Here is a 57,671-nt window from a genome sequence, read left to right as displayed (position 1 = left end):
CGTTGCGAGCCGCCGGACGCGGAACTCTTCTTCTGATGATGGCGGGGCATAGTCTGAAAATCACCTCGTCATGCCCGCTTTTGGGACACGGGCATTGTCATTTGTCTTGCTGAAACGAAGAGGGGTGGATGGCCGGAAAAAATCCGGCCATCGCACTCCCGCAATTCAGTTCAAAAAAGATCCAGGCGCTTCGGTAAGATTTGGACTTACAGGGAGCGCTGGATCGTCTCCACGCGGTAACACTCGATGACGTCACCGGCGCGCATGTCGTGATAGTTCTCGAAGGCCATGCCGCATTCCTGACCGGACTGGACTTCCTTCACTTCGTCCTTGAAGCGCTTCAGCGTCGACAGCTTGCCTTCGTGCACGACGACGTTGTCGCGGATCAGACGCACGTTGGCGCCACGTTCCACGGTGCCGTCGGTGACGCGGCAGCCGGCGACCTTGCCGACCTTGGAGATGTTGAAGATCTCCAGGATCGCGGCATTGCCGAGCATGGTTTCCCGCAGGGTCGGCGCGAGCAGGCCGCTCATGGCCTTCTTCACGTCGTCCACGAGGTCGTAGATGATGTTGTAGTAACGGATCTCGATGCCGTTGCGCTTGGCGGCCGCAGCGGCCTCCTTGTTCGCACGGACCGAGAAGCCGATGATCGCGGCGTTGAAGCCTTCCGCGAGCGTCACGTCCGATTCCGAGATGCCGCCGACACCGGCATGCAGGATGCGCGCGGCGACTTCATCGGTGCCGAGCTTCTCCAGCGAGCCGAGGATCGCTTCCAGCGAGCCCTGCACGTCGGCCTTGATGATCAGCGGGAATTCCTTGCGGCCCGCCGTCTTCAACTGCGACATCATCTGCTCGAGCGAGCCGCGCATGCCGGAGATCGAGGCAGCCGCGTTCTCGCGCTTCTGGTGCGCGCGGTAGCTGGTGACCTGGCGGGCGCGGGCTTCGTTCTCGACCACGGCGAGACGATCGCCGGCTTCCGGCGGACCGTTGAAGCCGAGCACCTCGACCGGCACCGACGGACCTGCCTCCTGCACCGTCTCGCCCTGATCCGAGATCAGCGCGCGGACGCGGCCCATTTCGGCGCCGGCGACGATGATGTCACCGACACGGAGCGTGCCGCGCTGGACCAGAACGGTCGCGACCGGACCGCGGCCACGATCGAGCTTGGCTTCGATCACGGTGCCTTCGGCCGGACGATCCGAATTGGTCTTGAGGTCGAGGATGTCGGCCTGGAGCGCGATCATCTCGAGCAGCTTGTCGAGATTGGTCTTGTTCTTCGCCGACACTTCGACGTCGACGACTTCGCCGCCGAAGGATTCCACCTGCACCTCGTGCTGGAGCAGCTCGGTGCGCACGCGCTCGGGCTTGGCGTCGGGCTTGTCGATCTTGTTGATGGCAACAATGATCGGCACCCGCGCCGCCTTGGCGTGGTTGATGGCCTCGATCGTCTGCGGCATCACGCCGTCGTCGGCCGCAACCACCAGCACGACGATGTCGGTCACCTTGGCGCCGCGGGCGCGCATCGCGGTGAACGCGGCGTGGCCGGGCGTGTCGATGAAGGTGATCTTCTTGCCGCTTTCGGGCGACAGCACCTGATAGGCGCCGATATGCTGGGTGATGCCGCCGGCTTCGCCGGAGACCACGTTGGCATGGCGGAGCGCGTCAAGCAGCGAGGTCTTGCCGTGGTCGACGTGGCCCATCACCGTCACCACCGGCGAGCGCGGCTCGGTGTCGGTGGAATCGTCGATGGCGTCGAACAGGCCTTCTTCAACGTCGGACGCGGCAACGCGCTTGACGGTGTGACCAAGCTCCTCGGCGATCAGCTGCGCAGTGTCGGCATCGATCACGTCGGTGATCTTGTGGATCGCGCCCTGCTTCATCAGCATGCGGATGATTTCCACCGCGCGCTCCGACATGCGGTTGGCGAGCTCCTGGATGGTGATCGCTTCCGGAATGACCACCTCGCGGATGAGCTTTTCCTTCGGCTCGTTCGCGGCATGGCCCTTCAGGCGCTGGGTGCGGCGGCGGAACGAGGCGATCGAGCGCTCGCGGACGTCGTCGGCATTGAAGGCGGTGACGACCGTCAGGCGGCCGCGCTCCTTCTGCGGGCCGGGCTTGTGGGTGGGCTTGGGAGCGACCACAGGCCGCGCAGCGCCGCCGGGGCCGCGACGGATCTGGCGCGGACCCTCGTCCTCGTCCGGTCCGGCTGCGACAGCAGGGGCGCGGCCCACCGGGCCTCCCGGCCGCTGCGTGGTCGTTCCGGGTCGCGCGGTCGTTGTTCCCGGGCGTGCCGTGGTGGTTGTGCCGGGTCGCGCCATCGGCGCTCCGGGCCGCGCTGCAGGAGCGGCCGAGGTCCCCGTTGCAGGGCGCGCCACAGATTGCGGCTGCTCGCCTTCGCCAAAACGCTTCTTGGCCTCGGTTTCGGCCTTCCGCTTGGCTTCCTCCTCGTGACGGTGACGCTCCTCCTCGGCCTTGCGGCGGGCTTCGGCGGCCTCACGATCAGCACGCTCGGCGCTTTCGCGGACCGCGCGGCGCTGGGCCTCTTCCTCGGCATGGCGGCGCTCTTCGACTTCGCGCACCTTGGCATCGGCCAGCGCGCTGGCGCGGGCGGAACGTTCGTCCTCGGTCAGCGTGCGCAGCACCACGCCGGAGCCGGCGTTGCGCGGCGGCGCGTGGCGTGCCGGGGCAGGCTTGGGCGCGGCGGCCGGCGCGGGCTTCGCCACTTCGGCCACCTGCGGTTCAGGGCTGCCGTCGACACGGCGCTTGCCACGCTTCTCGACCACGACCTGCTTGCTACGGCCATGACTGAAGCTCTGGCGCACGGTGCCCGTTTCGACGCGCGGCTTGAGCGATAGCGTCTTGCTCGGAACGCTCAGCTTCTTGTCGCCAGGGGTCTTGGTATCAACCATTAAGCAGTCCTAATCCTGATCTTGTTGTCTTGTGCGTTGCCGCACCGTGCTATCGGGTGGTCGTTGTCTCTCAGAAATCCTGGCCGGGCTTTTCGGCAGTCCTGTCAGCGTCCGCCATCCGGTATCGGACCAGCATCTGGCTACGTGACAGGAATGACTTGCTCGCCGGGCCCGCGAGCAGGGCAGCATGTATCACATTTGACCGGGTAAGTGCCAAATCCAATTCTGTCGATTTTAGTGCAGTGACGACGGGAATCTCCGGCTTGGCGCCGCGATTTCCCTCATTTTGACGCGCCAGCATGTCCAATTTGCGGATTCCGTCCGCGGCCCCGTCGCTGGCATGGATCAGGACCTCGACCGTACCCTCCCGAAGCGCGCTTTCGACCTTGCCGAAACCGGCGACGATCTGGCGCGCTTTGGCCGCAATCCCAAGGGCTTCGACCACGCTCCGGACCAGGAGCGCCTCGAGGTCGGCGGGAAACGTCTGAGGGATGCGCAGCTCGCGCTTGAAGGCTTTCGTAAAATGGTGACGCCGAACGGCTTCCGCAACCACCTCGCGCGAGGCGGTGACCCACATGCCGCGTCCGGGCAGCTTGCGCTTGAGATCGGGAACTATGTGCCCTTGCGGCGAGACGACGAAGCGGATCAGCTCGTCGATCGGCCGGACCTCGCGGCTGACCGCACACATCCGCACGGTCGCGGACCTTTCGGTCCGCGGTCCATGGTCGAGTTCGGGGTCAGTATCGGCGAGCATCCGGGTGACATCCTCCTTCGCCCTAAGCCGGCTGATCTTCGGTCGCCTCGGCCTCTTCAGCAGGCTTGGCGAGATCGGCCTCGGTGATCCATCCGGCCTTGACGCGGGCCTGCATGATCATCGCTTCAGCATCGTCACGGGAGATCTCCAGGCCATCGAGCGCGCCCGGATATTTGGTCTGCTCGCCGCCTTCCTTGCGCTCGGTCCAGCCGACCAGATCGTCCGTGGCGCAGCCGGCGAGGTCGTCGACCGTCTTGATGTCGTTCTCGCCGAACTTCACCAGCATCTTCGAGGTGACGCCGGGCACGTCCTTCACGGCGTCCTCGACGCCGAGTTCCTTGCGCCTGGCCTCGAGCTCGGCTTCCAGCTGTTCGAGATATTCCCGGGCGCGGTTCTGGAGTTCCTGCGCGGTCTCCTCGTCGAAACCTTCGATGCCGGCGAGTTCCTTGACGTCCACCATCGCGAGTTCCTCGACCGACGTGAAGCCTTCGGACGCCAGCAACTGGCCGACCACTTCGTCGACATTGAGCGATTCCATGAAGACGCGGGTGGAGTTCTCGAAGTCGGCCTGGCGGCGCTCCGATTCCTCCTGCTCGGTCAGGATGTCGATGTCCCAGCCGGTGAGCTGCGAGGCCAGACGCACATTCTGGCCGCGGCGGCCGATCGCCAGCGAGAGCTGGTTGTTGGTGTCGGGCACGACGACCTCGATGCGCTCGCGGTCTTCGTCGATGACGACCTTGGAGACTTCGGCCGGCGCCAGCGCGTTGACCACGAAGGTCGCGATGTCGGGCGACCAGGGGATGATGTCGATCTTCTCGCCCTGCAATTCGTTCACCACCGCCTGCACGCGCGAACCGCGCATACCGACGCAGGCGCCGACCGGATCGACCGAGGAATCACGAGAAATCACGCCGATTTTTGCGCGCGAGCCGGGATCGCGGGCGACCGCCTTGATCTCGACGATGCCGTCATAGATCTCGGGCACTTCCTGCGCGAACAGCTTTGCCATGAACTGCGGATGGGTGCGGGAGAGGAAGATCTGCGGCCCGCGGGTCTCGCGGCGGACATCGAAGATGTAGGCGCGGACGCGGTCGCCGTTGCGGAACACTTCGCGCGGCAGCATCTCGTCGCGGCGGATGATGGCCTCGCCGCGGCCGAGATCGACGATCACACTGCCATATTCGACGCGCTTGACGACGCCGTTGACGATGTCGCCGATGCGGTCCTTGAATTCCATATATTGCCGGTCGCGCTCGGCTTCGCGCACCTTTTGCACGATCACCTGCTTGGCGGATTGCGCGGCGATGCGGCCATATTCCAGCGGCGGCAGGGTGTCGGCGATGGTGTCGCCGACCTGGGCACCGGGATTGGCGCGCTGCGCATCCACCAGCGAAATCTGGTTGGAATGGTTTTCGACCGTCTCGACCACCAGCATGTGGCGCGACAGCCGCAGCTCGCCCTTCTTCGGGTCGATCTCGGCGTGAACGTCGGTCTCGCTGCCGTAGCGGGCCCGCGCCGCCTTGGCGATGGCATCCTCCATCGCCGCGATGACGATGCCGCGGTCGATCGATTTCTCGCGCGCAACGGCGTCGGCGATCTGAAGCAATTCAAGTCGATTGGCGCTGACTGCCATGGCTAGTCTCCTTCGTCAGGATCGATTTCGCCCCGTCGCGCGCGTTCGGCGGCCAGGCGATGTTTCTTGGTATTGGTCGGAGCCGGCTTCTTCGTCGCGGCCGGCGTCGGTTTCTTAGTCGGCTTGGTGTTCTTGGTCGTTTTTTCGCTGATGCTGGCGTGCGGCGCCGCCGGCGGCTCGAGGCCGAGATTGCGGCGCATTTCGCGGGCCTGGGCCTTGCCGCGGCGCATGGATTCCGCGATCAGCTCGTCCGTCAGCACCAGCCGTGCCTCGGCGATGTCTTCCATCGTCAGGAGAACGTCGGCAGCCTCGCCCGCCTTGATGTCGTCGCGATGCAGATGCACGCGGTCGCCTTCGACGGGGCCGATCGTGCCGCGGAACCGCTTCCGCCCCTCATGGGCGACAGCCATTTCGACCTTCACCAGATGGCCGGCATAACGCTCGAAATCGGAGCGGCGCACCAGCGGGCGGTCGATCCCCGGTGAGGAGATTTCCAGCCGATAGGCGCGATCGACGGGATCGGCGACGTCGAGCACGGGCGACAGTGCCCGCGAGATCGCCTCGCAATCCTCGATCTGCATGGAGCCGTCCGGCCGCTCTGCCATAACCTGCACGGTGCAGCCGGATTCCCCGGAAATGCGGATCCGCACCAGGCGGTAGCCCATGCCTTCGAGCACCGGCCCCGCGACCGCGGACACCCGCGCCGCGACGCCCGGCTCGACCACGAGCCTCGGCTCGGCCAGCAATTCGGCATCCGTGGAACCAGGGTTCGGTTCGGTCATGTCAGAGGTCAAGGCGCTCGGTATGGTTAAGGCTTGGTTAAGCTTTCAAGCCCGCTTCGGAACTCTCCCGACAGATCGGCGGGCCGCACATCTTCCACCAGGCCGCGTTCAGGTAATAAAAAAGAGCGGGTCCTTTCGGGCCCACTCTCACTACGCGGATCGTATGAGAAGATGAATTGCCGGTGATATAGCCCTTTCCGCCCTCTCGGACAAGGCCCATTGCACGGCGCGCGAGGCTTTTTGCGCCCGCTGTGCGGCCCGCTGGCGCAACGCTTCCTTCACCTCCAAGGCCTAGATTCCCTGATTGTGGGGCGGCTTGGACCAGGGCGTACCCGCGGCGTGCCCCCTACGAGTTTGCGTTTTCATGACCGTTGCCACGTCGCTCATTCCCGGACTGGACGATATCGTCAAACGCGGCGACCCGCGGCGTCGCGGCGAGATCGCGCATGCCATTTCCCAATTGTTCTTTCAGGACGCCGAGAACCTCCGTCCCGATGTCATCGATCTCTTCGACAATCTGCTGATCGATCTCGTCCCGCATGCCGAGCTCGCCTCGCGCGTCGATCTCGCCGAACGCTTCTCGCGCCTGAACAACGCGCCGCGGCGTCTCGTGAGCGAGCTCGCGCGCGAAAACGAAATCGCGGTGGCGGGCCCCGTGCTGCGCCATTCGCCCGTGCTCGACGACGCCGCTCTCGTCGAAATCGCGCGACTGAAGGGCCAGGGACATCTGCTGGCGATGAGCGAACGCCCCACGCTGTCGGCTGTCATCACCGACGTGCTGGTCGAGCGCGGCGATCGCGACGTGGTGCGCCGCGCCGCGGGCAATGCCGGCGCGGTGTTCTCGCTTGGCAGCTATTCGGAGCTGATCAAGCGTGCCGCGCAGGATGGCGTGCTGACGCTCAGGATCGGCCAGCGCAGCGATCTTTCGGGTGAGAACCTGAAACAGCTTCTCGACGGTACGCTCGACGTCATCCGCCGTCGCCTCTCGAGCGTGGTCAATCCCGTGCGCCAGGTCGAGATCACGCGCGCCATGGCGGCCATCGAGGAAGCCACGCTGCCGCCGGGCCCGCGTCGCGATTTCTCGGGAGCGCAACGTACGGTGCTGGCCTTGCATCGCGGGGGCCATCTTGGCGAGAGCGCGCTGTTTGGCTTCGCGAAGGCCTACAAATACGAGGAGGCGATCGCTTCGCTCTCGGCGATGTCCGGAGTCCGCCTCTCGGTCCTCGACCGCCTGATCACGGGTGACCGCTACGATCCAATTCTGGTGCTGGGGCGTGTGCTGAATGTCAGCTGGCCGACGGTGCGGGCGCTGATCCTGATGTGGTACGGCCCGAATCGCACGCCAGCCGATGCCGATCTTGAGCAGGCGCGCGCGAATTTCACGCGCTTGATGCCGACGACCGCCGAGCGCGTCGTGAATTTCTGGCGCAACCGGCAGACGATCTAGACCCGCCTGAATCGCAGATACGCCGCCTTGCGCCCCTCGCGAGTGGCCTTTCGGCCGTAGCGCGTCATCGTGTATCCGGCCCACGGCAGGCGAAAATCATCGGCGCGCTCCGCGAGCCAGACAAAGTCCTGCGAGCGCGACAGATGCGACAGCGTCCAGGCGCAGTAATCGTCGATGTCGCAGACGAAACGAAATTCGCCGCCGGCTTTCAACACGCGCGCCATCGCGGCGATGGTCCGGTCCTGGACGAAGCGCCGCTTCCAGTGCCGCCGTTTCGGCCAGGGATCGGGATGGATCAGGTCAATCCGCGACAGCGAAGCTTCCGGCAGCCAGGCCAGGAGCTCGGCGGCATCGCCTGCGAACAGGCGGATGTTGCCGATCTCGGCGGCCTCGATCTGCGCGAGGATCTTCGCCATGCCGTTGACGTAAGGCTCGCAGCCAATGAAGCCGGTTGTGGCGAAGGTCTGCGCTTCCGCCGCAAGATGCTCGCCGCCGCCGAAGCCGATCTCGAGCCGCAAATCGTCGGCTGCGGGGGCGAAGATCTCGCGGGCATCCGCCGGTGCTGCGCGGTCGATGGCGAGCGCAAGACGCGGCAGCAGATGATCGATCAGCTCGGCTTGGTGCTGCCTGAGCTTGTGGCCCTTGCGGCGTCCGAAGAAGGCGCGCTCGCTGTCCTCGCGATCCGGATCTGATTTGCGCTCACTCATCGTAGCGTCTGGTAGAGGCGGTGGAGCAGCCGCGCGCGCGGTGCGAGCGACGAGACATAGAGCTGCTCATAATGGGTGTGCGCGCCCTTGCCGTCGACGCCGAGCCCGTCGAGCGTCGCGGTGTGGGCGGCGGTGAAATTGCCGTCCGAGCCGCCGCCGGTGTGAACGTCCACCAGATCGAAGCCGATCTCCGTGGCAACCGTCTTTGCATGTTCGTACAGCGAAGCGCCTGCATTGCTCTTCTCGTAAGGCGGACGATTGAGCCCGCCCGTGACCTTGACGGTGACGCCATCTGTCTTCGATGTCAAAGCGAGGATCTTGCCGACGAATTCATCCGCGTCCTTGAAGCTCGGCACGCGCAGATCGATTTCAGCATAGGCTTCTTCCGGGGTCACGTTGGGCCGCGTGCCGCCGCGCACCACGCCGACATTGACGGTGACGCCGCGCGCCAGATCGTTCATCGCCTCCAGCGCCAGGATGACGTTGGCAAGCTCGCGGATCGCGCTGCGGCCATCCTGGGGCCGCGTGCCGGCATGCGCGGGCACGCCCTTGATGAACACTTCGAATCGCCCGACGCCCTTGCGACCGGTGACGATCTTGCCGCCCTCGCGCGCCGGCTCCGTCACCAGCACGTACTTCGCCTTGCGCCCTTCGGTCTCGATGAGTGCGCGAGAGGTGGGGCTGCCGATCTCCTCGTCCGAAGTGAACAGATGGGTGATGCCGAGCGGCCGGCGATCGGCCGTGGCGCAAAGCGCGCGAAAGGCGTGGTGGGCGATGTAGGCGCCGCCCTTCATGTCGTAGATGCCGGGACCGAACGCGCTGTCGCCTTCGACCTTGAACGGCAGGCGCTCGATGAATCCCATGGGGTGAACGGTATCGAGGTGGCTCAGCACCAGGATGCCCGGCCGGTCCTGGCCCCAGGTCGAGCGCGCCACGAGATGATCGCCGCAACCATCGACACCGGCGATGCGCTCGAGCGTAACAGGGAGATCGCGGTATTGCTCCGCGACCATCGAGACGAGCTTGTTGACCTGTTCAGGCGTGTCCGTTGGCGTCTCGACCTCCACCCAGCGGCGGATGCCATCGAGAATAGTTTGAGAATCGAACCAATTGGAGCTGGCCATGGGCGCATCTGTGCCTTTGAATCGCATCATCAAGGAGGACGCGCATCAAAGCGCGCCACAAATGACGACATAGGCCAGATTTGACGCAGTCTCAAATCGGATTGAGATGGCGCGTCAGCGCTTGTCGGGGCCTTCGCGGGCCGCAATCTGCTCGACGAGATCGACGATCGAGCGGCGCATCTTCGAATCGGTGATTCGGGTGAACGCCTTGGTCAAAGCGAGTCCTTCGGAAGTCGCGAGGAAATCCGAGACGTAAGACGGCGATGCGCCTTCTGCGAAGCCGTCCGGCCCCGCCACGCCGCTCGGACCGCCCTCGAACAGGAAGGACACCGGCACCTGGAGAATTTCGGCAATTTGCTGGATGCGGCTCGCGCCGACCCGGTTTGTGCCCTTCTCGTATTTCTGAACTTGTTGGAAAGTCAGGCCCAAAGCTTCACCGAGCTTTTCCTGGCTCATGCCCAACATGATGCGGCGCATCCGCACGCGACTGCCGACATATTTGTCAACAGGGTTGGGCGCTTTCGACATTTCCTCAGCCCTCCAAACATCACCTTCGGCGCAATCAGGAATGCCTGAGGTGTAAGCAACGTCAAAATCAGACCCTGTTATTGGGAAACATTGCGGAGAAATTTAGCAATACCCACTGTCTTTTGCAGCCGGTGCAGAATGAGGAGGCCGCGTGCAGTCTGTCAACCGTGGGACTACGGTTGTCAAAAGCTATCGGCCGCGGCTGCGTGATCAGGGATGCCGTTTGGCAACACGTCGGCGGATAGCCAGAAACACGGCGAGCGCGACAAACATGGCCGCGGGTACATCGCCCACGCGCGCATAGATGGTCGGCGGGATCGCGGCGGGCAGATTTGCATCCAAAATGCCTTCGATCCCGAGACCGAGGCTGGCGACGATGCGTCCCACCGGATCGATCACTGCGGAAACGCCGGTATTGGCGGAGCGAACCAGCGGCAATCCGAGCTCGATCGCGCGCATCCGCGCCTGTTCGAGGTGTTGGTAGGGGCCGGTCGAGATTCCGAACCAGCCGTCATTGGTGAGATTCACGATCCAGCCCGGACGTTCATTGCGTCCAGCCACCTCGCCGGGAAAGATTGCTTCGTAACAGATCAGCGGCAGCGCGGACGGCGCGCCGGGGACCGGCAGCGCATGCCGCACGGTGCCGGCAATGAAGCCGCCGCGCACACGCGTGAGTTGCTCGAAACCGAGCTTCTCCATCAGACCCTGGTAGGGAAGAAACTCGCCGAACGGCACCAAATGCAGCTTGTCGTACATAGAGAGCACGCTGCCGTCGTGGTCGATCACGTAGATCGAATTGTAGGCGCGTGTGATCGGCGTGCCCCGCGGCAGGTCGGGCGCGCGGACCGAGCCCGTGATCAGCACCGTGCCCTTGGGCAGAAGCTCCGCGATTTGCGCCATCGCATCGGCTTCGCGAGTCAGGAAGAACGGAAAGGCGGATTCCGGCCAGATCAGGATGGTGGCATCGCGCACGCCGGTCGATTGCGGTCCGGAGGCGCGGTCCGACAAGGCCAGATATTTCTTCATCACCTCCGCCTTGGCGGCGTAGTTGAATTTCGCGTCCTGCTGGAGATCCGGCTGCATCAGGCGCAATTTGGTGCCGGCGACCATCGTGGTCGGATGCAGCGACAGGCGGATCGCGCCGAAGATACTCATGACCAGCAGGACTGCCACGGCTGCGGCCGGCGCGCGCCACGCCAGGCGGCGATCGGGCGTGCGGTCGATCAGCGCCGCGGGGCTTGCGAAGATCGCAACCGTCAGGAACGTCATGCCCCACAGGCCGATCAGCGACGCCGTTTGTGCCAGCGGCAGCGGCTCGGACAGCGCATAGCCGAACGCGTTCCAGGGAAAGCCGGTCAGCGCATGACCCCGCAGCCATTCCGTGATGGTGAGGCTTGCCGCGAGCGCAAGCACGCGCGTCGCGTTCTTGGTCCAGAGCAGGCGGGCGAGCGCAAAGCCCATTGCCGTGAAGATCGACAGATAGGCCGGCAGGCCCAGCACGGCGAACGGCGTCAGCCAGGCGAATACATCGGCGTCGACGAAGAAGGCGTAGCCGATCCAGTAGAGGCCGGGCACGAAATAGCCGAGGCCGAACCAGTAGCCGGTCAGCGCCGCGGCGGGGACGCCGCGATATCGTCCGGCGCCGGCGCCGTCGATCAGCCAGACCAACACCGGGAAGGTGACGAATAGCACCGGGAATACATTGAACGGCGCCAGTGCGAGCACCGAGAGCGCGCCGGCAGCCATTGCGACGAGCGCGCGCTTCCATCCCCAGGTCAGGATGATGGCAAGCGCGATCTGGCGAAATCGCTGGAAAGGGCTCACTGCGGACCGGTCCCGTCGCTCGGCGGCGGGGTGGGCGTGTCGCTGGCCGCCGGCTGGCTGCCATCCGGCGCAGCCTCGCGGCGCCGGCTCTCGCGCTGGGTGCGCGGCGCGGGGCGCTCCTTTCGCGTCGAGATCCGCAGTCGCTTGACCCGGCGCGGATCGGCATCGAGCACCTCGATCTCGTAATGGCCGGGACCCGAGATCACCTCGCCGCGCACCGGCAGGCGCCCGACGAAGCTGACGAGATAGCCGCCCAGCGTCTCCACTTCCTCGCCGGCCTCGCCGGTGACGAAGTCCTCGCCGATCACGGTGCGGACGTCGTCGAGGCTGGCGCGGGCGTCGGCGATGAAGGCGTTGTCGGGCAGCCGCACGATCGAGGGTGGCTCGTCGCTGTCATGCTCGTCGTCGATCTCGCCGACGATCTGCTCGACGATGTCCTCGAGCGAGACCAGGCCATCACTGCCGCCATATTCGTCGACCACCAGCGCCAGATGGATGCGGGTGGCCTGCATCTGCGCGAGCAGGTCGATCGCCCGCATCGACGGCGGCACGTAGAGCAGCTTGCGGATGATGCGCGCTTCCTCGAGCGGCAGCGCGAGATCGACCGTACGCAGATCGAGCCCGGCCGGCAGAGGTTTCTTGCGCTTGGTTTTCGTGACCCCCGACACGCGCGCACGCGCGGTCATGAAGGCGAGCAGATCGCGGATATGGACGATGCCGACGGGATCGTCGAGCGTCTCGTTGTAGACCACGAGGCGCGAATGGCCGGCGCTCTCGAAACGGTCCATCAACTCGCCGAGCGGGATGTCGCGCTTGACCGCGACGATGTCGGCGCGATGCACCATGACGTCGGCGATGCGACGCTCGTGCAGGCCGAGGATGTTGCGCAGCATGGTGCGCTCGACCGTCGAGAAGCCGGTGTCGTCGGGCGTCGTCGCGTCGAGCACGACCTGGAGGTCGTCGCGCACCGAACCCGCCTTCCAGCCGAACAGGCTGCGAATGGCACGCAGCAGCCAGCCCTCCGCGGTCGGGCGCATCACCTCGCCGGAGGTCACCACGACCGGTAAATTGGCCGTGTTGCGCGGATTGTCGTGAGTCGGGTCCGAATCCGGCATCTCAATGCGTCCCTGGGCGGTCGGCATAGGGGTCGGGAATGCCGAGATGAGCCAGGATCTCTCGTTCGAGCGCTTCCATTTCCTCGGCGTCGTCTTCGTTTTCGTGGTCGTAGCCGACCAGATGCAGGAAACCGTGCACGGCGAGATGGCTCAAATGATGATCGAACGGCTTTTGTTCCTCGTCCGCCTCACGGCGCGTGGTCTCGTAGGCGATCGCGATGTCGCCCAGCATGCGCGGCGCATCGCCAGGCTTCCAGTCGCCTTCCGGCTGCAGCGCGGGAAACGACAGCACGTTGGTCGGCTTGTCGATGCCGCGCCAGTTGCTGTTCAGGGTGCGGATGCCGGCATCATCGGTCAGCATCACCGCCACTTCCGCCTCCGCAACGTCTTCGTCGACATTCTCGGCGGCGGCCGCCACGGCGCGCTGGATCACGGCTTCGGATTCGGGCTCCCGCTGCCAGCAATCGGCGACGACGAGGACCTCGGTGATGGGAAGGTTGGGGTGTGACATTGTCCTTGTTCCGAACGAAGGGGCGCCGTGTCCGCGCCCATATGGTCCGGTTGCTGTCTCGTCAGGATTTACCGGCGGCCGGCCGCTGCGGCGACCCTTCGTAGGCGGAGACGATCCGCGCCACGAGCTCGTGGCGGATCACGTCTTCGGCCTTGAAATGAACTTGCGCAATGCCTTCGACGCCGCTCAGCAGGCGCGTCGCCTCGGCGAGGCCCGAGGTCTGGCCGTTCGGCAAGTCGATCTGCGAGGGATCGCCGGTGACGATCATGCGGCTGTTCTCGCCAAGGCGGGTCAAGAACATCTTCATCTGCATGGACGTGGTGTTTTGCGCCTCGTCCAGGATGATGGCCGCGTTGGTCAGCGTGCGACCGCGCATGAAGGCGAGTGGCGCGATCTCGATCTCGCCGGTCTGCAGCGCGCGCTCGACAATGCGCGCGTCCATCAGGTCATAGAGCGCGTCGTAGATAGGGCGGAGATAAGGATCGACCTTCTCGCGGAGATCGCCGGGCAAAAAGCCGAGCCGCTCGCCGGCTTCCACCGCCGGGCGCGACAGGATGATCTTGTCGACTTCCTTGCGCTCGAATAGCTGCGCGGCATGCGCGACCGCGAGCCAGGTCTTGCCGGTGCCGGCGGGGCCGATGCCGAACACCAGCTCGTGGCGCTTCAGCGCGCGGATGTAGGAATCCTGCGCCGCCGTGCGCGCACGCACCGGGCGCTTGCGCAGATTGATGCTGTCGAAGCTGGATTTGGCCGACTTGGCATCGAACTCGAACAGCGAGCCCTGCGCGATCACGGCTCGGATCGCGCCCTCGACCTCGCCCTGGTCGAGATCCTGTCCCTTCACGGCCTGGGCGTAGAGCGTCTCCAGCACCCGGCGCGCGGCATCGCAGCCGTCGCGCGAGCCGCCAATCGTGATGTGGTTGCCCTTGGAATCGACGACGACGCCGAGCCGCCGTTCGATCTGTGCCAGATGCTGGCCGTAAGGACCGACCAGCGCCGACGCGGCGCGGTTGTCGTCGAAATCGATGACGACCTGGGTCTCGGGCGGAACCTGCATGTCGCGGTCAAATTTGCGGCTGGGAGCGATGGAAGAAGACGAATCCGATGCGCTTTTTGGCAAGGGTTCAGGCTCCAGTGGCGATGGGCGATAAAGCGGGCACGCGCGCCATGGCGAGCTCGCCGAGGAAGCTGTAGCGTTCGAGACTGTCGATCCGGACCGGCAGGATCTGTCCGATGATGTCGGGGGAGGCCATCACATGCGCGGGCTGGAGGAAGGCGGTGCGGCCGACGATCTGGCCGTCCTTGCGGGCCGGGCGCTCGAACAGCACATCGACCGTTGAGCCAATCGCAGCCTTGTTGAAGGCCGATTGCTGGCTGTCGATCAGTTCCTGGAGCCGCTCCAATCGCTGGTCCATCTCGGAGGGGGACACCGTCTCCTGCATGTCCGCGGCCGGCGTTCCCGGCCGGGCGGAGTATTTGAACGAATATGCCGCAGCGTAGCCGATTTGCGTGACAAGCGCGAGGGTCGCGAGAAAATCTTGCTCGCTCTCGCCGGGGAAGCCGACGATAAAATCTGATGAGAAAGCAATGTCTTGGCGTGCGGACCGGAAACGGTCGACGACACGCCGATAATCATCGGCGGTATGTTTCCGGTTCATGGCAGCCAGAATCCGGTCCGAGCCCGACTGCACCGGCAGGTGCACGAACGGCATCAAGGCATCGAGATCGCGATGGGCTGCAATCAGACTGTCATCGACATCGCGCGGATGGCTGGTCGAATAACGCAGCCGCGCGACGCCCGGGAGCGCCGCGAGGTGCTCCAGCAGCCTGCCGAGCGGCCAGCTTTTTCCGTCCGGTCCCTCGCCGTGATAGGCGTTGACGTTCTGTCCGATCAGCGTGAGCTCGCGCACGCCGTTCTCGGTGAGCCGCTTCACGTCGTCGACGATCTTTGTCACCGGCCGCGAGACTTCCGAGCCACGCGTGTAAGGCACGACGCAGAAGGTGCAGAACTTGTCGCAGCCTTCCTGCACCGTGACGAAAGCGGAAATGCCGCGGGCGCGGATCGCGCCGGGCTTGGGTTGGGCCAGGAAGCCGAACTTGTCCTGAGCCGGGAATTCGGTCTCGATGGCGCGGCCTTCATTGCCGGCGCGCTTCAACAGCTGCGGCAAATGATGATAGCTCTGCGGTCCCACCACGACGTCGACCGCGGGTGCACGGCGCACGATCTCCTCGCCCTCGGCCTGTGCCACGCAGCCTGCGACCGCGATCTGCATGGTACGCCCGTCGCGCGCGGCGGCGTCCTTGGCGACGCGCAGGCGGCCGAGCTCCGAATAGACCTTTTCCGAGGCCTTCTCGCGGATATGGCAGGTGTTGAGGATGACGAGGTCGGCGTCATCAGCGCTGGCCGTCTCCACGAATCCTTCCGGGGCCAGCGTGTCCACCATGCGCTGGGCATCGTAGACGTTCATCTGGCAGCCATATGATTTGATGTGCAGCTTGCGCGGCGGCGTCATGGAATCCGGAATTGAGGTGGAGGACCGCCCTCAGATATAGGCTGGGGAGGCGAAAATCCAGCGATTGGCGCCCTTTGGGCTGTCATTCCGGGGCGAGCGCTGGCGGGAAGTGCGGAATCCCGCCAAAACCTCGGGATTCCGGGCGTGTGCGTGTCCCGGCAGCCGCCAGCTGCACTCAGAAAATACCCTGAATCAGCCCGCCAGGGTGTCCGCCGCGACCCGCCGGACCAGCTCCGGCAATTGCCGCATATCGTCGAACGTCAATCCGGCCCCGGCGGCCCGGAGCCTTTCAGCGTGGCCCGGCGGGCAATGGCTGCCACCGTGAAAGCCCAGCACGGTCATCCCGGCGGCATGCGCGCCGGTCACCCCGGGGACGCTGTCCTCGATCACGAGGCACCGCTCCGGCGCGACTTTCATCTGCGCGGCGGCGAACAGAAAAAGATCGGGCGCGGGCTTGCCGCGCGCGACCTGGCTCGCGGAAAAGATGTTCGGCGCAAGCAGATCGTAGAGACCGGCGCAGGTCAGGCCATGATGGATCTTCTCCGGTGTGCCGCTCGACGCAACGCATTTGGGCAAATCGATTGCGCCAATCGCTGCGGCCACATGGGTGATCGGCTGCAAATCGCTGGCATAAAATTGCAGCGTCGCAGCATTCACTTGGCTTTCGAGATCATCGGGAAGATTGCGGCCGATCTCCTGTTCGACCATTCGCCGTGCATCTTTCTCGGATACGCCGAGGAAGCGGACCAGCACCTGCTCCGATGTGATCGGATAGCCGTGCCTCGACAGCACATCTGCATGCGCGCGACAGGAGATCACCTCGCTGTCCACGAGCACGCCGTCGCAATCGAAGATGACGAGATCGATCGCCACTTAACTTGTGGGTTTGTCGTCGTCGAGCGGGACGCAATAGAGTTCGAGCCGATGATCGACCAGCTTGTAGCCGAGCTTGCGGGCGATCTCCGCCTGGAGCTTCTCGATCTCTTCGGAGGTGAACTCGATCACCTTGCCGTCGCGCAGGTTGATGAGGTGGTCGTGATGGCTGTCGCGCATCTGCTCGTAGCGCGCGCGGCCTTCGCGGAAATCATGGCGCTCGATGATGCCCGCATCTTCGAACAGCTTGACGGTCCGATACACGGTCGAGATCGAGATCTTGTCGTCGACCGCGACACAGCGGCGATATAGTTCCTCCACATCGGGATGATCGACCGCCTCCGCGAGCACGCGGGCGATGACACGACGCTGCTCGGTCATGCGCATGCCTGTGGCGGCACAGCGCGCCTCGATGCCGGACGCCTTGGAAGCGGGGGAAGGTTTAAGACCAGTCATGTGATGTCCGCCTGACGGGGCGCTTTCTGCCATCAATGTTACGACAAGTCACGTCGCATCAGAAGTGCGTTCAATTGTTCCCCGTTCGGCTGCTTATAGTAGCGTTCGCGGCGTCCGACCACCATGAATCCGGCTCGGTCGTAGAGCCGCCGCGCCGGCTGGTTATTTTCCTCGACCTCAAGAAATATTGTGCGCACGCCGCGTCCTGCCAGGTGGCCGAGATGGGTCATCAGCAGCGTGCGAGAGAGGCCGCGGCCGCGATGGGCCTGATCGACCGCGATCGAGAGAATCTCTGCTTCGTCTGCGCCGATCCGCGACACCGCGAAGCCCACGGTCTTGCGGCCGAGCCGCAACCGGTGCACCAGCGTGTTGCGCTCGCTGAGCATGCTCTCGAACTCGCCTTCGCCCCAACCGCGCGCGAAGGAGGCGCCGTGGAGTTGCGCAAGCCGTGCGACGTCGCGCGCGACAGCCGGCTCGACGACGGCCGTACCGCCGCGCCACCATTCCGACAACCATTTCATCGTGAGCTTGCGGCTTGTGCTGCAAGCGGCAGTTGTGCGGGCGGCTTTGCGTCGGGCGCCCGCAGATAGAACGGCCGCGCCGGATTTGTCGCGGGATCGGCGGCGGCGCCAAGCCATGCGACCCAGCCGATGTCGGGCGCGGGCTGCGCGTCGACCGCGACCGGCTGCGGCATATCTTTCGGCCAGCGCTCGGCGAGGATCTTCGCGGCATTGCCGACCAGATGCGGCGCGCCGAATTGCGACGCCGCGATCGCCTCGTCGATGGGAGCGACGCCCGGCCGCACCAGCTGACTGCCGTCGCCGGCCACGATCTGGAAATAGACGTGGTCGTGCCGCGCGTCGATCGCCGCGATCACCGGCGCCGCTCCGCTCTGGCCGACGACTGCGGCGGCATAGGCCGACAAGGTGGTCAGGCCGACGGCGGGCCGCTTCGCAGCAAGCGCAAGGCCGCGGGCGGCCGAAATGCCGACGCGCAGGCCGGTGAAACTTCCGGGGCCCATGGTGACCGCGATGCGCTCGAGCGCTGTGAAGGCGAGGTTGGCTGACTGCATCACGCGCGCGATCATCGGCATCAGCGCTTCGGCGTGGCCGCGCTTCATCAGAAGCTGCTCCTGCGCGAGGAGCTGGCCGGCATCGGTGTCGAGAACGGCAACCGCGCACGCTTCCAGCGCGGTATCGATGGCAAGGATCAGCATGGAACGATGGTAGCACCATCCGTCATGGAATGCTCGTCATCATGGCCGGGCTTGTCCCGGCCATCCACGCCTTTGCGGCCCCAGCCTACATCGGCCGGACTTCGACCACGTCGGGGACGAAGTGCTTGAGCAGGTTCTGGATGCCGTGCTGGAGCGTCGCGGTCGATGACGGGCAGCCGGCGCAGGAGCCCTTCATGTTGAGATAGACGATACCATCCTTGAAGCCGCGGAAAGTGATGTCGCCGCCGTCATTGGCGACCGCTGGCCGCACGCGGGTCTCGATCAGATCCTTGATCATGTCGACCGTCTCGGCATCGGCTTCGTCAAAGAACTCGTCCTCTTCGTCGAGATCGACATCGCTCGCGGCCGCACCGTCGGCGAGCAGCGGCGCGCCGGACATGTAGTGCTCCATGATGGCGCCGAGGATCGCGGGCTTGAGCTGTTGCCATTCACCGTTCGCCTTGGTCACGGTGATGAAGTCCGAGCCGTAGAACACGCCGGTGACGCCGGGGACTTCGAACAGCTTTTCGGCGAGCGGCGAGCGTGCGGCCGATTCGCGGTTGGCAAATTCCATCGGTCCGCCGTCGACCACGACGCGGCCGGGAATGAACTTCAGCGTGGCGGGATTGGGGGTGGCTTCGGTTTGAATGAACATGGTTTTCTCCAGACGTCGCCGGTTCAAGGCCGGCGCGTGCTCTATCCACTAGCAGATGGCGACGGCGAACGCACGGTCAAGGGGTAAGCTGGCCGTTCACCTGTTATATCAGCGGGTTAGGGTACCCGCTTCTTCCCTCTGTCGGCTAACGGGGCGAGGCGAACGAGCAGCAGTCTAGGACAGCGAATCCACGCTCTGGTCGCTGAGCGCGCCGGAAATGACCGTCACCGGCACCGGGAACGTGCCCAGCGCGTGCGCGAGCAGCGCGACCAATGGCCCCGGGCCTTCCGCGCCCGGGTTCGCGGCGAGCACCAGCATGGCGATGTCGGGGTCCTCGTCGATCACCGCCAGCAGCTGTTCCATCGCAGCGCCTTCGCGGATCACCCGTTCCGGCGTGATCGCGGCGATGCCGTTGGCGCGGCCGGCGGCACGGTCGAGCGCGGCTTCGGCCGCCTCATGCGCTTCGGCGCGCATGATGTCGGCGACCCCCAGCCATTCCTGGCTCTGCTGTTCGGGCTCGATGATGCGGAGCATCACCACGCCGCCACCGGCCCGAATCGCCCAGCGGCTGGCGTAATAGACCGCGCGATCCCATTCGGCGGTGTCGTCGACGATGACGAGGCATTTGGGCTTGTGACCCGGCTCGAAGCAAAGTCGCTTGCTGGTCATGCATGTCCCGGAATGTGCACGGCTGACATGCTGCCACACTCCGTCGTACTTGGGGAGAGCAGAAGCGAGCCGGCGCCGTGGCGTCGGCCGCGTTTTCGCGAACTTATTATCAGCGCCGACGGATGAAGCCGACGATGTCCTTCGAGAGCTTCATGGTCTCGTCGGCAATCGCGCGCGCGCGGTCGGCGCCATCGTTCAGGATCGCGTCGATATGGCCGGGGTCGGCGACGAGGCGCTTCATCTCGCCGGCAATCGGCGCGAGCTTCGTGACGCACAAATCCACCAGCGCGTTCTTGAAGCTGGAGAACTGGCCGCCGCCGAAATCCCTGAGCACGTCGGCCTTGGAGCGGCCGGAGAGCGCGGCGAAGATACCGACGAGATTGTCGGCCTCGGGACGCGCTTCCAGACCCTTCTCCTCGGTCGGCAGCGGCTCCGGGTCGGTCTTGGCCTTGCGGACCTTCTGCGCGATGGTGTCGGCGTCGTCGGTCAGATTGATGCGCGAATTATCCGACGCATCCGACTTCGACATCTTCTTGGTGCCGTCGCGCAAGCTCATCACGCGCGTCGCCGGGCCCGTGATCAAGGGTTCCGGCAGCGGGAAAAACAGGCCGTCATTGGCGCCCTGGCTGCGGATCGAGTCGGCGAAGTCGTTGTTGAACTTCTGCGCGATGTCGCGCGAGAGCTCAAGATGCTGCTTCTGGTCCTCGCCGACCGGCACGTGGGTGGCGCGGTAGAGCAGAATGTCAGCCGCCATCAGCACGGGATAGTCGAACAGACCGACGGACGCGTTCTCGCGGTCCTTGCCGGCCTTCTCCTTGAACTGGGTCATGCGACCCAGCCAGCCCATGCGCGCGACGCAGTTGAAGATCCAGGCGAGCTCGGCGTGGCCCGAGACCTGGCTCTGGTTGAACACGATGTGCTTGCTCGGATCGATGCCGCTGGCGATGAACGCCGCGGTCACCTCGCGGGTGTTGCGCGCGAGCTCGACTGGTCCGCCCCAGACGTCCACGCCCTGCGTGATCGCGTGCATGTCGACGACGCAATAGATGCAGTTGTGGGTTTCCTGCATCTTCACGAAGTTGACGATTGCGCCGAGATAATTGCCGAGGTGCAGATTGCCCGTCGGCTGGACGCCCGAAAAAACCCGTTCAACGAATGGCATGGCAGCTTCCCTGCAAGATACGGGGCGTCGTTTCCAACAGCGGCGCTGCCCCGTCAAGGGAATTTCGCTGACTTCAGGCGCCGGGATCGGGCTGGGCGGGGCGCTTCAAGGCACCGGCCGCCTCGCGCCAGGACGCGACGCGGAGGATTTGCAGGAGCAAGCCATAGACGACGATTCCGGCGGCGATCTGTGATCCCAGCGCAATGAAGCGGATGAGCCCATGGGCCTGTGAAGGCAAGAGGCCCGCGGTCAGCCACAGCAGGCCGCCCATGGCGAGCGCGGCGAGCACGATTCGCGGCAGCCGCTTGCGGGCGGCGGCGTCGACCGAGAAGCCGAATTCACGCGTGCCTTTCCGGAGCAGCGAGATCGCACTGCTCCAGGCGCCGGCGGCAATGCTGGCGGCGATCCCGCTCGCGCCGAAGAAGTGACCGAGCAGGATCGCGAGCGCGACCGCGACCACGAACCCTTTCGCGGTCGCAAGCAGCGGCGTCATCGTGTCGCTGCGGGCAAAATAGGTCGGGGACAGCGCCTTGATCAGCACGTGCGCCGGCAGTCCCAGCGCCAGCCACATCAGGGCGCGCGCCGTGGTCGCGCTGTCCTCCGCGCCAAAGGCGCCGTGTTCAAACAGCAGCCGCACGATCGGCTCGGCCAGCACGATCAGGCCGAACGTCGCCGGCAATGCCAGCCCGGTCGCGAGTTCCAGCGCACGCGATTCCGCATGCGCAACCGCGTCACGGTGACCGCTCCTCACCGCGCGCGTCAGCTCCGGCACCAGCACCGTACCCATGGCGACGCCGACAATGCCAAGCGGCAGCTCGATCAAGCGGTTGGCGAAATAGAGCCAGGAGACCGCGGCCGGCGTGGCGGAGGCGATGATCGCGCCGGCAACCATCAGCCATTGCGGGCCGGAGCTCGCGATCATGCCCGGGATCGCCTTGGCGAAGAAGCCGCGCATGTCCTTGTCGAAGCTCACGCGCAACGGTGTCGCCAGACGCGCACTTCGCTGCGACAGCAGCATCAGGAGCTGCAACAGGCCGGCGATGCCGACGGAGGCCGCCAATATCCACGCGGCGACGGTCGCGTCGACGTGCCACAGCAGGAGTGTTGTGCTCGCAGCGATCAGGGCGATGTTGAACAGCAGCGGCGAGAACGCGGTGAGTGCAAAGCGACCCTGCGCGTTGAGCAGGCCCATCAGCACCGTGACGGGTCCCGCGAAGGCAAGATAAGGCAGCATCAGCCGCGCATTCTGGACGGCGAGATCGAGCGATGCGCTGCCGACGAAGCCCGGCGCGATGATCATGATGATCAGCCGCATCAGCAGTGCAATCACGATTGAGATTGCGATCAGGCCCGCGCTCACGGAGCTGAGCACGCGTCCCGCGAACGCCGCGGCAGCCGCCTCGCCGTCGCGGTCACGAACGCGCAGCCAGGCCGGGATCAGCGCCGCATTCAGGGCCCCCTCGCTGAGCAGGCGCCGCACCACATTGACGAGCTGAAATGCCGCCAGAAACGCGTCCGCCACGGCGCCGGTGCCGAGCAGCGCCGCGATCAGGGAATCGCGTGCAAAGCCCAGCAGCCGTGAAGCCAGTGTCCCCGTCGAGACGGTCAGGAAGGAGCGGATCATCGGAACTGCATAATACCGTTGCTTGCCCGCGAAGGGCCGGCCGTGATAGGCCGCGAGCCAGATTTCAGACCGACAGGAAGCGGATTTCCGCGGGTATCGCAATCCGCCAAACAGGATCAAGGTGAATGGCTGACGTGAAATATGACGTTCTCGGCATCGGCAACGCGCTGTTCGACGTGCTGGTCAAGACCGACGAAGCCTTTCTGGGCAAGCACGGCATGACCAAGGGCAGCATGTCCCTGATCGACGAGGCGCGGGCCGCCGCCATCTACAAGGACATGGGCCCGGCGACGGAAGTTTCCGGCGGTTCGGCCGCCAACACCATCGTCGGCATCGGCAGCCTCGGGGCGCGCGCCGCCTATGTCGGCAAGGTCAAGGACGACCAGATCGGGAAGCTCTACGTCCACGACATCCGCGCGGCCGGCGTCGCCTTCAACACGCCCGCGGCGAAGGACGGTCCTGCGACCGGCTGCTCCTACATCCTGGTGACTGACGACGGCGAGCGCACCATGAACACCTATCTCGGCGCCGCGCAGGACCTGTCGCCCGCCGACATCGACCCGGCCGAGATCGCCGCGGCCGGCATCGTCTACCTCGAGGGCTATCTCTGGGACCCCAAGAACGCCAAGGACGCCTTCGTCAAGGCGGCCAAGATCGCTCATGATGCCAAGCGCAAGGTGGCGCTGACGTTGTCGGATTCCTTCTGCGTCGATCGTTATCGCGACGAGTTCCTGGGGCTGATGCGCAACGGCACCGTCGATATCGTGTTCGCGAACGAGTCCGAGCTGCATTCGCTCTACCAGACCTCGGACTTCGACACCGCGCTCAAGCAGCTGCGCAACGACGTCAATCTCGGCGTGGTCACCCGCAGCGAGAAAGGCTGCGTGGTGGTGACGCCAACTGACGCAGTCGCAGCCCCGGCGTCTCCGATCGCGAAACTCGTGGACACCACCGGGGCCGGCGATCTCTTCGCCGCCGGCTTCCTGTTCGGTCTGGCGCGCAACCTGCCCCACAAGCAGTGCGGCGAACTCGGCGCGCTCGCGGCCGCCGAAGTGATCCAGCACATCGGCGCGCGTCCACAGGTGTCGCTGAAGGAGCTCGCCGGGCAGCGCGGGCTGACGTCTTAAGGTGGAATAGCCTCATCCTCGCTGTCATCGCCCGGCTTGGCCGGGCGATCCAGTACTCCGAGACGGTCGTGATTCAATCGAGAAGCTTCGGCGTACTGGATTCCCCGCCTTCGCGGGGAATGACAGCTGCGGCTCACGCCGTCTTCGCGGCTTTCAGTCCAAGCCGTTGCTCCACGTCGTCGCGCATCAGGAATTTCTGGACCTTTCCGGTCACGGTCATCGGAAACTCGTCGACGAATTCCACGTACCGCGGAATCTTGTTGTGGGCGATCTGGCCGTCGCAGAAGGTGCGCACCTCTTCCTTCGTCAGCGTCTCGCCGGGCCTGACGCGGATCCAGGCGCAGAGCTCCTCGCCGTAGCGGGTATCCGCAACGCCAAAGATCTGCACGTCCTGAATCTTGGGATGGCGGTAGAGAAATTCCTCGATCTCGCGGGGATAGAGGTTCTCGCCGCCGCGGATCACCATGTCCTTGATGCGGCCGACGATGTTGCAATAACCCTGGTCGTCGATGATGGCGATGTCGCCGGTATGCATCCAGCCGTTGGCGTCGAGCACATCCGCGGTCTTCTCCGGCTCCTCCCAGTAGCCCAGCATCACGCTGTAGCCGCGGGTGCAGAGCTCGCCCCGTTCGCCGCGCTTGACGATCTTGCCCTCGAGATCGACGACCTTGACCTCGACATGCGGATGGATTCGCCCGACCGTCGAGACGCGGCGATCGAGCGGGTCGTCGACGGCGCTTTGGAAGCTGACCGGGCTCGTCTCGGTCATGCCATAGGCGATCGTGACCTCGCCCATGTTCATCTCGCTGTTGACGCGCTTCATCACCTCGATCGGGCAGGGTGCACCGGCCATGATGCCGGTGCGCAGCGATGTCAGATCGAAGTTTGAGAATTCGCCGTGGTCGAGTTCGGCGATGAACATGGTCGGCACACCGTACAGCGCGGTGCATTTTTCCTGCTCGATCGTCCGCAGCGTTGCGAGCGGATCAAACCCCTCGCCGGGATAGACCATCGTTGCGCCGAGCGTGACGGAGGCGAGGTTGCCCATCACCATGCCGAAGCAATGATAGAGCGGCACCGGAATGCAGATGCGGTCCTGTTCGGTCAGGCGCATGGCGCGGCCGACGAAATAGCCGTTGTTGAGAATGTTGTGATGGGTCAGCGTCACGCCCTTGGGCGATCCCGTCGTTCCGCTGGTGAACTGGATGTTGACGGCATCGTCGAATTGCAGCGAGGCACTGAGCGCGGCGAGCTGTTCGCGATGCAGGGTACCGCCCATGCCGGCGACCTCGTCGAACGGGACCGTGCCCGGGCAGGCGGGGCCGCCGATCTGGATCACGATGCGCAAGGCCGGCAGCCGCGCCGCGCGCAATTGCCCGGGCTTGGCGCTCGCGAGCTCCGGCAACAGCGTGTTGAGCATGTCCATGTAGTTGCTGGTCTTGAATGCCGTCGCGGTGACGATGGCGCTGCATCCGACCTTGTGAAGCGCGAATTCCAGCTCGCTCAGCCGGTAGGCCGGATTGATCGTCACCAGGATGAGGCCGGCCTTGGCGGCGGCAAACTGGGTCAGTGTCCATTCCGGCCGGTTCAGCGACCAGATGCCGATCCGCGCGCCGCGTTCGAGGCCGAGCGCGACAAAGCCGGCGGCGAGCGCGTCGACCCGCTGGGCAAACTCTCCCCATTTCCATCTCACGCCGTGGCTGGGCGAGACCAGCGCCTCACGATCGCTCCAGCGCCGCGCGGCCTGATCGAGGCTGCGCCCGATGGTGTCGCCGAGCAGCGGCGTGTCGGAGGTGCCGCAAACGTAACTGTCGGCTTTGTCTGCCAAGATCGTGTCCTCCAGTCAGCTGCGTGTACGGCCGGGACAACAAGCCCGGCCGTGACGCGTCGTGAGAGTCAGGCGCGCCTCACGCCGCCTTCTGCCCGCTTCCCGCATCGAGCCCGGCATAGACGCCGCGCTCGAAGCCGGCAAAAGCCTCGAGACACTTTGCGTCGGCGAATGGCAGCAGCTGCATCAGGATCACGCCGGTGACGTCGCGCGCCGGGTCGATCCAGTAATAGGTGTTGGCGAGGCCCGCCCAGGCGAGGCTGCCCGCGCTGCGGCCCTCGGCGGTCTTGGCGGTGTTGATCATGAAGCTGAGGCCCCACTTCTTCACCTGCTCCGGATAGAGATCGACGTCATTGGTGTACATCGGCGCCGCCGTGGTCATCTTGCCCATGGCGAGGTCGCCGATGTGGTTCTGCCCCATCGTCGCGATGGTCTCGGCCTTCAGCACCTGATTGCCGTTGCCGCGGCCCTTGTTCAGGATCATCTGGGTAAACTTGATGTAGTCGGCCGCGGTCGAATAAAGGCCGCCGCCGCCCATGTGGAATTCCGGCTCCTGCTCGAGCTCGAACGGGATCGCGGCGAGCTGGCCATCCTCGCCGCGCGCATGCATGCCGACCAGACGCTTGCGCATGTCGTCGGTGATCTTGAAAGCGGTATCGCTCATGCCGAGCGGTGCGAACAGATTGTCGCGCAGATAGGCATCGAGGCGCTTGCCGCTGACGGCTTCCACCGCCTTGCCGACGAAATCGATATTGGTGCCGTATTCCCAGCGCGTGCCGGGGTCGGTCATAACCGGCGTCTTCAACGCCGCGTTCTGGCAGGTGGTGATGGCGGGGATGCCGGATTTCTCGAGATGGATCGCGAGATCGCCGTTCCACATGTTGTAGGCAAAGCCGGCGGTGTGGGTCATGAGCTGGCGCAGCGTGATCGGCCCCTTGGCCGGCCGCAGCTTGGCTTCGCCCTTGGCATCGAAACCTTCGAGCACCTGCGGCTTGGCGAGATCGGGCAACACCTCGCCGATCGGCGCATCCAGCGACAGCTTGCCTTGCTCGACGAGCTGCATCGCGCCCGCTGATGTCACCGCCTTCGTCATCGATGCGATCCAGAACACGCTGTCGGCGGTCATCGCATCCGGCTTGGACAGGTCGCGTTTGCCGAACGCGCCCTGATACAGCACCTCGGTACCGCTGGCGGCGATGGCGACGACGCCGGGAATCTCCCTGGCCTCGCTCTTCTGGCGCAGAATCTCGTCGATCTCAGCTTTGCCTTGCATCCGCGTTTCCTCCGGTTTGATTATTGTTGGAAGCGATCGATTGTCCTCCCGCGTGCGCCGCGCGGCAAGCACATCCGCGTACCTGCCGCGGTCGCGATGTCGTGACTTGACGGTCGGCTCCCCTCGCACGACGACAAGGCGGCTGACCTGCAACACTCCGTCACAATCTGTGGTGGATGGCCGCAACCAGCCGTGACCGTGGATGGGTGCTGGCGAGATGTTTCGACTGTTTGAAGCACTTGAAACATTTTGTGAGCTGCGGCGTTCAGCTCTCGGCCGATCGACGGTCGACGTTAAGACTTGATGCAAATTGGCGGCCGCCCACCGGCCGCGAGGGGGGACCTCAGATGATTTCGACCTGGAGCGAATGGAAGCGCTATCCCCGTCCCGGACGGGGCGAGAATCTCGAAGCGCCGATCGCGCCCGGCATCTACGAGGTCCGCATCGCCGGCACCGGCGCACTTTATTCCTTCGGCGCTGTCGACAATCTGGCACAGGCGCTGGCGCTGCTGCCGGTCGGTTCAAAGTCCTGGTTCGGCCGCCGCAACGCGTCCGACGTTCCTGATCTCGAATACCGGACCTGCGCAACCTCCTCGAAGGCCGACGCCAAGGCCGCCGCCGAGCGCATGATCGGGCGGCGCGAGACCTATCTGAGCGGCGCGGCGTAACTCCGCCGCTCCGAGCCTGGCTCCCAGCAGATGTGCGTTGCGGGACGGTGCATTGCGCGCCGCGTCTCCCTATATTCCGGCCGAACCGGAACAGCCCGCAAAAGCCCCGCAGGAGCAACGCCATGACCCCGACCGCCGCCGCACGTGCCCAGCGCGCCACGTCCAATCTGCGCGACCGGTTGAAGGACCCGTCGCTGCTGAAGGAGGCCTGTTACATCGACGGCACCTGGGTCGGCTCGCCGGTCTTCGCCGTCAACAATCCCGCAACCGGCATCGAGCTTGCAAAGGTTCCGCAGCTTTCGGCCGATGACGCCACCAGGGCGGTCGAGGCCGCCGAGCGCGCGTTCCCGGGCTGGGCCAAGCACACCGCCAAGCAGCGCTCCAATATTTTGCGCAAATGGTTCGAGCTGATCATCGCCAATCGCGAGGACCTCGCGCTGATCCTCACCTCCGAGCAGGGCAAGCCGCTCGCCGAAGCGCTCGGCGAGGTCGACATCGGCGGCGCCTATGTCGAATTTTTCGCCGAGGAGGCCCGCCGCGTCTATGGCGAGACGATTCCGACGCAGCGGCCGGATGCGCGCTTGCTCGCGATCAAGCAGCCGATCGGCGTCTGCGGCGCGATCACGCCGTGGAATTTCCCGAACTCGATGATCACACGAAAGGTTTCGCCGGCGCTTGCGGCCGGGTGCACCGTGGTGCTGAAGCCCGCCAATGAAACGCCGCTGTCGGCGCTGGCGCTTGCCGCGCTCGCGGAGAGAGCCGGCGTGCCCAAGGGTGTGTTCAACATCGTCACGGGCGATGCAGCGCCGATCGGCAAGGTGTTGTGCGAGCATCCGGCCGTGCGTTTCGTCGGCTTCACCGGCTCGACCGCGGTCGGCAAGATTCTCTACCGGCAGGCCTCCGTCGGCGTGAAGCGGCTCGGCCTCGAGCTCGGCGGCAACGCGCCGTTCGTGGTGTTCGACGACGCCGACATCGATGCGGCGGTCGACGGCGCGATCGTCTCGAAATACCGCAACATGGGCCAGACCTGCGTCTGCGCCAACCGCATCTACGCCCAGGACAAGATCTACGACGAGTTCGTGCAGAAGCTGTCGAAGAAAGTCGCGGCGATGAAGATCGGTGACGGTACCGAGAACGGCGTCACGCAGGGCCCACTGATCAATTTGAAAGCGGTCGACAAGGTCGAGCGCCATATCGCGGACGCCGTCAAGCGCGGCGCCAGGATCGTCACCGGCGGCAAGCGCAGCGAGCTCGGGCGTTCGTTCTTCAAGCCGACGGTGCTTGCCGACGTCGAGCCGGACTCGCTGGTGGCGCAGGAGGAAACCTTCGGCCCGCTCGCACCGGTGATCCGCTTCAAGGACGAGGCCGACGTCATCGCGATGTGCAACGCCTCGCCGTTCGGGCTCGCCTCCTACTTCTACTCCCGCGATCTCGGCCGCGTCTGGCGCGTCGCCGAGGCGCTGGAATCCGGCATGGTCGGCGTCAACACCGGCCTGATCACCACCGAAGTGGCGCCCTTCGGCGGCGTCAAGGAAAGCGGCCTCGGCCGCGAAGGCTCGCATCACGGCATGGAAGAATATGTCGAGATCAAATATGTGATGATGGCGGGGGTTTAGCTGCTGGTCGCCGTGGCCTGAAACGCGGCATCTACGGCGTTCGCCGTCCTCCCGTGAGGGCCTAACGTTCTCTGCAGCAGGGCTCAATGCAACGGCCCCTACGCAGGAGAACGTGATGACCAAACTAAGTGAGCTGGCGATCGAAGCCCATGGTGGGCTTCAGCGCTGGAACCAGTTCGAGCAGGTCGCGGCCGACCTTCAGCAGGGGGGCGTGTTGTGGTCCTTGAAAGGGCAGCCCGAGACGCTTCAGCAGACCACCGTGACGGTTGGTCTGCGCCAGGAATGGGCGTCCCACTCGCCCTTCGGCGCCGAGCGCCGCCGTTCGCGGTTTGAGCCGGGGCGGGTCGCCCTCGAAGCGGCCGACGGCACGGTGCTCGACGAGCTTCGTGACCCGCGCAGCAGCTTTGCAGGTCATACTCTGCAAACGCCGTGGACCGATCTCCAGCTCGCCTATTTCGCCGGCTGCGCCATGTGGACTTACCTCAACACCCCGTTCGTGCTCGCCTGGCCGGGAGTCGAGGCAGAAGAGCTGGAGCCGGTGCGTACGAATGACGGGCTGTGGCGCCGTCTTGCGGTCCGTTTTCCAAATGACATCGCAACGCACAGCGCGGTGCAGACGCTCTATTTCGATGCGGACGGACTCTTGAAGCGGCACGATTACGACGTGGAGATCGCCGGCAATACGCCCGGCGCGCATCTGATCGATGGCTATGTCGAGGTCTCGGGCATCCGGTTTCCGACCAAGCGTCGCATTTATGCACGGCAACCCGAAGGCAGCTTCAGCACCGAGCCGCTGGTCGTCTCGATCGATCTGTCCAATATCCGGCTGAGCTGATTTGAGGCACGTCAGAGCATGGCGAGTGGCCCAGCCTCCTTGCGGAAGGTCCGCGGCGCCTCGCCATGCACGCGGACAAAAGCCTGTCGCATGCGCTCACGGGTCGCAAAGCCGGTCTCGCGCGCCACGACCTCGATCGGCAAACGAGTCTGCTCCAGCATCAGCTTCGCGGATTCGAGGCGCAAGGCTTCGACGGCCTTGGCCGGCGTCGTGCCGGTCGCCGAGCGGAAGAGTCGCGTGAATTGCCGCGGGCTGAGACAGGCGGCGCGGGCCAAATCCTCGATCGTGAGGCTCTCGCGCAGGTTTTGCCGGGCGTAGTTCAGGGCCTTCTGGATCCTGTCTTCGCTCGTTCCGACCTCCAGCAAAACCGAATGCTGCGATTGTCCGCCGGGGCGGCTGTGGTACATGACCATGCCTTTGGCCACGGAGCGAGCCCTCTCGGCACCGAGGTCTCGTTCGATCATGCCGACGACCATGTCGGTGCCGGCGCTCATGCCGGCAGACGTCCAGATCTGGCCGTCGGCAATGAAGATCTTGTCGGCGTCCACATTGCAACCCGGGAATCTGGCCTGCATCTCCTGTGCGTAGCGCCAATGCGTGGTCGCTCGCCGCCCGTTCAACAGCCCGGCGTCACCGAGCACGAACGAGCCGAGACAGATCGACGAAACCCGCCGCGCATTCCGGGCCGCTGCGCGAAGCAGCCGGACGAGGCCGGGTGATGAGGTTGGAATGTCGAGGCCCGCCGCGACGATGAGGGTGTCGAAAGCGGCCTGATCGAAAGGCTCCGTCATGACTTGCATCCCAGCAGACGAGGTGACCAGCCCGCCGTCTTCCGAGAACGCACGAACATCGTAGATTTTTTCTCCAGCCTGCTTGTTCGCCACGTCGAAAGCGGCGACGGCGCCGAAACAGACGGCCTGGAAGCTCGGAGACAGAACCAAGCCGATTCTCATGATGACTCCTGGATGCGACGGACCACCTGTTTGTGCGCCTGCTCCCCTCGCCAATTGGATGGCCGAAATGATGGCATCTACGTCCTGTCGATGCCGTAAGCCGGCTGATACGTCTCCACCCTCGAGCGCGGGAAGACCACATACATATGGCGGGCGTCATATATGGAGTGCTCGCCGTCGTGCCAGCAGCCATCCGTGCACTTCAAGAAAAAGGAAAAGGCATGTCCCTTGAAACGGCGCGAACGGAATTCATCGAGGCCGGCGGTATGCGCTTTGCCTTCAGGCGCCTCGGCCCGGCAAAGGGTATGCCACTGGTCCTGCTTCAGCATTTCACAGGCAACATGGATTCCTGGGATCCGGCCGTGGTGAACCAGCTCGCGGAAACCAGGCCGGTCATCGTTTTCAACAATGCGGGCGTCGGCACGAGCTCCGGCGCGACGCCGGACAACGTCGAGCAGATGGCGGCGGATGCCGAAACTTTCATCAGGGCGCTCGATCTCGGTGAGGTCGATCTTCTCGGCTTCTCGCTCGGTGGCATGATCGCTCAGGTGCTCGCTGCCCGGGGGACGGGGCTCGTCCGCAAGATGATCGTGGCGGGAGCGGCGCCGCGCGGCGGCGAGGAGCATCTGATGGCCGTCGTCAACGACGCCTTTGCCCGTGGGGCTGCCGATGTCAGGCTGCCGCTGTTCTTTACGCCCTCCGAGGCCAGCCAGCGCGCCGGTAGGGGCTTTATCGCGCGAGCGACTGCGCGCGCACAGGACCGGGATCCCGAAAGCGGAGACAGTGTGAGCGAACCTCAGGCGAAGGCGATCATCACCTGGTGTGCCCGCAAGGACGAGGCGTCCATCCTCCGCGCAATCGCGCAGCCCACCTTGATTGTTCACGGCAGCGACGATTCAATGTTCCCGAGCATCAACGCCTACAACATGTTCAAGGCGATGAGTGATGCGCAGCTCATCCTGTATCCCGACTCCGGACACGGCGCACCTTTCCAATACCCGGATTTGTTCGTAGCACATTGCAGAACGTTTCTGGATGCGAGGGCTACCGCCTGAGCACCGCGATCGTGCGGTTCGCAAAGGTCAGCCGCTCCGCCATGACCGACACGAAATAGGTCAGCAGCTTGTGGCTGAGCGCTGGATCCTCGGTCTTGATGGCGTCGAACTGGTGCGTATTCAGCACGTAGAGCACGCTGTCGACCTCGGCCTGGATGGTCGCGCTGCGCGGTGTCTGTGACACCAGCCCCATCTCGCCGATCGTGGTGTAACGGCCGAGGCTGCGCACGCGTGTGGTGCGGTCGTGATCGGCCGGGATCATGATGCCGACGCGGCCGTCGAGGATGAAATGCATGGAATCGGCGGGGGCGCCGGCCTGCACGATGACCTCGCCGGCTTCGACCTCGATGCGCTGGCAGCGGCGGATCAGCTCGTCGGCGCCGTCTTCGCTGCCGAGCATTCGCGTGAACCAGTCACGCAGGCTGGCTTCTTCCTGCGCCAGCTCCTGATGCTGCGAGATGAGCTCGTTCTCGCACCATTCCAGCGCGCGATCGAGCTCGGGGATGATGGTGACGCCCTCGCCGACGAAGTCGCTGGAGCGCAGCACCTTCTCGGCCGCAGCCGACAGATGCACCAGGATCAGCTCGACTCCGAGATCGCCGGCGCTGCGCTTGATCTGGGCGAAACTATAGGCAGCCGATGAATCCACGCCGGTGACGAGCTTGAAGTCAAACAGCAGATAGCGGCACTCGGGGCGTTCCTGCAGCAGCTGCTTGACGTGCTGGTAGAGCCGGTTGGCGGAGCCGAAGAAGAGATAGCTCTGGAGATTGAGGCCCTGGATCTTGCCCCCGTGGGCAAGCAGCACGGCCTGGTCGTCGCGCGAGCGGTCGAGCGAGGAGCGGTACTCCGAGCCGTCGAAACTGTATTTGATCGACTCGACCCGCGCGGCGCTGAACGCAAACGTCGCGCAGCCGATGATGACGCCGATCAGGATGCCCGGCACGAAACCCCAGGCCACGATGATCGCGATGATGGCGATCAGCGAGAGATATTCGAGCTTCGACAGCCGCTTGCGCGACTCGATGATCCATTTGTGCAACTGGTCGGCGCCGAGATAGAGCAACAGCCCGCCGAGCACGCATTTGGGGATGAAGCCGAGCAGCTCGGGTGCGACGGCAAGCACCAGCAGCGACAGCGCTGCGGCGGTGAGGCCGGACAGGCGCCCGCGGCCGCCGCTGCTGAAATTGAGCATCGAGCGGCTGGTCGAGCTGCAACCGGGGTAGCCGCCCAGCATGCCGGTCAGGATGTTGGCGGCGCCGGTGACGTTCAGCTCACACTCCAGATTGGCTTCGCGATGCGTGGCCACCTCGATGCCGGTGGTGTTGAACAGCGTGCTGGAGGCCGTGACGAAGATGACGGCGACGACATTGCCAAGCAGGTCCGGTATGGCAAACCAGGGATAGCGGGCGAGATCGTCGGTATGCCAGGGCAGCATGAACACCGCTTGCGGCGGGGGCTGAAAGGTCCAGCCCAACGCCCGCGCCTCATCGAAGGAAACGCCGGTGATCCAGAACGCCAGATGCGCGGTGAGCACGCCGCCGACCAGGATGATCGGCAGTCCGAACGGGCTGCGCGAGCGGTGCCAGGTGAGATACAGCACCAGCGCCATCGCGCAGGCGGCACCGAGCTCCAGCAGGATGGTGCGGTCGGCGAAGTGCGACAGTGTCGCGAATTGCAGCGGGTGGTCGGTGATCACCCGGACCGCACCCATGACGATGAGAAGTCCGGTGGCGCCGAGGAAGCCGCCGACCACCGGATAAGGCACGTAACGGATGGCGCGGCCAAGCCGCGTCAGGCCCAGTCCACACAGCACCAATCCTGTCAGCATCGTCGACAGGCCGAGCGTGATCAGGATCGGGGACAGCAACGGCGTCGACAGGTTCGCCGTCTCGATGCGTTCGACCACCGAGGCCGCCAGGATACCCGTCACCGCGGCGGTCGAGCTGTCGGGGGCTGCAATCGCGAAGGGCAGCGAGCTGCCGAGCCCGACGACGGCCGCAAGCACCGCGGAGCTGACGAAAGTGGCCGTGATGCCGTAGGACAGATAGGGCGACAACGGCCCCGCGAAGATCAGCAGCGCGTAGGACAGTCCGAACGTGACGGTCAGGACGCTGGCGGCGCTCCCGCCCAATATATCGTTCAGCGCGCGCTTGAGGGCCGGATTGAGCCCGGTCGACGGAGTGAAGCCAATCGCTGGATCTGTCACGCCGTGCCACTCGCTGAGTATTCCCCTCCGAGAGGTAGACGACTGGAGACTTAGCGCAACAAGATTCTTGCAAGCCGGATGGAAGAAACCGACGCGCCCGCCATTCGGTGTCGTCCCGGCGAAGGCCGGGAGGTGGATTCACACTCGAAGTGCAACAGTTGAGAGGAGAAGGCCTCTGCCGGGGTTCTGAAGTCAAGGCATTTGCGCGGGGTGTTGTTGTAGGCGGCAATGGACTGACGGAAGCGCCTGGTTGGGAGCTTTTCGAGGTCGGTCTTTCGGGGGATGAAGCGGCGCAAGCGGCCGATGGCGTTCTCGATGCCGCCCTTTTGCCACGGCGCGTGCGGGTCGCAGAAGAAGGTCTTCATCAAGAGGCTCTGCAAGGAAAGGTGGGCGGCGAACTCGGTGCCGTTGTCGAACGGTACGGCGCAGTGCCTCCGGTACGGCTTTGAACAGGCGTACGAGATGGCTAGCGATACCGGCGGCGAACTTGCGTTCGATGGGAACGGCGAGCAGCAGGCGCGAGGTTCGCTGGTGGACGGCCAGGATGGCCTGCCGGTATTTGGAGAACATCATCAGATCGGCTTCCCAGTGGCCCGGGACTTTGCGATCGGCGACCTCGGCAGGCCGTTCTGCCAGCGAAACACGGCCTTCGATGAAGCTTGCGGGGCTCCCGCCTCGTTTGCCGCGGTGGCCTCGCTTGCTCTTGCCCCGAGGCAGATAGCGCCGCCAGGTGAAGTCCGTCGTGCGTGTGATCTGGGCGTAGATGAAGCGGTAGATGCTCTCGCAGGAGATCACCCTACGGCCACGTTCCCGGGCCAGCCTGCCTGCGACCTGTTCGGGTGACCAACCGCGGCTCAAGCCTGCCAAGACCTCGCGGCGCAAGCTGGCGTCCCACTCGAGGCGAGAGCCCTTCCAGCGCCGCGCCCGGGTCTGCTGCTGAGCATAGCTTGGCTTGTAGCCGACTTGCCTGCCACGGTTCCGCCTCAGCTCCCGAGAGATCGTTGATGGCGGCCGATCCAAAGCTGCCGCGATTTGCCCGACCGAGCCGCCATTGGCCGAAAGGCGGGCAATCTCGCATCGATCGTCAAGGGAGAGCTGTTTGTAAGTCCGCCCCATGGCAACACCTCCAGATGGAAGTGTTGCACTTCGTTTGTGAACTCAGGGGACCCATTATCCCAGGGAGGAGTCGTGGCGCGAGGTGACGGCCACAGTCTTCGCCAAACCGCGCCCGGCGGTAATGGGTCCTGGATCGGCGCTCACTTCGTTCGCTGGTCCAGGACGACGCTAAGGCCTGCACTAGATCTTGAGTTCGCTTCCCGTCACGCGGCGATATGCTTCCAGATACCGCTTGCTGGTCGCGTCCACCACGCTTGCGGGCAAAGGCGGCGGCGGGGCGTCGCCGTTCCAGCGGCCGGCGCGGCGCTCGACATCGAGATAGTCGCGCAAGGGCTGCTTGTCGAAGCTCGCCTGCGGCTGGCCGGGTTTGTAGGCATCGACGGCCCAGAAGCGCGAACTATCCGGCGTCATGACTTCGTCGATCAGGATGATGCGGCCGTCCTTGTCGCGGCCGAATTCGAACTTGGTGTCGGCGATGATGATGCCCTGTTCGCGGGCGAGCTCCTCGCCGAGCGTGTAGATCGCGCGCGTCATGCTCTCGAGCGTGTAGGCCGTCTCGTCGCCGACGACCTCGCGCATTTTTGCGATGGTAATGTTCTCGTCATGGCCGGTCTCGGCCTTGGTCGCCGGGCTGAAGATCGAGGGCTCCAGCTTCTCGCTCTCGACAAGTCCCGCCTTCAGCTTCTCGCCGGCCAGCGTTCCGCTTGCTGCATATTCCTTCCAGGCCGAGCCCGAGAGATAACCGCGGATCACGCATTCGATCGGAAACACCGTGGTCCGGCGGCACAGCATGGCGCGGCCGAGAATTTCGGCGCGATGCGGCTTCAAGGCCGGCACGGCGGCGATGATCTCGTCGGTGTCGGCGCTGATCATGTGATGCGGCACCACGCCTTCGAGCTCGTTGAACCAGAAGGCGCTGATTTGCGTCAGCACCGCGCCCTTCATCGGGATGGTCTCGCCCATCACGACATCGAAGGCGCTGATGCGGTCCGTGGTGACGAGCAGCAGGCGGTCGTCGTCGACGGCGTAGATATCGCGCACCTTGCCGCGCCCGATCTTGGGCAGGGGCAGGTCGCTGGAGAGCATGGTGGTCATCGGCAGAACTTTCGGAGCAAGGCCTTGCGACGGGACATCCGGCCGCGCCTGATCGCGCGACCGGAAACCGGGATAGCCTATTCCGGCAGCGGAATGAACTCATGTTCCTGCGGAACCGCAGCGAAGCGGCCGGTTTTCCAGTCCTGCTTGGCCTGCTCGATCCGCTCCTTGCTGGAGGAGACGAAATTCCACCAGATGTGGCGCGGGCCCTCCAGCGCGTCGCCGCCCAGAAACATCATCCGCGTGGCTTTGAGCGCCTTCACCGTGATGCGGTCGCCCGGCCGGAAGATCAGGAGCCGCGGCCCCTCGTAGCGCTCGTTCGCGATCTCGACCTCGCCGTCGACGACATAGATGGCGCGCTCCTCGTGATCGGGGTCGAGCGGCACGATTGCGCCCGCGACCGCGGTGACCTCGGTGTAGAACCAGGGCGAGACCATCGAAACAGGGGAAGTGACGCCGAAGGCCGAGCCCGCAATCACCTTCGCGGTGAAGTCGCGCTCGGAGACCATCGGCAGGTCACCCGCGCCGTAGTGCTGAAACGACGGTGCGATCTCTTCCGATCCCGCCGGCAGCGCGATCCAGCTTTGCAGGCCCAGCATCTTCTGCCCCGAGGCGCGCTGCACATCCGGCGTGCGCTCGGAATGCGCGATGCCACGGCCTGCCGTCATCAAATTCATCGCGCCGGGCTGGATCTCCTGGATGTTGCCCTCGCTGTCACGATGCATGATCGCGCCGTCGAACAGATAGGTGACGGTGGCAAGCCCGATATGCGGGTGCGGCCGCACGTCCATGCCCTTGCCTGAGACGAACTGCACCGGCCCGAAATGGTCGAAGAAGATGAAGGGGCCGACCATCTGCCGCTTGCCGTGCGGCAACGCGCGGCGTACCGCGAAGCCGTCGCCGAGATCGCGCGTGCGCGGCACGATGACGAGATCGAGCGCATCGCAGGACATGGGATCGCCGAGCACGGGATCGTTCGAGGGTTGCCAGCTCATGGTAAAACTCCGTCTAAATTGCTTGGGCTCGATACTAGCAGGATTCCGCGCCAGCGTCGCGGCTAAGCCCGCTGTCATGCCCCGCGAAGGCGGGGCATCCAGTACGCGGCGGCCTATCCGTTCAATCATGGCCGTCTCGGAGTACTGGATCGTCCGGTCAAGCCGGGCGATGACAGAGTGCGCGCGGCGAGCGATGGTGCTTGAAAAAACAGGCGCTACGAAGGATGTTCGGCCGATGTCAACCGCGACCCATCGCAGCACCCGATGACCCCAGCCGCAACCGAACTCGCCTTTCGCGCCGCCGCCGTGGCGCTGCTGCTGGTGCTGGCAGCGTCATTGCTCTCGGATTTCCGCAATGTGCTGGCAGCCCGGCTCGGTGCGGCCTTTGCGCTCGGCTCGGCCGCGCATGCTGTGAGCTATTCTGTCGGAACATCATCGCTGGTACCGGCATGGCATGCGCCGCTGATCGCGTTGTCGACCGGCAATATCGTGGTGTTCTGGCTGTTCACGCGGGCGCTGTTCGACGATGAGTTTCGCCTGCGCCGGTGGCACGGATTGACCTGGGGGCTGGTGACAGCCTTCAGCTTCGTCAGCTGTCTCTGGATCGCACCCGGCGGACATGTCCGGGTCGCCGTCACCGCGGTGAACCTGATCGTGCTCGGCTTCATTGCGCTCGCGATCGTGCAGACGATCGGCTCATGGTCGGCCGATCTGGTCGAGCGCCGCCGCCGCGTCCGTGTCTTCATCGTCTGTGCTGCCGCGCTCTATGGCGGATTGAACGCGCTGCTCCAGATCCTCGCCGGCAGCGACGTCGGCGATGTTGCCAACACCGTCAATACCGGCGTGCTCGCCAGCATCGTCGCGGCCATCGCCTATGCGATGATGCGCGTCGATGGCGCCGACCTGTTTCCGGCTGCCGCGGAGGCTGCGCCCGCGATCGCGGCGAGCCAGCCTATCATCGGCGAGGATGCCGCCGACCAAAAGCTCATCGACGCCCTGATGCGGCTGATGGCGGACGAACGGATCTATCGCCAGGAGAACATCAGCATCGGCGTGCTGGCGGGCCGGCTGAAAATTCCCGAATACCGGCTGCGCCGGCTGATCAACCAGGGGCTCGGCTACCGCAATTTCAATGTGTTCCTGAACAGCCACCGGATCGAGGAGGCCAAGGCCGCGCTGGCCGATCCCGCCCAGGCCGAGGTCCCGGTCATCACCATCGCGATGGACTCCGGCTTCCAGTCGCTCGGTCCCTTCAACCGCGCCTTCAAGGCCGTGACCGGCGTGACGCCGACGGAATATCGTCGGCTCAAGATGAATGCTATTCAATCTATAGCGCACTGAAATATCTAGCTTATTTCAGAATCGGCGAGCGTCTCGCTGCTTTCGGCTCTGCCGTTTTCCAAATCCGGCGAGCGGGCATCGCGTGAATGCCGCTTCGTCTCCGGCACGCGCCTCAAGCCGGAGCAAGCCCGTGACCCGCCGCCGCAAGATCGTCCTTCTCATCACCACCGTCGCCTTTGCCGGCCTCGCGCTCGGCGCGGTTCGCGCCCATGACCTGCCCAAGGTCGCCACCGGCTTCATCGCCGACGTGCTCTGCTCGGAGACGTTTGTCTCGGGCCTCGATATCAGGCGCAACCTGACCGAGACCGCCGATGCGATGCCGGGCGCCGGTCTGCTCACCTGGGCGATGGACTATCAGGTCGATCGCGCGCGCAAGGACGTCACGGTGACGCTGTTCGGCATTGGCCGCAGCCATGCCATCTATCGCGAGGGCCTCGGCTGCACACTCGAGCACGGTGCTGAGATCGCCGACGTCAGGCTGCCGCCTGGTGACAGGCAGCCGGCGTTGCTGCCCGAGATCGCCGGCCCCGCGGTCGTGTCGCCGCAAAGCCCGGAACTGTCAGCCGCGCTCGATCGCGCCTTCGCCGAGCCGACATCGCCGCCATTCCGCCGCACCCGCGCAATTGTCGTCATGAAGTCGGGCCGCATCATCGCGGAGCGCTATGCGGACGGCATCGGACCGGAGACGCCGCTGCTCGGCTTCTCCATGACCAAGTCCGTGATCTCGGCTCTCACCGGGATCCTCGTGCGCCAGGGCCGACTGAAGCTCGACGGGCCCGCACCGGTCGCCGCCTGGACAAATCCGGACGATCCGCGTCACGCCATCACCGTCGATCAATTGCTGCGCCACACCGCGGGCCTGGCACTCGGCAGCTCGCTTCAGGCCTCGCTTGGCTCCGCCTTCGAGCCGGTCAATCGCATGAAATTCGTGGAGGCCGACATGGCCGCCTATGCAGCGAGCATGCCGCTTGCGACCGCGCCGGGCACCGTGTGGAATTATCACGATGCCAACACCATCATGCTCGCGCATCTGATCCGCAATGCCGCCGGCGGCAATCCCGAAGGAGCGCTTGCCTTCGCGCGCCGCGAATTGTTCGCGCCGCTTGGCATGCGACACGTCACGCTCCAGCTCGACGGCGCCGGCACGATCGAGGGGTCGAGCGAGATGCTCGCATCCGCGCGCGACTGGGCACGCTTCGGCCAACTCTATCTCAACGATGGCGTCGCCGGCGGCCGACGCATCCTGCCCGAGGGCTGGGTGAATTACTCGGCGTCGGCGACGCCCAATGCCTGGGTCGGTATCGGCGCCGGATTCTGGACCAACCAGGGCGACAGCTTTGGCGCGACCTTTCGCGTCGATCACGGCTGGCCGCGCGATGCCTTCTTCGCCAAGGGCACGATCGGGCAGTATACGATCGTGATTCCGTCGGAACGACTCGTGATCGTGCGGCTCGGCCGTTCGCCGAACTCACCGCCGGAAGCGGACGGTGTGTTTGATCTGGTGCGGGATGTGATTGCGGCAACGCGCGCTAAAGGGAAGGTGGCGGGGATGGATTGAGGTGCTTTACCTTCCCAGCTCCGTCGCCTTTGCCACGCGATCGAACCGCTCCAGCGTCATGATCGCGTCCGCGAATTTCTCCGCGCGCGCATTCAGCACCGGGCGTGCCAGCGTCAAGAATTTTTGCTGCATCGCCTGTGCATCCGGGAACGAGGTCGGCTCTCCCGAGGGATCGGCGTAGAGCCGCTCATGCACGCCGTCGTCCGTCGTGATACTCACGCGCGCGCCAAAGGGGTGGGTGCGGCCGATTTCGAGGCGATCGTCCTGCACTACGTCGAACTTGTCGGCGAGTGCGTCGATGGCGGCGTCGCCAAGACGATTGTAGTCGTCCCAGCCAAATGAGCCCTGGTCGAGCGCGAGCGCGCCGGTGAAGAACATCGAGAACTGGCCGCCGACGATCGAGGTCGGGTGGCGCTTGGTCGCGGCGTCGCCGGTGAGCGTGATGCCGTTGCGATGCAGGCCGATTTCGACCCGCTTGACCTGATCGGGCGTCAGATTGTGCTCGCGCCGCATTGCGATCAGCGCGTCGATCGCGGCGTGAGTGTAGCGGCAGCTCGGATACGGTTTGACGCCGATCTTCATGGTCTCGTAGGTCTTGCCGAGCTCGGCGACCGCCTTGTCGGGATGCGCATCGTCGGTGTAGCCGGCGAGCAGGCCATGTTTGCCCTCCACGGATTCCGTCGCCCCGACGAAGTCGTTGCGCGCCAGCGTCGCGGCGATCACGCCATTCATCGCGGCGGCTCCGACCTGGTAGCGCTTGTTCCAGGCGCCATTGACCAGGAATTGCAGCGAGCCCGCGGCCTGGCTGCCGGCGACGCCGAAGGCGGCGATGAGCTGTTGCTCGGACAGGCCGAACAGTTTTCCGGCGGCCGCTGCTGCGCCATAGGTGCCAGCGGTGGCGGTCGGATGGAAGCCGCGCGCATAATGCGAGGTCGGGTCGAGCGCGTTGCCGAGCCGGCAGCAGACCTCATAGCCCGCAACGATCGCGGTCAGCACGTCGCGGCCCGACGCGCCGACCATCTCGCCGATGGCGAAGGCGGCCGGAACGACCGGCGCGCTCGGGTGCAGCGAGGAGTCCGCATGGGTGTCGTCGAAGTCGAGGGAATGGCCGAGCGCGCCGTTGAGCAGCGCCGCGACCGCCGGCGTCCAGGTCTTGCTGTCGCCGAACACGGTGGATTCGCCGCTGGTGTCGAGCGCGAGCGCCTCCAGCATCTTCAGGATCGAGGGGGTCGATTCCGCTTCGCTGCGGGCGCGGATGGCGCTGCCGAGGAAGTCCAGCGTCAGCACCTTTGCGCGATCCAGCACTTCCGCCGGAATATCCCCGTATTTCAGATTGAAGACATAGGCAGCGAGCGTTGCGGTTTCGTGGGCCATCGTGTTTCCTCGTTTTGGCGCGCAAGTTAGGCGGGCTGATTTGGCCTTTCAAGCGGCCATGGGCTGCGGGCATCAGCTATGCTTTTGGCAGGCTCCAAGAGGATCGGGATATTCCACGATGGGACTTCCAAAAGATGTGTTCGACCGGGTCCGGGCGCGGCGAACGCAACTGGGCCTGGCGATCCGGGTCACGGTCGCGGCCACCGCGGCCTACGCGATCGCCACCGCGCTGCATCTGCTGCTGCCGCTCTGGGCGGTGCTGACCTCGCTGATCGTGACCCAGTTGAGCGTCGGGCGCTCGCTGAAGGCGACGCGCGATTACGTGCTCGGCACCATCGGCGGCGCCATCTATGGGGGCGCCATCGCGATCCTGATCCCTTATTCGACCGAGGCCGGCCTGTTGGGCCTGCTGGTGCTGGCGGTCGCGCCACTCGCCTTCGTCGCCGCGATCAACCCGAGCCTCAATGCAGCGACGGTCACCGCCATCATCGTGCTGCTGGTTCCGACGATGCATCATTCCGATCCCATGACATCGGCAATCGATCGGGTCAGCGAGGTCGGGGTCGGCGCAATCACGGGATTGCTGGTCTCGTTCCTGGTGCTGCCCTCGCGCGCGGTGCGCCAGATCCGCGCCAGCGCGGCAAGGCTGCTCGAGCTGATCGCGGACGCCTTCACCGAGCTGCTCGCGGGTCTCACGCGCGGCCGCGACAACGATGCGCTGCACCGGATCCAGGACGGCATCGGCACCGCGATGGTGGGCATGAATGCGATCGGTGCCGAAGCCGAGCGCGAGCGGGCCGCGCGCCTGTCAAGCGGGCCCGACACCGGTCCCTTGCTGCGAACGATCCTACGGCTGCGCCACGACGTCGTGATGATCGGCCGCTCGACCGTGGTGCCGTTGCCGGCCGAGGTGCAGATGCGGCTCGCCGCGCCGCTGGCGGAGGTCAGTGCGGCGATCGTGCGCTTTCTGCGCTCGGCGGCCGAAGCGTTGCGGGCTGGTGCCGGCGCGCCGCCGATTCATCCCGTGCACGTCGCGCTCCAGCATTACGCCGAGGCGGTTGCCGCCGTTCGCCAGGACGGCCTGATCCGCGGCCAGCCGAGCGACACCGCCGAGCGCTTCTTCGCGATCGGCTTCTCGCTGGAGCAGATGCACCAGAATCTCTGCGATCTCGATCGCGTCGTCGGCGAGTGGTCGGAAGCCTCGTCGGACAAGTCAGCGCGCTTGGCCGAGTGAGCTAGCGCCGCATCAGGTCCTTGCCCTGCATGCGCCAGACCAGCAAATCGATGCGGTCCTGGCCGAAGAACGGCTCGTTGTCGAACACGAAGGTCGGCACGCCCCAATGGCCGGAGGCGGCGTGGTCCTTCTCGTTCTCCGTGATCACCTGCTCGTAGCGATCAGGGTCCGCGGTGATTGCGGCATCCATCGCGGCGAGATCGAAGCCGGCCTTTTCGGCGCCGCGCCCGAGATGATCGCCTTCGTTCCAGCCCGACACCGAGCCGTCCCACAGCACGCGGGCGATTGCATCGGTGAATGCGAGCGAGCGTCCCTCGAGCTGCGCCATGGCACCAAGCCGGGTCAGACGGTGGATGTAGGGCTGCTCCGCCGCGACCTCGAACGTCACCTTGTCCTGCACGATCGGATCGGGCCTGGGAAAGCGGAACGGAATGCCTTCGTGCTGCGCCACGCGCGTGCTGTCGAGCACCACATAGCGAATGAAGTTCGGGCTGGCCTTCTTGAAAAACCCGGGCACACGGACTGCGAGCGGATAGACCGGCCGCAAATTCACCGTCAGATCGTAGGTTTCGACCAGGTTGAGCGTTTTCGGCAACGCCAGATAGCTGAACGGGCTGCGAAAGGAGTAGAAGAGGTCGACGGAGAGCGTCATCGGGCCGGCTCCGCGAGCCGCCCCATCATGCTGCGGGCGACGAGCTTGTGGAAGGGCGTGATGAACGCGAGATAGGCGCGGCCCAGCCGATTGTTGGTCCGCACCAGCGTGGTCAGGGTGACGTGGCGCAGCACCGCTTCGCCGGCGACATCGACCACGATGCGGAAGTCGAGATGATAATCATTGAAGCCGGCGACCAGCTGCTCCGGCGTTTCGCTCAGCACCGGAAACAAGCCGATCAGGCCGCCCGGCGCTGGTGCGCCTTCACCCGATGTCTTCAATCCAAAGGGCCTCACGAGGATGTTGCGCAGGCGTGTCAGTGCACCGATCCAGCGCGGTCCGTGCAACAGCATCCTGGTGCAGGCCTCGCGGGCATTCACCGGTGCTGTGCCGATCTCCACGCGAAAGGCGTCGATGAATTGCGCACCGGCCAGCAGCGTGCCGGCGTCGACATCGGGGATGACTTCGCGGACGGTCCCGTTCATCCCGCCAGTTTGCGCGTCAGCATCCGGAAGCGCAAGATCAGAAGTCCGGCATAGACGAACGATCCGATCGACAGTCCGATCCAGACACCGACCGCGCCGAAATCAGCGTGAAAAGCGAGCAACCAGGCGATGGGAAAGCCCACGCACCAGTAGCCGATCGCGGCGAATACCAACGTCATTCTGGTGTCATTGATGCCGCGCAGTGCGCCGCCCATGATGGTCTGGATGGCATCGGCGATGAAGAAGGTCGCGCCGACCAGCAGCAGCGTTGCAGTCAGCTCGACGGTCGCCATGCTCGCCTCGCCGCTGCCGAAGAACAGCCGTCCGAGCTCATAGCGGCCGAGAATGATTGCGACGGTGAGGGCCGAGACGAACGCGATCCCGATCACGGCTGCCACGAGACCTGCGCGCCTCACCGCAGCCGGGTCGCCCCGGCCGAAGGCGTGGCCGACCCGCACCGTGGCTGCCATGCCGATGCCGAGCGGGACCATGAACAGCACGGCGGTGACCTGGAGCGCGATCTGATGCGCCGCGAGCGCCGTGGTCGAGATCAACCCCATCAGCAGCGCCGCCGAAGAGAACAGGCCATATTCCAGCAGCAGCGAGAACGAGATCGGGGCGCCGATCGCGATGAGCTTGTGCATCAGGGGCCAGTCGATCCGCCAGAGATGGGCAAGCGGACGATAATCCGCGAACGGCTTGCGCAGCCCCGCAATGGCGAGCGTGGCGACGAACGTGCCGAGATTGACGATGGTGGTCGCAAGCCCTGCGCCGAACAGACCGAGCTCCGGCAGGCCGAACAGGCCGTGGATCAGGGCGTAGACCAGCGCGGCATTGACGGGGATCGCCGCGAGCGTGATCCATAGCGGGGCCTGCGGCCGGTTCACCGCGCTCATCATGCTGCGCAGCGCGATGAACCCGAGCGCCGGCGCGATGCCCCAGGCCAGCCCATTCAGATAGCGCTGGGCGAGCGCGGCCGAGTGCGGCGCCTGACCGAGTGCGACCAGGATGTGCTCGCCATAGAGCGGCGAGGCCATCATCGGCAGCGAGATCAGCAACGCGACCCACAAGCCGACGCGCAGAGAGCGGCGGATGCGCCTGACATCGCCGGCGCCGAAGGCTTGCGCGACCAGCGGCGACACCGCCGTCATCAATCCGAGCCCGAAGGTGAAGCTGACGAAATAGACCGTGTGCGCCAGCGCTGCTGCTGCGACCGCGCTCTCGCCGAGCCGCCCGATCAGCGCGAGATCGGTCGTGATCATCGCGATCTGCCCGAGCTGCGTCAGCATCATCGGCACGGCCAGCCGCAGCGTCGCGACGAATTCGTCGGCGAGAGGATTTGGCGGCACGCCGGCTTGCGGCTGCGAACGAGGCTGGACGGTGTCGAGCATGGCCGGGTCAATAGCACAGCCGGGCGACGAAAACATGGCTTGGTCTTCTCCCTCTCCCCTTGCGGGAGAGGGTGGCTCGCCGCAGCAGCGGCGAGACGGGTGAGGGGGATCTCTCCGCGTACGGCCCTCAAGCAGCAGGACTCGCTGAAGCAACCCCTCATCCCGCGCTATAGCCGATGCGAAGCTTCGGCGTTCTCAAAAACGGCGGCCAAAGGCCGCCTACGCCACCTTCTCCCACAAGGGGAGAAGGGAAGAAGCGCCTCAGCCCTTCCGTTCAGGCACGCGCCTGATCTTCGCGCCGAGCGCGTTGAGGCGCTCGTCGATGCGCTCGTAGCCGCGCTCGATCTGGTCGGCGTTGTTGATCGTGGAGGTGCCCTCGGCGCAGACGGCCGCGAGCAGCATGGCCATGCCGGCGCGAATGTCGGGCGAGATCATCGATGCACCGCGCAGGCGGCTGGGGCCGGCGATGATGGCGCGATGGGGGTCACAGAGCACGATACGCGCGCCCATCGCGATCAGCTTGTCGACGAAGAACATCCGCGATTCGAACATCTTCTCGAACATCAGGATCACGCCCTCGCATTGCGTGGCGGTGACGATCGCGATCGACATCAGATCGGCCGGGAAGGCCGGCCAGGGCTGGTCTTCCAGCTTCGGCACGTGGCCGCCAAAATCGTCCTGGATCTTCAGCGTCTGGTTTGATGGCACGATGAGATCGTCGCCCTCGATGCGGCAGACGATGCCGAGCCGTTCGAATCCCATGCGGATCGAGCGCAGATGCTCGACGCCCGCGCGCACGATGCGAAGCGGCGACCGCGTCACGGCCGCGAGTCCGATCAGCGAGCCGACCTCGATATGGTCGGGCTGGATCCGGTAGGTCGCGCCGCCCAGCGTCGCCGGACCGTGCACGATCATGGTGTTGGTGCCGATGCCCTCGATCCCTGCGCCGAGCGCGACCAGGAAGTTGGCGAGGTCCTGCACATGCGGCTCGGACGCGGCGTTGCGCAAATAGGTGGTGCCTTGGGCGGCGACGGCTGCGACCAGCGCGTTCTCGGTCGCGGTCACGCTGGGCTCGTCCAGGAACACGTCGGCGCCGGTCAGTTTCGAAGCGCGGAATTCGAGCCGGTCGGTCGCGGTGACCTTGGCTCCCAACTGCTCGAGTGCGAGCACATGCGTGTCGAGCCTTCGGCGGCCGATGACGTCGCCGCCGGGCGGCGGTAGCATCACTTCGCCGCAGCGGGCGAGCAGGGGGCCGGCGAGCAGGATCGAGGCGCGGATGCGCACGCACAGATCAGGATCGAGATCGGCGGCGCGGATGCTCTTGGCGTGAATATGAAGCGTGTTGCGGGCGGTCCATTCCGCCGCCGCGCCGACCGAGCGGATCAGCTCGACCAGCGTCTCGGTGTCGCGGATCCGCGGCACGTTCTCCAGCGTCACCGGATGCTCGGTGAGCAGGGCTGCCGCGATGATCGGCAGGGCCGCATTCTTGTTGCCGGAAGGCTCGATCGAGCCCGAGAGCCGGTGACCGCCCTCGACAATGTACTGGATGGGCGCCACGGGGTCTCTCGCTGTCGTGTTGGGTGGGCGGGTTTTCGAGGCGGAAACTACCGAGAATTGAGCGCGGGAGCAATTCTGCACTTGTCGCGAGGGCGGGGGAGGTTCAGCCGTGTCTCTACGTCATGGCCGGGCTTGTCCCGGCCATCCACGCCTTTGCCAGATGCACGGAGAACCTAGATGCCCGGGACAAGTCCGGGGCATGACGACCGTCCAAGCCATCCGATCTCAGATATCGATCGTCGCGCTCAGCGAATGTTCCTGGATGAAGTCGCGGCGCGGCTCGACCACGTCGCCCATCAGCTTGGTGAAGATGTCGTCGGCCTCGTCGACCTCTTTGACCTTCACCTGGAGCAGTGATCGCGCATTGACGTCCAGCGTCGTCTGCCAGAGTTGCTCCGGATTCATCTCGCCCAGCCCTTTGTAGCGCTGCAGCGAGACGCCCTTGCGGCCGGCGTCGGTGACGGCTTCGAACAGATCGACCGGGCCGTAGACCATGTGCTCGGTGTCCTTGCGCCGCAGCTTGCCGGGGCGGGCATAAACGTCCTGGAGCTTGACGGTGTACTCGTCGAGCTTGCGGGCTTCGACCGAGCCCAGGAACGCGTCATCGATGAGGGCGACGTCCTTGACGCCGCGCACGGTGCGCTCGAACTGGAAACCATGGCCTTCGACGTATTGACCGATCCAGCCGCGCTCGACCTCGTCGGCGAGCGTGTCGAGGCGGGCGGCGATGTATTGGGCTGCCGCGGCGGCTTTCTCCGGATCGCCGTAGATCGCCTTGTTGAGCACGCCGGTGATGGCGGCCTGCTCGATCACCTTGCGATTGTAGCGGGTGTGCAGGCTGCGCAGGACGCCGCGGACGGCGCGGGCGTCATCGACCAGCGAGCGCAGGTCGCGGCCGGTGCGATCGCCGCCGGTGCCGGGAATATAGACGCAATCGTCCAGCCCGGTATCGATCAGATAATCTTCCAGCGCCCGCTCGTCCTTCAGATATTGCTCGGACTTGCCGCGGTTGACCTTATAGAGCGGCGGCTGGGCGATATAGAGATAGCCGCCGTCGATGATCTCGCGCATCTGCCGGTAGAAGAAAGTGAGCAGCAGCGTGCGGATGTGGGCGCCGTCGACGTCGGCGTCCGTCATCACGATGATCTTGTGATAGCGCAGCTTCTCGATCGAGAATTCGTCGCTGATGCCGGTGCCGAGCGCGGTGATCAGCGTGCCGATCTGCTCGCTGTGCAGCATCTTGTCGGGACGCACGCGTTCGACATTGAGGATCTTGCCGCGCAGCGGCAGCACGGCCTGGAATTCGCGGTTGCGGCCCTGCTTGGCGCTGCCGCCTGCCGAGTCACCCTCGACGATGAAGAGCTCGGATTTCGCCGGGTCCTTCTCCTGGCAGTCGGCGAGCTTGCCGGGCAGCGAAGAGACCGAGAGCGGGCTCTTGCGCGTCAGTTCGCGCGCCTTTCGCGCCGCTTCGCGGGCAGCTGCCGCCTGGATCACCTTGCCGACGATCATCTTGGCTTCGGAAGGGTGCTCCTCGAACCAGGCCTGCAGCGCCTCGTTGAGCACGTTCTCGACCACGGGACGCACTTCCGAGGACACCAGCTTGTCCTTGGTCTGCGACGAAAATTTTGGGTCCGGCACCTTCACCGACAGCACCGCAGTGAGGCCTTCGCGGCAGTCGTCGCCGGTGAGCGCGATCTTTTCCTTTTTCGCGTTGGCCTCGGCATAGCCGTTGACCTGGCGCGTCAGCGCGCCCCGGAAGCCGGCGAGATGGGTACCGCCGTCGCGCTGCGGGATGTTGTTGGTGAAGCACAGCACGTTCTCGTGGTAGCTGTCGTTCCACCACAACGCGGCCTCGACACCGATGCCGTTGGATTCCGCGCGCACCATGATCGGCGCCGGCACGATCGCCTTCTTGTTGCGGTCGAGATATTTGACGAATTCCTCGACGCCGCCGGAATAGTGCATCTCCTCGCGCTTCTCGACGGCGTGACGCATGTCGGAGAGGGCGATGTTGACGCCGGAATTGAGGAAGGCGAGCTCGCGCAGCCGGTGCTCCAGCGTGGCGAAATCATACTCGATGTTCTTGAAGGTTTCCGTCGAAGCCTGGAACGTCACCTCAGTGCCGCGCCTGCCAGGCGCGTCGCCGACCACCTTGAGCGGCGCGACCGCATCGCCATGGGCGAATTCGATGTAGTGTTCCTTGTTGTCGCGCCAGATGCGCAAGCCGAGCTTGCTTGACAGCGCGTTGACGACAGAGACGCCGACGCCGTGCAGACCGCCGGACACCTTGTAGGAATTCTGGTCGAACTTACCGCCGGCATGGAGCTGGGTCATGATGACCTCGGCTGCCGAGATGCCTTCGCCCTTGTGGATGTCGACGGGAATGCCGCGGCCGTCGTCGCGCACGGTGACGGAATTGTCGGCGTTGAGGATCACGTCCACGCGCGTGGCGTGGCCCGCGAGCGCCTCGTCGATCGCGTTATCCACGACCTCGTACACCATGTGATGCAGGCCCGAGCCGTCATCGGTGTCGCCGATATACATGCCGGGACGCTTGCGGACGGCGTCGAGACCCTTGAGCACGCGGATCGATTCCGCCCCGTAATCGCTCGGATTTGAGGGTTCGTTTTCGGCAGGCGTCTGCCGAGCAGGTTCTGTCATGAGAGGCCTTCGAGATGTCGCCCGAATCAGCGGCGCAAAAGGCGCTGATATGCGGGCTATTTGTGCCACGAAAGACGGATTGCGCCTAGCGCAAAGTATCCCCCGGCAAGTCTTTGATTAAATAGAATTTTTTGGCCGATTTTCAAGGCCTTCGAAGCCCGATTCGGCGGCTTGGAAAAAGCGCGATTCGGGAAGCCGTTTCGGGCCGTGGAAGGCGTGGATTTTGCGGGGACGAGGGCGTTCCGAGGCGCCTGGAACGCCCCGGAACGGCCTTGCAGCTCAATACATCTGAAGCGGCAGCACATCTCCGTTTGGCCCCACCAGGAGGCCCCAGGCATCGCCGGCGGCCACTGTGAGAATCTCGGTGCGAGTGGGGCGTCCCGGCAGACGCAGCGCGTACTGGTACTTGCCTGGCGGCAGATCGAGCATCGGGCCTTTCGGCGATTGCGGACCGCCGGCGCCGGCCGCGATCTTTACGGTCTGATTGTTGATCGTCAGCGATGCTTCTTTCGGCCCCATATTGCCGAGCATCAGCCTGGCCTGTCCGGCCTTCGGCATGATGTCGGCCTTGGCCGCGGCCTGCGGATTTCGCTGCATCAGGCTGACCGTGGTCTCGTCTCGGGCGCGGCCAAGCTTCAGCACGGCCGGCCCCTGCGGCGAGGTGAACGCGAGCTCCGCCCGCTCGGCCGTCACGATCGCGCCGTCGGCCTTCTCTTGCCAGCCCCGATTGGTCAGCTCCGCGCGATAGAAGGCGAGGACCTCGCCAAGCTCGGCGGGGATGCTGGCTTCGAGCTCGGTCCGGAACGACTGGTCGCTGCCGGGAAATTTCGTGGAGCTGATGCCGGTCGAGCTGTGCTGCGTCGGCACCGGCAGGGCCGAATCGGGATCGGGCGTGAGCGGCTCCTTCGATTTGGTCTGGACCGCCTTGGCTTGGGTCGATTTGGCCTCGACGGGCTTCGCCGCGGCGACGACCAGACCGGAGCCGTTGGCGCTAACGTTCACCTTCGGTCCCATCTGCATCACGGTCATCGAGATCGACTTGCCGCTCTTTGCGAACTCCATCACCGCCATGTTGGGCTGATTGATGACGGAGGGCTGCTCTTTCCAGCCCGCTGGCTTGAGCGATGCGCGATAGAACGCAGTGAGCGCCTTCACGCTCGAGGTCGAGGAGAACTCGAGCCTGCCCTCGTCGCTCTCGAACTTCACACCCTCGGCGTTTTCAGGCAGCGGCACCGGAATCTTGCTGTCGGCCTGCGCGTTGAGCGGCGCGTCGGACAATGCGGCCGCCTGCACCTTGCGCCTGGCTTCGTCGGCGGTGATGAGCTGCTTGGCCGCACCTAACGCATCCCCAAGGAACTTGTCGTCCGCCTCTTTCTTCGCCTTGGCACGGGCGGCAAGCGCGGAGTCCTTCACCTGCGCGGTCAGGCTGACCATGGTGAAATCATATTTGCGGCCAAGCCGCAGCACGCCGGTTTCCTCCGCCGAAGAGATCTTGATCGCGACCTCGTCACCGGGTGCGAGCTGCGCGCTGCCGTCCTCCTGCCAGCCGCGCGCGGCGAACTCGCGGTGATAGAAGGCGAGCACGGCCGGCAGCTCGGCCATCGCGGCGGCCGACATTTCGCGCTTGTTGTCGCTCGCGCCGCCGAGCCCCCTGGCCGTCTTGGTCGGGCTCGGCCGCGGCAGGCCGGCCAGATCGCTATCGGCTTTGAGCTCGCTCGGCAGCGCGAAGGGGGCGACCCGGATATCGACATTGGTGCGGCCATCGTCGCGGCGCGTCAGCGTCAGCATCACGGGCTTCTGCTGATAGAAGCCGGTCTCCTTGCTATCGGCATGCGCGTAGAACGCGCGCAGGCCGTTGGGAACGGTTTCATTCAGGCTGGTGGTCCAGCGTGCGGCGGTTTCCGGCGTGAGCTTCTGCCAGCCGATCGCAGCCATCTGGCTGCTGTAGAAATCCGACGTTGCATCGAGCGGCGTCGGCGCGATGCAGCCGAGATAGGGCCGGGTCCCGTCGAACACGATGTCACTTGCGCCTTCCGGAAATGGCACGTTCCCGTACATCCGGTCGGTGGTCTAGTAAACCACGGACTGGTCGGGCCGGCCGAGCGCCTGCGTGAAATGAACGGAAAGGCCTTGTCGTCCCTTCCTGAACTTCAGCAGGCTGCTTTTCTCCTCAAGCGGCATCACATAGGGCACCCATCCGTTGTCGCGCAGGAGCTTTTGGACCGCGGGCAGCGTCACGGCCTGCCGCATCGGTACGCGATATTCGACGCTATAGGGATCGGGGCGCGAAATGTCTTCCACCGCACCTTCGAGCTGGGGCAGCGCGTGGACGTCGACGATGCCCTCGTCGGCGCCGGCCGCGATCGAGCAGCTCGCCATCAGGAAGAGACCGCATGCAAGCAGCCGCCATCGTGCCGGGACTTGCATCCCGCGCGGGATCATCGCCATCGTTACGTCTCCAGGATGCCGCGCGGCGCTTGGGCGCGCGCGATTGCGACGGCTGCGACACCGTCGGCGGGTCTCAAACGAGAAGTCGCGGCAGGAACCGGGCAGGTTCAAAGATCCGGACGGCTCAATACAGCTGGAGCGGCGACCATGCCTCGCCGTCGCGCCCGATGGTGAGCTCCCAGGCGTCGCCGGCTGCGACGGTGAGGATATTGCTGTGGGCCGGACGGCCGGGTACGTTCAGTTCGTAGGGATATCTGCCGGGCGCCAGATCCAGCGAGACGGCGTTAGCGCCGGCCGAGCGCTTGATGATGTGCGCGTTGATCCCGAGCACGGCTTCCGTCTCGCCGATGTTGCTGAACACCAGCTTCGCCTGGCCCGGCTCGGGCATGACGTTCGCCCGGGTTGCAGTATCCGAGTTCTTCTGCACGAGATGAACCAAGGTGCTGCTGCCCTTGCGGCCGAGCTCCAGCATCGCCGGACCGAGCGGAGATGCGAACGCGAGCTGGACGTGATCGGCGGAGACGACGGCGCCATCGTGCTGCTCCTGCCAGCCGAGCTTTCCGAGCTCCCTGCGGTAGAAGGCTAGGACGTCGCCGAGTTCGGCGGGCACGGTGGCCTCGAGCTTGACCCGAAGCGGCGCTTCGACGCCCCGCATCAGGGTGGTGTGGATTCCTCGAAAGCTGTAGCGGGTCGGTGCGAGCAGCCTGGCATCGGGATCCGGCGTGAGATCGGCGGAAAACAGCGCCGCGAGATGCGGCATCCCGGCGCCGGCCCTTGCAGCGAGCATGCAGATCGCGAGCAGGACGAGGCCGCACGCAAACGCCCGCCATCGTGCCGGAGCTTGCGCCCCGGACCTTGCCGTCCGCATCTCACTCTCCAGGGGTCTCGCGCGGCATGTCATTGCGCGATTGCAAAACGGCTGCGGCGCCGTCGGCGCGGCCTCCGGCAACTAGTCGCGGCAGAAATGGGGCCGGTTCAACGGCGGCGACTAGCGCCGGGCCGATACCTGTCCGCTTTCGACGTCAAAGATCTCGCCCCCGGCGCCGATCTCGGCGAAGGCGGCAGGGTCTGCGCCGGTCAACCACACCTGCGCGCCGAGCTTGCGCAGCTCGTCGAACAGCGCCGCGCGCCTGCCGGGATCCAGATGCGCGACGACCTCGTCGAGTAGCAGCAGCGGCACGATGCCGGTCATCTCGGCGACCAGGCTCGCATGCGCCAGCACCAGCCCGATCAGCAACGCCTTCTGCTCGCCGGTCGAGGCATCGCGCGCCGGCATGCTTTTCGGCGCGTAGATCACCTGCAGATCGGTGAGATGCGGACCATCCGTGGTACGGCCGGCGATGGCGTCACGCGGACGGTTGTCGCGCAGGATCTGGCGGTAGCGGTCCTCGACCGACGTCGCGGTCTCCGTCAGCAGCGCGTTCTCCATCCAGCCGTCGAGCGCGATCTGCGCCGAAGGGAAGGCGGAGGCCTGCGCGCGAGCGTTCAGCATGCCGGTCAGACGCGCCGCGGTCTGGCCGCGGGTTGCGGCGACCGCGACCGCAAGCTCCGCGGTCTCACGCTCGATCGCGTCACACCAATGGTCGTCGTAATTGCGCGTCTCGAGCAGTCGGTTGCGCGAACGCAGCGAACGTTCGAGCGCGGAGATGCGGCTGGAATGGTCGCTGTCGATGGCGAGCACCAGGCGGTCGAAGAAGCGCCGCCGCTCGGACGCCGCTCCCATGAACAGCCCGTCCATCGCCGGCGTCAGCCATACCATGCGGATGTGGTCGCCGAACGCCGCCGCCGAATTGACCGGTTCGCGGTCGATGCGGCAGCGCCGGCTGACCGGGCTATCTGCGCACGGCGGATCGATGCCGGTGCCGAGCGTGGCAAGGCCCAGCGCGCCCTCGACCTGTGCCGACACCGCCCAGGAGCCGTCGCCCTGATTGTCGGCGACGTCGTCCAGCGTCGCACGCCGCAGGCCGCGTCCCGGCGACAGGAACGAGATCGCCTCGATGCAATTGGTCTTGCCCGCTCCGTTCGGCCCGACCAGGACCACCATGTCGGCCGCCGTCTCGAGCCCCGCCGCCCGGTAATTACGAAAATGCGTCAGCGTCAGGCGATGAATGCGGGAGGGGGTCATCAGATCTTTGTCGTGGCCGCGATTCTTCCCCTCTCCCCTTGTGGGAGAGGGTGGCGCCTCACAAGGTGAGGCGACGGGTGAGGGGTATCTTACCGCTCGGCGAGCTTTGCAAGGATGTCCTCCAATACAGAAGTGGGTCGCTGGAGCACGTCGTTGTTCCAGTAGCGCGCGATGACAAAGCCTTCGGCGAGAGAGCTGCGTCACGCGCTGCATCGCGTCGTGATTCTCCGTGCTGACCGCCGTCGATCTCGATCACCAGGCGCTTCTCAAAGCAGACGAAGTCGAGAATGTAGGTGTTGAACGGGACCTGCCGGCGAAACTTGAAAGCGGAGAGTTGCCGGTGCCTGAGCAGGCGCCACATTGCCGCTTCCGCATCCGCCGGTTCGTGCCGCATATTCTTCGCGAATTGGCGAAGACGTTTGGAGACTGGCCGATGGGATGGTTCCTGCGGCACGAACCCCTCACCCGACTGAGTATGTATCCGCCCGTGGAGATGCCCTCTCCCACAAGGGGAGAGGGCGCAGCAACGTGCATTGCGCTTGTTTCGGCAGGCGAAGCTGTAGCTTCCCCCTCTCCCCTTGTGGGAGAGGGGGGCTTCGCGCAGCGAGGCCGGGTGAGGGGTTGTCTCTGCATAAAAGGTGTCGCGAGAGGAGGACCACGTCCCTCACACCCGCATCGGCATCAGCACGTAGAGCGCGCTCTTGTCGTCGCGGTCTTGCACCAGAGTCGGTGAGCCCGGGTCGGCGAGCCGGAGCGTTGCGACGTCGCCTTCGATCTGGGCGGCGATGTCGAGCAGATAGCGGGAGTTGAAGCCGATATCGAGGGCGTCGGAGGCGTATTCGACTTCGAGCTCTTCGGTCGCGCTGCCGGAATCCGGATTGGTCACCGACAGCACCAGCTTGCCCGGCGACAGCGAGAGTTTCACGGCTCGCCCGCGCTCGCTGGAAATCGTCGAGACGCGGTCGACCGCGTTCTCGAAATCCTTCTTGTCGACGACGAGCTCCTTGTCGTTGCCCTGCGGGATCACGCGGCCGTAATCGGGGAAGGTGCCGTCGATCAGCTTCGAGGTCAGCACCACATTGCCGATGGTGAAGCGGATCTTGGCCTGCGACAGCTCGATCGTGACCTCGGCCTCGTTGTCCTCGATCAGGCGCTGCACCTCGCCGACCGTCTTGCGCGGCACGATCACGCCGGGCATGCCCTCGGCACCCTTGGGCTGCACCAGGTCGAGCTGGGCGAGGCGGTGGCCGTCGGTGGCGACGCCGCGCAGGGTGGCGGCTTTGGCGGAGCCCGCGGCATGCAGGTAGATGCCGTTGAGATAATAGCGGGTCTCCTCCGTGGAGATCGCGAACTGGGTGCGATCGATCAGCCGCTTGACGTCCTTGGCGGCGAGGCTGAACGAATGCGACATGTCGCCGGCGGCGAGATCCGGGAAATCGTTTTCCGGCAGGGTCTGCAGCGTGAAGCGGGAGCGCCCGGCACGGATCGCCAGCACGGCGCGGTCGCCGTCGGCTTCGAGCACGATCTGCGAACCATCCGGCAGCTTGCGCACGATGTCGTAGAACATGTGCGCCGGCACGGTGGTCGAGCCCGCGGTCGCGGTTTCCGCCGCGAGCGTTTCCGTGACCTCGAGGTCGAGGTCGGTCGCCTTCAGCGACAATTTCGCGTTTTCGGCCCTAACAAGCACGTTGCCGAGGATCGGAATCGTGTTGCGGCGTTCGACCACGCGGTGGACGTGGCCCAGCGACTTCAGGAGTTGCGCGCGTTCGACCGTAACCTTCATTGCACTACTCGCCCGATCCCCAAGGAAACACAAATCTGGAAAAGCCGGGCGGCGGGACGCGCGCCACGGCACCGAAGACCCCGGAAAGCCGGATCATCCAGCCGATATGACCAAAGCCGTCAGGGTCGCGCAAGGTGGCGCGGATGGCCCCCGGATTCAAGGGATTGCGGGCAGTTCCCCACGATTTACCTATGTTTCCGCAACGCGCTGAACGCCTCGCCGGCCAGGGACGTCTCTGCGCCCGTCACGGCCGGGCTTGTCCCGGCCATCCACGTCTGGGTTCGCGGTCCTAAGAACGTGGATGCCCGGGACAGGCCCGGGCATGACGACCTCCGATGCAGCTTGGATGTGGTCGCACCCGCGCAGAAGCAAATAGGCGTTTATTCCTGAAGCTGGCGCTTGAGCGATTCGACCTCGTCCGACAGCGCCGTGTCCTTGGAAACCAGGGCCTCGATCTTGCGCACGGCGTGCAGCACCGTGGTGTGGTCGCGCCCACCGAAGCGGCGGCCGATCTCGGGGAGCGATCGCAAGGTCAGCGTCTTGGCGAGATACATCGCCACCTGGCGCGGACGGACCACGTTGGCGGTCCGGCGCGAGGACAGGAGATCGGAGCGGCTGACATTATACTGCCGTGCCACCACGCGCTGGATGTCCTCGATCTTGATCCGCTTCGGTTCCTGCGGCCGGATCAGGTCGCGCACCTCGTGCTCCGCCATCTCCAGCGTCACCGGCCGATTGTTGAGCTTCGAATGCGCGAGCAGGCGGTTGATCGCGCCTTCGAGATCCCGGCCGTTATGGGTGATGGCGCGGGCCAGATAGGTCAGCACCTCCTCCGGCACCTCGAAGGTCGCATGATGGGCGCGGGCGGCTGCGACGCGCGACTTGAGAATACCGTGCCGCAGCTCCTCGCCGAGCGAGGCCATCTCGACCACGAGGCCGCCGGCCAGCCGCGAGCGCACGCGGTCGTCGAGGCTTTCGAGGTCGGACGGCGGACGGTCGGCCGCGATCACGACCTGGCGGCCGGCATCGATCAGCGCGTTCAGCGTGTGGCAGAACTCGGCCTGGGTCGACTTGCCCTGCAGGAACTGGAGATCGTCGATCACGAGCACGTCGATGCCGCGCAACGCTTCCTTGAAGGCGAGCGCCGTCTGCGTCTTCAGCGCGGCGACGAAGCCGTACATGAATTTCTCGGCGGTGAGATAAAGCACCTTGCGCTCGTTGCCGGAATTGCCGGCCCAGGTCACCGCCTGCAAGAGATGCGTCTTGCCGAGGCCGACGCCCGCATGGATGTAGAGCGGATTGAACATGACGGGATCGCCGCGACGACCCTCGGCGACCTGACGGGCAGCCGCATGCGCCAGCGTGTTGGAGCGGCCGACGACGAAGCTCGCAAACGTCAGGCGCGGATCGAGCGGCGAGCCGCCGAGTGCATCATGATTGGCCGAGACCGGCGCGGTCGCGGTCGAGCGCAGCTCCGGCGCAGGCGAGCGGCGCGTTTCGACCGGCGCGGGCGCTTCCTTCTGCTGCACCACGGGGCGCACGGCCGAGCGCACGGTGAGATCGATGCGATGCACTTCCGGCATCTCGGCCTGCCAGCACGACAGCACGCGCTCGGCATAATGGGCCTGGATCCAGCTCTTCAGGAAGCGGGTTGGCACCGACAGACGCACGCTCTCGTCCTGGACGCCTTCCAGATCCATGCGCGCGAACCAGCTCGTATAGACGTCCTCGCCTACGTTCGAGCGCAGCCGACTCTTCACGCGTGACCAGCGATCCTGTTCCGGGGTTGTCAT

The 57,671-nt window shown here is 65.2% G+C and carries 46 protein-coding genes and 3 pseudogenes (1 of these 49 running past the window's edge); 9 read left to right on the top strand and 40 right to left on the bottom strand.

The features are described from left to right. From rbfA to rimP, 5 genes are all read right to left on the bottom strand, one after another. Nucleotides 1-50 carry the start of a 30S ribosome-binding factor RbfA gene (gene rbfA / locus BcanWU425_RS00245; RefSeq protein ID WP_027514691.1) on the bottom strand. It extends 382 nt beyond the left edge of the window, so 50 of the gene's 432 nt are visible here — the first part of the coding sequence; it begins with the start codon at nt 48-50; its stop codon lies off the left edge, out of view. A 156-nt stretch (nt 51-206) separates the two neighbouring features. Further along, complete coding sequence (infB, locus tag BcanWU425_RS00240; RefSeq protein ID WP_204513045.1) at nt 207-2,909, bottom strand: translation initiation factor IF-2; 2,703 nt, start codon at nt 2,907-2,909, stop codon at nt 207-209. A 70-nt stretch (nt 2,910-2,979) separates the two neighbouring features. Further along, on the bottom strand, nt 2,980-3,663 hold the full coding sequence (locus tag BcanWU425_RS00235) for an RNA-binding protein (RefSeq protein WP_018455799.1): 684 nt from the start codon (nt 3,661-3,663) through the stop codon (nt 2,980-2,982). Nucleotides 3,664-3,685: 22 nt separating this feature from the next. Beyond that, entirely contained in the window at nt 3,686-5,296 is a 1,611-nt protein-coding gene (gene nusA, locus BcanWU425_RS00230; RefSeq protein WP_007603900.1) for a transcription termination factor NusA, read from the bottom strand. A gap of 2 nt (nt 5,297-5,298) precedes the next feature. Next, nucleotides 5,299-6,078, bottom strand: a complete 780-nt coding sequence (gene rimP / locus BcanWU425_RS00225) for a ribosome maturation factor RimP (RefSeq protein WP_018455800.1) — start codon at nt 6,076-6,078, stop codon at nt 5,299-5,301. Between the two features lie 364 nt (nt 6,079-6,442). Here rimP and BcanWU425_RS00220 point away from each other — a divergent pair, with 364 nt between their 5' ends. Next, nucleotides 6,443-7,525, top strand: coding sequence for a DUF2336 domain-containing protein (locus tag BcanWU425_RS00220; RefSeq protein WP_204513047.1), 1,083 nt, complete (start codon nt 6,443-6,445; stop codon nt 7,523-7,525). Here BcanWU425_RS00220 and BcanWU425_RS00215 read toward each other — a convergent pair. The 16 genes from BcanWU425_RS00215 to murJ form a co-directional block, all read right to left on the bottom strand. Continuing rightward, a complete protein-coding gene (locus tag BcanWU425_RS00215) occupies nt 7,522-8,232 on the bottom strand; it encodes a tRNA (guanine(46)-N(7))-methyltransferase TrmB (RefSeq protein WP_085362005.1) in 711 nt (236 codons plus the stop codon). The two genes, BcanWU425_RS00220 and BcanWU425_RS00215, sit on opposite strands and share 4 nt — an antisense overlap. Further along, entirely contained in the window at nt 8,229-9,386 is a 1,158-nt protein-coding gene (locus BcanWU425_RS00210) for a M20 family metallopeptidase (RefSeq protein ID WP_026233029.1), read from the bottom strand. The genes BcanWU425_RS00215 and BcanWU425_RS00210 overlap by 4 nt, the downstream gene beginning before the upstream one ends. Nucleotides 9,387-9,470: 84 nt before the next feature. Continuing rightward, the gene (locus BcanWU425_RS00205; RefSeq protein WP_007598327.1) at nt 9,471-9,884 is read right to left on the bottom strand and encodes a helix-turn-helix domain-containing protein; all 414 of its coding nucleotides are present in this window, start codon (nt 9,882-9,884) and stop codon (nt 9,471-9,473) included. 210 nt (nt 9,885-10,094) lie between these two features. Further along, on the bottom strand, nt 10,095-11,708 hold the full coding sequence (gene lnt, locus BcanWU425_RS00200; protein WP_204513048.1) for an apolipoprotein N-acyltransferase: 1,614 nt from the start codon (nt 11,706-11,708) through the stop codon (nt 10,095-10,097). Next, nucleotides 11,705-12,823, bottom strand: a complete 1,119-nt coding sequence (locus BcanWU425_RS00195) for a hemolysin family protein (protein ID WP_231189577.1) — start codon at nt 12,821-12,823, stop codon at nt 11,705-11,707. The genes lnt and BcanWU425_RS00195 overlap by 4 nt, the downstream gene beginning before the upstream one ends. Nucleotide 12,824: 1 nt before the next feature. Further along, nucleotides 12,825-13,334 (bottom strand): rRNA maturation RNase YbeY, encoded by a 510-nt coding sequence (ybeY, locus tag BcanWU425_RS00190; protein WP_204513050.1) that lies wholly within the window; start codon nt 13,332-13,334, stop codon nt 12,825-12,827. Nucleotides 13,335-13,395: 61 nt separating this feature from the next. After that, entirely contained in the window at nt 13,396-14,454 is a 1,059-nt protein-coding gene (locus BcanWU425_RS00185) for a PhoH family protein (RefSeq protein WP_085385549.1), read from the bottom strand. A gap of 4 nt (nt 14,455-14,458) precedes the next feature. Then, complete coding sequence (miaB, locus tag BcanWU425_RS00180) at nt 14,459-15,847, bottom strand: tRNA (N6-isopentenyl adenosine(37)-C2)-methylthiotransferase MiaB (protein WP_085349873.1); 1,389 nt, start codon at nt 15,845-15,847, stop codon at nt 14,459-14,461. Between the two features lie 192 nt (nt 15,848-16,039). Beyond that, nucleotides 16,040-16,720 (bottom strand): HAD family hydrolase, encoded by a 681-nt coding sequence (locus BcanWU425_RS00175; protein WP_018455809.1) that lies wholly within the window; start codon nt 16,718-16,720, stop codon nt 16,040-16,042. Further along, the gene (locus BcanWU425_RS00170) at nt 16,721-17,176 is read right to left on the bottom strand and encodes a Fur family transcriptional regulator (RefSeq protein ID WP_007598312.1); all 456 of its coding nucleotides are present in this window, start codon (nt 17,174-17,176) and stop codon (nt 16,721-16,723) included. A 38-nt stretch (nt 17,177-17,214) separates the two neighbouring features. Then, nucleotides 17,215-17,697: a ribosomal protein S18-alanine N-acetyltransferase gene (gene rimI, locus BcanWU425_RS00165; protein WP_018455811.1), complete on the bottom strand. Its 483-nt coding sequence runs from the start codon at nt 17,695-17,697 to the stop codon at nt 17,215-17,217. Then, complete coding sequence (tsaB, locus tag BcanWU425_RS00160) at nt 17,694-18,392, bottom strand: tRNA (adenosine(37)-N6)-threonylcarbamoyltransferase complex dimerization subunit type 1 TsaB (RefSeq protein ID WP_204513051.1); 699 nt, start codon at nt 18,390-18,392, stop codon at nt 17,694-17,696. Before tsaB ends, rimI begins: the two co-directional genes overlap by 4 nt. Nucleotides 18,393-18,477: 85 nt before the next feature. Next, nucleotides 18,478-19,047 (bottom strand): NifU family protein, encoded by a 570-nt coding sequence (locus BcanWU425_RS00155; RefSeq protein ID WP_026233032.1) that lies wholly within the window; start codon nt 19,045-19,047, stop codon nt 18,478-18,480. Nucleotides 19,048-19,221: 174 nt separating this feature from the next. Beyond that, a complete protein-coding gene (locus BcanWU425_RS00150) occupies nt 19,222-19,716 on the bottom strand; it encodes a universal stress protein (protein WP_018455814.1) in 495 nt (164 codons plus the stop codon). A gap of 109 nt (nt 19,717-19,825) precedes the next feature. After that, nucleotides 19,826-20,878, bottom strand: a complete 1,053-nt coding sequence (gene trpS / locus BcanWU425_RS00145) for a tryptophan--tRNA ligase (RefSeq protein ID WP_063992141.1) — start codon at nt 20,876-20,878, stop codon at nt 19,826-19,828. A 73-nt stretch (nt 20,879-20,951) separates the two neighbouring features. After that, complete coding sequence (murJ, locus tag BcanWU425_RS00140; RefSeq protein ID WP_204513052.1) at nt 20,952-22,502, bottom strand: murein biosynthesis integral membrane protein MurJ; 1,551 nt, start codon at nt 22,500-22,502, stop codon at nt 20,952-20,954. Between the two features lie 125 nt (nt 22,503-22,627). Here murJ and BcanWU425_RS00135 point away from each other — a divergent pair, with 125 nt between their 5' ends. After that, nucleotides 22,628-23,629, top strand: coding sequence for an adenosine kinase (locus BcanWU425_RS00135; protein ID WP_018455817.1), 1,002 nt, complete (start codon nt 22,628-22,630; stop codon nt 23,627-23,629). Between the two features lie 133 nt (nt 23,630-23,762). Here BcanWU425_RS00135 and BcanWU425_RS00130 read toward each other — a convergent pair whose 3' ends face one another. Both BcanWU425_RS00130 and BcanWU425_RS00125 read right to left on the bottom strand, forming a co-directional pair. After that, the gene (locus BcanWU425_RS00130) at nt 23,763-25,457 is read right to left on the bottom strand and encodes an AMP-binding protein (protein WP_018455818.1); all 1,695 of its coding nucleotides are present in this window, start codon (nt 25,455-25,457) and stop codon (nt 23,763-23,765) included. A 79-nt stretch (nt 25,458-25,536) separates the two neighbouring features. Further along, nucleotides 25,537-26,730 (bottom strand): serine hydrolase domain-containing protein, encoded by a 1,194-nt coding sequence (locus BcanWU425_RS00125; RefSeq protein ID WP_018455819.1) that lies wholly within the window; start codon nt 26,728-26,730, stop codon nt 25,537-25,539. Between the two features lie 347 nt (nt 26,731-27,077). Between BcanWU425_RS00125 and BcanWU425_RS00120 the strand changes: the two genes are divergently transcribed. The 3 genes from BcanWU425_RS00120 to BcanWU425_RS00110 all read left to right on the top strand — a co-directional run bounded on the left by BcanWU425_RS00120 (nt 27,078) and on the right by BcanWU425_RS00110 (nt 29,849). Further along, nucleotides 27,078-27,398 (top strand): hypothetical protein, encoded by a 321-nt coding sequence (locus BcanWU425_RS00120; protein WP_007603877.1) that lies wholly within the window; start codon nt 27,078-27,080, stop codon nt 27,396-27,398. A 122-nt stretch (nt 27,399-27,520) separates the two neighbouring features. Further along, nucleotides 27,521-29,014 (top strand): NAD-dependent succinate-semialdehyde dehydrogenase, encoded by a 1,494-nt coding sequence (locus BcanWU425_RS00115; RefSeq protein ID WP_204513053.1) that lies wholly within the window; start codon nt 27,521-27,523, stop codon nt 29,012-29,014. Nucleotides 29,015-29,129: 115 nt separating this feature from the next. Continuing rightward, complete coding sequence (locus BcanWU425_RS00110; RefSeq protein ID WP_204513054.1) at nt 29,130-29,849, top strand: hypothetical protein; 720 nt, start codon at nt 29,130-29,132, stop codon at nt 29,847-29,849. Between the two features lie 11 nt (nt 29,850-29,860). Here the strand turns inward: BcanWU425_RS00110 and BcanWU425_RS00105 are convergent, their stop codons facing one another. After that, a complete protein-coding gene (locus tag BcanWU425_RS00105) occupies nt 29,861-30,802 on the bottom strand; it encodes a GlxA family transcriptional regulator (RefSeq protein ID WP_018455822.1) in 942 nt (313 codons plus the stop codon). A gap of 221 nt (nt 30,803-31,023) precedes the next feature. Here BcanWU425_RS00105 and BcanWU425_RS00100 point away from each other — a divergent pair, with 221 nt between their 5' ends. Continuing rightward, nucleotides 31,024-31,857, top strand: a complete 834-nt coding sequence (locus BcanWU425_RS00100; protein ID WP_204514041.1) for an alpha/beta fold hydrolase — start codon at nt 31,024-31,026, stop codon at nt 31,855-31,857. Here the strand turns inward: BcanWU425_RS00100 and BcanWU425_RS00095 are convergent. From BcanWU425_RS00095 to BcanWU425_RS00080, 4 genes and pseudogenes are all read right to left on the bottom strand, one after another. Further along, nucleotides 31,847-34,063, bottom strand: a complete 2,217-nt coding sequence (locus BcanWU425_RS00095; protein ID WP_204513055.1) for an SLC26A/SulP transporter family protein — start codon at nt 34,061-34,063, stop codon at nt 31,847-31,849. The genes BcanWU425_RS00100 and BcanWU425_RS00095 overlap by 11 nt on opposite strands. A 131-nt stretch (nt 34,064-34,194) precedes the next feature. Beyond that, nucleotides 34,195-35,179: pseudogene (locus BcanWU425_RS00090) on the bottom strand (IS30 family transposase); the annotation flags it as partial. Nucleotides 35,180-35,359: 180 nt separating this feature from the next. Next, nucleotides 35,360-36,274, bottom strand: a complete 915-nt coding sequence (locus tag BcanWU425_RS00085) for a phosphoribosylaminoimidazolesuccinocarboxamide synthase (protein ID WP_018455824.1) — start codon at nt 36,272-36,274, stop codon at nt 35,360-35,362. A gap of 77 nt (nt 36,275-36,351) precedes the next feature. Beyond that, entirely contained in the window at nt 36,352-37,269 is a 918-nt protein-coding gene (locus tag BcanWU425_RS00080) for a pirin family protein (RefSeq protein WP_204513057.1), read from the bottom strand. 264 nt (nt 37,270-37,533) lie between these two features. Between BcanWU425_RS00080 and BcanWU425_RS00075 the strand changes: the two genes are divergently transcribed. Together BcanWU425_RS00075 and BcanWU425_RS00070 are read left to right on the top strand one after the other, a co-directional pair. Then, nucleotides 37,534-38,610 (top strand): helix-turn-helix domain-containing protein, encoded by a 1,077-nt coding sequence (locus BcanWU425_RS00075; RefSeq protein WP_204513058.1) that lies wholly within the window; start codon nt 37,534-37,536, stop codon nt 38,608-38,610. Nucleotides 38,611-38,740: 130 nt separating this feature from the next. Then, a complete protein-coding gene (locus BcanWU425_RS00070; RefSeq protein WP_204513059.1) occupies nt 38,741-40,168 on the top strand; it encodes a serine hydrolase domain-containing protein in 1,428 nt (475 codons plus the stop codon). A gap of 6 nt (nt 40,169-40,174) precedes the next feature. Here BcanWU425_RS00070 and BcanWU425_RS00065 read toward each other — a convergent pair whose 3' ends face one another. Further along, on the bottom strand, nt 40,175-41,542 hold the full coding sequence (locus BcanWU425_RS00065) for an MmgE/PrpD family protein (protein WP_204513060.1): 1,368 nt from the start codon (nt 41,540-41,542) through the stop codon (nt 40,175-40,177). A gap of 118 nt (nt 41,543-41,660) precedes the next feature. On the opposite strand from BcanWU425_RS00065, the gene BcanWU425_RS00060 reads away from it, so the two are divergent. Next, the gene (locus BcanWU425_RS00060; RefSeq protein ID WP_018455829.1) at nt 41,661-42,776 is read left to right on the top strand and encodes an FUSC family protein; all 1,116 of its coding nucleotides are present in this window, start codon (nt 41,661-41,663) and stop codon (nt 42,774-42,776) included. A gap of 1 nt (nt 42,777) precedes the next feature. Here BcanWU425_RS00060 and BcanWU425_RS00055 read toward each other — a convergent pair whose 3' ends face one another. From BcanWU425_RS00055 to dnaA, 11 genes and pseudogenes are all read right to left on the bottom strand, one after another. After that, nucleotides 42,778-43,428, bottom strand: a complete 651-nt coding sequence (locus BcanWU425_RS00055; protein ID WP_204513061.1) for a 2-hydroxychromene-2-carboxylate isomerase — start codon at nt 43,426-43,428, stop codon at nt 42,778-42,780. Continuing rightward, nucleotides 43,425-43,913, bottom strand: coding sequence for a DUF2867 domain-containing protein (locus BcanWU425_RS00050; RefSeq protein ID WP_204513062.1), 489 nt, complete (start codon nt 43,911-43,913; stop codon nt 43,425-43,427). The genes BcanWU425_RS00055 and BcanWU425_RS00050 overlap by 4 nt, the downstream gene beginning before the upstream one ends. Further along, nucleotides 43,910-45,304, bottom strand: coding sequence for an MATE family efflux transporter (locus tag BcanWU425_RS00045; RefSeq protein WP_204513063.1), 1,395 nt, complete (start codon nt 45,302-45,304; stop codon nt 43,910-43,912). The genes BcanWU425_RS00050 and BcanWU425_RS00045 overlap by 4 nt, the downstream gene beginning before the upstream one ends. 261 nt (nt 45,305-45,565) lie before the next feature. Then, on the bottom strand, nt 45,566-46,861 hold the full coding sequence (murA, locus tag BcanWU425_RS00040; RefSeq protein WP_018455833.1) for a UDP-N-acetylglucosamine 1-carboxyvinyltransferase: 1,296 nt from the start codon (nt 46,859-46,861) through the stop codon (nt 45,566-45,568). Between the two features lie 225 nt (nt 46,862-47,086). Beyond that, entirely contained in the window at nt 47,087-49,522 is a 2,436-nt protein-coding gene (gene gyrB, locus BcanWU425_RS00035; RefSeq protein WP_018455834.1) for a DNA topoisomerase (ATP-hydrolyzing) subunit B, read from the bottom strand. 279 nt (nt 49,523-49,801) lie between these two features. Next, nucleotides 49,802-51,970, bottom strand: a pseudogene (locus BcanWU425_RS00030) (hypothetical protein). 124 nt (nt 51,971-52,094) lie between these two features. Continuing rightward, nucleotides 52,095-52,838, bottom strand: coding sequence for a hypothetical protein (locus BcanWU425_RS00025; protein ID WP_204513064.1), 744 nt, complete (start codon nt 52,836-52,838; stop codon nt 52,095-52,097). A gap of 120 nt (nt 52,839-52,958) precedes the next feature. Next, entirely contained in the window at nt 52,959-54,095 is a 1,137-nt protein-coding gene (recF, locus tag BcanWU425_RS00020) for a DNA replication/repair protein RecF (RefSeq protein ID WP_018455838.1), read from the bottom strand. A gap of 89 nt (nt 54,096-54,184) precedes the next feature. Next, a pseudogene (locus BcanWU425_RS00015) lies at nt 54,185-54,549 on the bottom strand (endonuclease domain-containing protein). 210 nt (nt 54,550-54,759) lie between these two features. Continuing rightward, entirely contained in the window at nt 54,760-55,878 is a 1,119-nt protein-coding gene (dnaN, locus tag BcanWU425_RS00010; RefSeq protein ID WP_007598262.1) for a DNA polymerase III subunit beta, read from the bottom strand. A gap of 380 nt (nt 55,879-56,258) precedes the next feature. Continuing rightward, nucleotides 56,259-57,671 (bottom strand): chromosomal replication initiator protein DnaA, encoded by a 1,413-nt coding sequence (gene dnaA / locus BcanWU425_RS00005; protein WP_026233035.1) that lies wholly within the window; start codon nt 57,669-57,671, stop codon nt 56,259-56,261.

It is taken from the genome of Bradyrhizobium sp. WU425 (assembly GCF_021052305.1).
GTDB lineage: Bacteria > Pseudomonadota > Alphaproteobacteria > Rhizobiales > Xanthobacteraceae > Bradyrhizobium > Bradyrhizobium canariense_D.
This window is presented reverse-complemented; position numbering and strand designations above follow the sequence as displayed.

Coding starts and splice junctions, on each gene's coding strand:
- BcanWU425_RS00120 (WP_007603877.1), top strand. CDS start 27,078: ATGATTTCGACCTGGAGCGAATGGAAGCGCTATCCCCGTCCCGGACGG.
- ybeY (WP_204513050.1), bottom strand. CDS start 13,334: ATGTCACACCCCAACCTTCCCATCACCGAGGTCCTCGTCGTCGCCGAT.
- tsaB (WP_204513051.1), bottom strand. CDS start 18,392: ATGCTGATCCTTGCCATCGATACCGCGCTGGAAGCGTGCGCGGTTGCC.
- BcanWU425_RS00195 (WP_231189577.1), bottom strand. CDS start 12,823: ATGCCGGATTCGGACCCGACTCACGACAATCCGCGCAACACGGCCAAT.
- BcanWU425_RS00060 (WP_018455829.1), top strand. CDS start 41,661: ATGGGACTTCCAAAAGATGTGTTCGACCGGGTCCGGGCGCGGCGAACG.
- BcanWU425_RS00050 (WP_204513062.1), bottom strand. CDS start 43,913: ATGAACGGGACCGTCCGCGAAGTCATCCCCGATGTCGACGCCGGCACG.
- BcanWU425_RS00210 (WP_026233029.1), bottom strand. CDS start 9,386: ATGATGCGATTCAAAGGCACAGATGCGCCCATGGCCAGCTCCAATTGG.
- trpS (WP_063992141.1), bottom strand. CDS start 20,878: ATGCCATTCGTTGAACGGGTTTTTTCGGGCGTCCAGCCGACGGGCAAT.
- BcanWU425_RS00075 (WP_204513058.1), top strand. CDS start 37,534: ATGACCCCAGCCGCAACCGAACTCGCCTTTCGCGCCGCCGCCGTGGCG.
- dnaA (WP_026233035.1), bottom strand. CDS start 57,671: ATGACAACCCCGGAACAGGATCGCTGGTCACGCGTGAAGAGTCGGCTG.
- BcanWU425_RS00150 (WP_018455814.1), bottom strand. CDS start 19,716: ATGACCAGCAAGCGACTTTGCTTCGAGCCGGGTCACAAGCCCAAATGC.
- BcanWU425_RS00085 (WP_018455824.1), bottom strand. CDS start 36,274: ATGACCACCATGCTCTCCAGCGACCTGCCCCTGCCCAAGATCGGGCGC.
- BcanWU425_RS00080 (WP_204513057.1), bottom strand. CDS start 37,269: ATGAGCTGGCAACCCTCGAACGATCCCGTGCTCGGCGATCCCATGTCC.
- recF (WP_018455838.1), bottom strand. CDS start 54,095: ATGACCCCCTCCCGCATTCATCGCCTGACGCTGACGCATTTTCGTAAT.
- BcanWU425_RS00110 (WP_204513054.1), top strand. CDS start 29,130: ATGACCAAACTAAGTGAGCTGGCGATCGAAGCCCATGGTGGGCTTCAG.
- nusA (WP_007603900.1), bottom strand. CDS start 5,296: ATGGCAGTCAGCGCCAATCGACTTGAATTGCTTCAGATCGCCGACGCC.
- gyrB (WP_018455834.1), bottom strand. CDS start 49,522: ATGACAGAACCTGCTCGGCAGACGCCTGCCGAAAACGAACCCTCAAAT.
- murJ (WP_204513052.1), bottom strand. CDS start 22,502: ATGATCCGCTCCTTCCTGACCGTCTCGACGGGGACACTGGCTTCACGG.
- miaB (WP_085349873.1), bottom strand. CDS start 15,847: ATGACGCCGCCGCGCAAGCTGCACATCAAATCATATGGCTGCCAGATG.
- BcanWU425_RS00025 (WP_204513064.1), bottom strand. CDS start 52,838: ATGCGGACGGCAAGGTCCGGGGCGCAAGCTCCGGCACGATGGCGGGCG.
- BcanWU425_RS00155 (WP_026233032.1), bottom strand. CDS start 19,047: ATGTTCATTCAAACCGAAGCCACCCCCAATCCCGCCACGCTGAAGTTC.
- BcanWU425_RS00115 (WP_204513053.1), top strand. CDS start 27,521: ATGACCCCGACCGCCGCCGCACGTGCCCAGCGCGCCACGTCCAATCTG.
- BcanWU425_RS00170 (WP_007598312.1), bottom strand. CDS start 17,176: ATGACTGGTCTTAAACCTTCCCCCGCTTCCAAGGCGTCCGGCATCGAG.
- BcanWU425_RS00065 (WP_204513060.1), bottom strand. CDS start 41,542: ATGGCCCACGAAACCGCAACGCTCGCTGCCTATGTCTTCAATCTGAAA.
- rimP (WP_018455800.1), bottom strand. CDS start 6,078: ATGACCGAACCGAACCCTGGTTCCACGGATGCCGAATTGCTGGCCGAG.
- BcanWU425_RS00125 (WP_018455819.1), bottom strand. CDS start 26,730: ATGCAAGGCAAAGCTGAGATCGACGAGATTCTGCGCCAGAAGAGCGAG.
- BcanWU425_RS00220 (WP_204513047.1), top strand. CDS start 6,443: ATGACCGTTGCCACGTCGCTCATTCCCGGACTGGACGATATCGTCAAA.
- infB (WP_204513045.1), bottom strand. CDS start 2,909: ATGGTTGATACCAAGACCCCTGGCGACAAGAAGCTGAGCGTTCCGAGC.
- BcanWU425_RS00045 (WP_204513063.1), bottom strand. CDS start 45,304: ATGCTCGACACCGTCCAGCCTCGTTCGCAGCCGCAAGCCGGCGTGCCG.
- BcanWU425_RS00135 (WP_018455817.1), top strand. CDS start 22,628: ATGGCTGACGTGAAATATGACGTTCTCGGCATCGGCAACGCGCTGTTC.
- rimI (WP_018455811.1), bottom strand. CDS start 17,697: ATGAAATGGTTGTCGGAATGGTGGCGCGGCGGTACGGCCGTCGTCGAG.
- BcanWU425_RS00215 (WP_085362005.1), bottom strand. CDS start 8,232: ATGAGTGAGCGCAAATCAGATCCGGATCGCGAGGACAGCGAGCGCGCC.
- BcanWU425_RS00235 (WP_018455799.1), bottom strand. CDS start 3,663: ATGCTCGCCGATACTGACCCCGAACTCGACCATGGACCGCGGACCGAA.
- BcanWU425_RS00100 (WP_204514041.1), top strand. CDS start 31,024: ATGTCCCTTGAAACGGCGCGAACGGAATTCATCGAGGCCGGCGGTATG.
- BcanWU425_RS00055 (WP_204513061.1), bottom strand. CDS start 43,428: ATGACGCTCTCCGTCGACCTCTTCTACTCCTTTCGCAGCCCGTTCAGC.
- BcanWU425_RS00205 (WP_007598327.1), bottom strand. CDS start 9,884: ATGTCGAAAGCGCCCAACCCTGTTGACAAATATGTCGGCAGTCGCGTG.
- BcanWU425_RS00105 (WP_018455822.1), bottom strand. CDS start 30,802: ATGAGAATCGGCTTGGTTCTGTCTCCGAGCTTCCAGGCCGTCTGTTTC.
- dnaN (WP_007598262.1), bottom strand. CDS start 55,878: ATGAAGGTTACGGTCGAACGCGCGCAACTCCTGAAGTCGCTGGGCCAC.